The sequence below is a fragment of the Streptomyces sp. NPDC051218 genome (assembly GCF_044455475.1).
In the GTDB taxonomy this organism is placed as follows: Bacteria; Actinomycetota; Actinomycetes; order Streptomycetales; family Streptomycetaceae; genus Streptomyces.
Genome location: NZ_JBITEU010000003.1, coordinates 396,848 through 453,404, shown reverse-complemented (window position 1 = coordinate 453,404; position 56,557 = coordinate 396,848). Strand labels below are relative to the sequence as shown.

Genomic DNA, 56,557 nt, shown 5'->3' with positions numbered 1-56,557 from the left:
GGCGAGGACGACGTCATGGTGGACACGGAGGACTTCACGGTCGACCTGGCCGCCAAGAAGGTCAACCGCGACGGGCGCGACGTACGCCTGACACCCACGGAGTGGCACCTCCTCGAAGTCCTCGTGCGCAACACCGGGCGCCTGGTCAGCCAGAAGCAGCTGCTCCAGGAGGTCTGGGGCCCTTCGTACGGTACGGAGACGAACTACCTGCGCGTCTACATGGCGCAGCTGCGCCGCAAGCTGGAGGCGGACCCCGCGCATCCGCGGCACTTCATCACCGAGCCGGGAATGGGTTACAGGTTCGAGCGATGAGTCAAGGGTCAAGGCGGGGCTGAGCGGGCATAAGCACAGATGAGCGCACCCACTGCGGCGCTGTCGGCGACCCCCGGTACGCTTCCTGTATGAGTGCTGTTCCTGGTTCCGACAAGCCGGCAGGCCGTTTCCGGCGCATGCTCGACCGGCTGTCCTCCTCCCAGGAGGATCTGGAGTCGGAGGAGCTGCGCGAGGACGCCGAGACGGCGGGGTGCACCCGCATCGGAGACTGCCACGACCGCCAGATAGTCACGGTTACTGGTACCTTGCGCACGGTCACGCTGCGACCACGCGCCGGCGTTCCCGCCCTGGAGGCGGAGCTGTTCGACGGCTCCGCGGCACTGGACGTGGTGTGGCTGGGCAGGCGCTCCATCGTGGGGATCGAGCCGGGGCGCAGGCTGATCGCGTCCGGCAGGGTCTCGATGAGCCGTGGCCGCCGGGTGCTCTTCAACCCGAAATACGAACTCAGACCCCTCGGACGGGAGTAGCCGGTGACGTCCCTCGACAAGCCGACGGACCAAGGAAGCACGGATCAGGAAGCCGATTCCAGGGCCGTGACCGAGGCCGCGCTCTTCGAGGCCTTCGGCGGCGTGCGGGGCATGGTGGAGACCGTCGTCCCCGGCCTCCTCTTCGTGACGATCTTCACGATCAACAAGGACCTGCACATGTCGGCCATCGCGGCCCTCGCGGTGTCCCTGGTGCTCGTGGCGGTCCGCCTGGTCATGAAGGACACCGTCAAGCACGCCTTCAGCGGCGTCTTCGGTGTCGCCTTCGGTGTGGTCTTCGCGATGATGACCGGCAACGCGAAGGACTTCTATCTGCCGGGCATGCTCTACACGCTGGGCCTGGCCCTCGCCTACATCATCACGGCCATCGCGGGCGTCCCGCTGATCGGCCTGATCCTCGGCCCGGTCTTCAAGGAGAACCTCTCCTGGCGGACCCGCAACCCGGGCCGCAAGAAGGCGTACACCAAGGCGAGCTGGGCCTGGGGCCTGATCCTGCTCGCCAAGTGCGCGATCCTCTTCCCGCTCTACTGGTGGGCGGACACGACCCAGTTCGGCTGGGTCCTGATCGCCCTGAAGATTCCGCCCTTCCTGCTCGCCGTCTGGCTGACGTGGGTCTTCCTCGCGAAGGCTCCGCCGCCGATCGACGTGTTCGCCGAGATGGAGGCCGCGGAGAAGGCCGAGAAGGAACGCGAGCACCGGGCCGCCCCGTAAGGGGCGCGGGGAACTGCGCGACCAGCCACGGCGCACCCGCAGACGTTCGACGACAGCTGGGGGCGCCCGGAATCTTCCGGGCGCCCCCAGCTGCGTACAAGCAAGCGCAGCGACTAGCTCGCCGCGTCCTCCCGCCGCACCGACAGCAGGTCCTCCAGCTGCTCCTCGCGAGCCTGCGCCGCGACGAAGAGCAGCTCGTCGCCCGCTTCGAGGGAGTCATCCGCGGTCGGCGCGAGGACGCGCGTGCCGCGGATGATCGTCACGAGCGAGGTGTCCTCGGGCCACTGGACGTCTCCGACCGTCGTGCCCGCGAGGGCCGACTCGGGCGGCAGGGTCAGCTCGACGAGGTTCGCGTCACCGTGACTGAAGCGCAGCAGGCGTACGAGATCGCCGACGCTGACCGCCTCTTCGACGAGCGCGGACATCAGACGCGGGGTCGAGACCGCGACGTCGACACCCCAGGACTCGTTGAAGAGCCACTCGTTCTTGGGGTTGTTCACGCGGGCGACGACCCGCGGGACGCCGTACTCGGTCTTCGCGAGCAGCGAGACGACGAGGTTGACCTTGTCGTCGCCGGTCGCGGCGATCACCACGTTGCAGCGCTGGAGCGCCGCCTCGTCGAGCGAGGTGATCTCGCAGGCGTCGGCGAGCAGCCACTCGGCCTGCGGGACGCGCTCCACCGAGATGGCGGTCGGCGCCTTGTCGATGAGCAGAATCTCGTGCCCGTTCTCCAGGAGCTCACCGGCGATGGAACGTCCCACCGCGCCTGCTCCGGCAATGGCGACCCTCATCAGTGACCGCCTTCCTCGGGGCCTTCGGCGAACGCCGCTTCGACCTTCTCGACCTCGTCGGTGCGCATCATCACGTGCACCAGGTCGCCCTCCTGGAGCACCGTCTGCGAGGTCGGAAGGACCGCCTCGCCCAGCCGGGTGAGGAAGGCCACGCGGACGCCGGTCTCCTCCTGCAGCTCACTGATCTTGTGCCCGATCCAGGACGCGGACGCGTGCACCTCGGCGAGCTGTACGCCGCCGGTGGGGTCGCGCCACAGCGGCTCGGCCCCGGAGGGCAGCAGCCTGCGCAGCATCTGGTCGGCGGTCCAGCGGACCGTGGCGACGGTGGGGATGCCCAGGCGCTGGTAGACCTCGGCGCGGCGCGGGTCGTAGATGCGGGCGGCGACGTTCTCGATGCCGAACATCTCGCGGGCCACGCGGGCGGCGATGATGTTCGAGTTGTCGCCGCTGCTGACCGCGGCGAAGGCGCCCGCCTCCTCGACGCCGGCCTCGCGCAGGGTGTCCTGGTCGAAGCCGATGCCGGTGACGCGACGGCCGCCGAAGCCGGAGCCCAGCCGGCGGAAGGCGGTGGGGTCCTGGTCGATCACGGCGACCGTGTGCCCCTGTTGTTCCAGGGTCTGCGCGAGAGCGGATCCGACTCTCCCGCAGCCCATGATGACGATGTGCACGCCCGTCCTTCCGGCTGTGTCAATACTTTTTGCTCAGGCTGAACGGTAAAAGCGTCTCAGACCGACGCCCAAGCTACACACGCACGGTCCGCGGAGGGCACCCCCGTGCACCTGCCGGTGCTCAGTCCACGCTGCGCAGCAGACCCTCGACGTTCTTGAGCCGGTAGCTGAGCTCGACGATCTGCAGCCGCGCCGCTTCCTGCTCGGACCTGGCGCGCTCGACGACCTCGCGGTACTGCTCCATCGCCTCGGCCCACTGGCGGTCACGCTCGCGGTTGCGCTGCGACTGGAAGTAGGCGACCGCCACCACCGCGCCGGCGAGTATCAGGAAAAAGGCGACCGGGATGATCACGTCGTCCATTAAGACCCCTCAGGTGAGTGCTGTTCGTCCTCGTCCGACGCGTCCTGCCGGACGGCCGCGAGGATCGTGTCCACGTTCAATCGCACGTCGAACGGCGCCAGTTCGAAGTACTTGAGCGCCTTGCCGTCGTCGGAGAGCTCCAGGCGGCCGACGACGAGACCGGCCTTCTCCAGACGGTCGAGGTGCATGTAGAGCAAGGGGCGCGAGACACCGAGCCGCCGCGCCAGCTCGCTGACGTACAGCTGCCCCGGGGCGAGCTCGGTGATGATCCGGATCCGCTGGGCGTGGCCGACGGCGGAGAGAACGGCGAGCAGCTCTTCGCTGTCCATGGCCCGCCTTATCGCTGGTCCCGAAACCTGTCAGCCAAGGCTTACGCATGACGGGAACCGCTGTCAATCCGCCTCCTTGCAGCCGCACATAACAGTTGACGGCCCACTCCTTCACCTGTCAGTCTCCACTTACACATGAAGGACTGAACGCCACGAGATGGCGAAGGGGTGGGGACGATCATGGGAAAGCGATCGGTCACGGTGCGCGTGGCCCGATGGAGCGCGCTGCATCCAGGGCGCGCGGTCGTCGGCTGGCTGGTGTTCGTGGTGCTCTGCCTGGGGGGCGGCATCGCCGCCGGCATGAACAGCGCGACCTCGGAGGACTTCCGCGTCGGTGAGGCGGGCCGTGCCGAGGCCCTGGCCACCGAGGGCGGCGTCCAGCTGCGGCCCACGGAACAGGTGCTGATCCGCGCCGAGTCGGGACCGCTCGACGAGCAGGCCGCCGACGCCGCCGTCAAGGACATCACCGCCCGGATGAAGTCGCTGCCGGAGGTCGCATCGGTGGCGGCGCCGGTGCCGTCGGCGGACGGGCGGGTCCTGCGGGTCCAGGTCGAGCTCAACGGCCCCGACCAGGAGGGCAAGAAGAACGTCATCCCGCTCCAGGCCCAGACCGACCAGGTCGAGAAGGCCCACCCGGACCTGGTGATCGAGGAGGCCGGCGCCGCCTCCGTGAGCAAGGGCGTCAACGACCAGCGGGGCGAGGACCTCGCCTTCTCCGAGGCGATCACGCTGCCCGTCACGCTGATCACGCTGGCCCTGGTGTTCGGCTCGGTGGTGATGGTCGGCGTGCCGCTGCTGCTCGCCATCACCTCGATCATGGCGACCATGGGCCTGGCGATGCTGGCCTCGCACCTGCTGCCCGACACGGGCGTCGGGATGAACATGATCCTGCTCATCGGCATGGCCGTCGGCGTCGACTACACGCTCTTCTACCTCAAGCGCGAACGCGAGGAGCGGGCCCGTGCGGGCGGGCGCCTCACCTCGGAGGCGCTCGTCGAGGCAGCGGCCGCGACGGCAGGGCGCGCGATCGTCGTCTCCGGCCTCGCGGTGATCGTCTCGACCGCCGCACTGTTCCTCGCGGGTGACGTCATCTTCGACTCGCTCGCGACCGGCACCATCCTGGTCGTGGCCGTCGCCGTCATCAGCTCGGTGACCGTGCTCCCGGCCCTGCTGGTCAAGTTGGGCAGGCGTACGGAACGCCGGGCGGCGAAGCGCCGGGCGCAGGGCAAGCCAGTGAGGACGTACGGCGAGAAGAAGCCGGGACGTGCCTGGAACGCGCTGCTCGCCCCGGCCCGCAAGCGCCCCGCCCTGACGCTCTGCCTCTCCGTCCTCGTCCTGCTCGGCCTCGCGCTGCCGGCCCTGAACATGAACCTCAAGGACCCGGCCCGCGACAGCTTCTCGCGCGAGATCCCGGCGATGCAGGGTTACGACCGGCTGCTCGACGCATTCCCCGAGCAGCGCATCCGTCACCAGGTCGTGGTGCGTGCCGAGGCCGAGCAGGCCGGCGAGGTCGCCCGCGCCCTGCGCGAACTCGACCGCATGGCAGCGGCCGATCCGCTCTTCGCCCGACCCTCCGGCGCTCCGGTCCTGCGCTCCTCGAAGGACCGCAGGACGAGCACCCTGGAGCTGTACGCCTCGCACGCCACGTACTCCGACAAGGCCGTCGCCACCCTCGACCACCTGCGCGACGACTACCTCCCCGAGACCGTCGGCAAGCTGCCCGGCGTCGAGACGGCCACCACCGGCGAGGTGCCGCGCGGCACGGACTATGTGGAGCACCAGAACCAGAAGCTGCCGCTCGTCCTCGGTTTCCTGCTCCTGATGACCTTCGCCATGACGGTCTTCGCGTTCCGCTCGATCGTCCTCGGACTGCTCGGCGTCGTGCTCAACCTGCTCTCCGCCGCGTCCGCGCTCGGGCTGCTCGTCCTGGTCTTCCAGGGGAAGTGGGCCGAGGAACTGCTCTCGTTCATCTCGCTCGGCGGGATCTCCTCGCGCGTCCCGCTCTTCCTCTTCGTGATCCTCTTCGGGCTCTCGATGGACTACCAGGTGTTCGTCGTCAGCCGGATCCGGGAGGCCGCGCTGAACGGCGTACCCACCCGGCAGGCCGTCATCGAGGGCATCGGCTCATCGGCCAAGGTCGTCACCAGCGCCGCGATCGTCATGGTCACCGTCTTCGCGAGCTTCGTGATGCTGCACATCCTGGAGATGAAGCAGATGGGCTTCGTCCTCGCGGTGGCCGTTCTGCTCGACGCGTTCGTGATCCGCATCATGATCCTGCCGGCGGCGCTGCTGCTCCTGGGGCGCGCCACCTGGTGGCCGTCCCGCGCGATCCACCGCGCCGAGCAGCGGGTGGCCGAGCGGTACGGGTCCCGGGAGGTGCCGCTCGCACCGCAAGGCGCCGACGGGCGTCCGGTTTCCGGGCATTGGGCGGAGCCCCCGGCGGCGCGTCGTGGCTAACCGGCGCGCTTAGGGGGTGGTGGGTGGGCGGGCACCCAATCGAACGCTTACGATCCTCTGCGTGTCCAAACTGACCGACGTGCCCAAACGGATCCTCATCGGGCGCGCACTGCGCAGCGACCGGCTCGGAGAAACCCTCCTGCCGAAGCGCATCGCTCTACCCGTGTTCGCGTCCGACCCGCTCTCCTCCGTGGCCTATGCGCCGGGGGAAGTGCTCCTTGTCCTCTCGATCGCGGGTGTGTCGGCGTACCACTTCAGCCCCTGGATCGCCGTCGCGGTCGTCGTGCTGATGTTCACCGTCGTCGCGTCGTACCGGCAGAACGTGCATGCCTACCCGAGTGGTGGTGGCGACTACGAGGTCGCCAACACCAACCTCGGCCCCAAGGCGGGACTGACCGTCGCGAGCGCGCTGCTCGTCGACTACGTCCTGACCGTGGCGGTGTCCATCTCATCGGGCATCGAGAACCTCGGCTCGGCGATCCCGTTCGTCGTCGAGCACAAGGTGCTCTGCGCGGTCGCCGTCATCGTGCTCCTCACGGTGATGAACCTGCGCGGCGTGAAGGAGTCGGGCAAGCTCTTCGCCATCCCGACGTACGTCTTCGTGGCCGGCGTCTTCATCATGATCGCCTGGGGTGCCTTCCGCGGCATCGTCCTGGACGAGACGATGAAGGCGCCCACCGCGGACTACGAGATCAAGCCGGAGCACGGCGGTCTCGCGGGCTTCGCGCTCGTCTTCCTGCTCCTGCGGGCCTTCTCCTCCGGCTGCGCCGCGCTCACCGGCGTCGAGGCGATCAGCAACGGCGTCCCGGCCTTCCGCAAGCCCAAGAGCAAGAACGCGGCGAGCACCCTGGCCCTGATGGGCGCCCTGGCCGTGACGATGTTCTGCGGCATCATCGCGCTCGCCATGACGACCAAGGTCCGCATGGCCGAGTACCCGGGCAAGGACCTCTTCCACAACGGCGTCCCGGTCGGCGCCGACTACGTGCAGAACCCGGTGATCTCGCAGGTCGCCGAGGCCGTCTTCGGCAACGGCAGCTTCCTGTTCATCGTGCTCGCCGCCGCCACCGCGCTCGTCCTCTTCCTCGCGGCCAACACGGCGTACAACGGCTTCCCGCTGCTCGGCTCGATCCTCGCGCAGGACCGCTACCTGCCGCGCCAGCTGCACACCCGCGGCGACCGGCTCGCCTTCTCCAACGGCATCGTGCTGCTCGCGGGCGCCGCGGCCCTCCTCGTTGTCATCTACGGCGCGGACTCGACCCGCCTCATCCAGCTCTACATCGTCGGCGTCTTCGTCTCCTTCACGCTCAGCCAGATCGGCATGGTCCGGCACTGGAACCGCCATCTGCGCAAGGAGAAGGACCAGGCCAAGCGGCGCCACATGATCCGTTCGCGGGCGATCAACACCTTCGGCGCCTTCTTCACGGGCATGGTCCTGGTCGTCGTACTCGTCACGAAGTTCACGCACGGCGCGTGGGTCGCCCTGCTCGGCATGTGCATCTTCTACGCGACGATGTCGGCGATCCGCCGCCACTACGACCGCGTCGCCGAGGAGATCGCCGCCCCGGACACCCCCTCGGACGACAGCGTTCGCCCCTCCCGCGTGCACTCCATCGTCCTGGTCTCCAAGATCCACCGCCCGACGCTGCGCGCCCTGGCCTACGCCAAGCTGATGCGCTCGGACACGCTCGAAGCGCTGAGCATCAACGTCGACCCGGCGGAGACCAAGGCCCTGCGGGCCGAGTGGGAGCGGCGCGGCATCACCGTCCCGCTGAAGATCCTCGACTCGCCCTACCGCGAGATCACGCGGCCGATCATCGAGTACGTCAAGGGCCTGCGCAAGGAGAGCCCGCGCGACGTGGTCAGCGTGATCATCCCGGAGTACGTGGTGGGCCACTGGTACGAGCACCTGCTGCACAACCAGAGCGCGCTCAGGCTCAAGGGACGCCTGCTGTTCACCCCCGGCGTGATGGTGACATCCGTCCCCTACCAGCTCGACTCCTCCGAGGCCGCGAAGAAGCGGGCCCGCAAGCGCTCGGAGTGGAACGCGCCGGGCGCGGTGCGGCGGGGCCCGGTGGAAAAGCGCCACAAGGAGCCGAGCAACAAGGCCTGACCCCTGCTGCTGGTGAGCGGCCGGACCACACCCACGTAGACTGGTGGGCTGTTGTCCGGCCGTTTCCTTTCGGCCGATCCCCCTTACGTAGTGGAGTCACCCCGCCATGCAGGCAGAACCGAAGAAATCGCAGGCGGGGAACGCGAAGGAGGACGCGCGCGCGGAGGCCTCGCGGGCGGAGGGCTCGCAGGCGGCCTCGCTCATCGGCAAGGAGTACGAGGTCGAGGTGGGCCCGGTCGCCCACGGCGGCCACTGCGTGGCCCGCACGGCTGAGGGCCGCGTGCTCTTCGTCCGGCACACGCTCCCGGGCGAGAAGGTCATCGCGCGCGTGACGGACGGTGACGAGGAGAGCCGCTTCCTGCGTGCCGACGCGGTGACGGTCCTCGATGCGTCCAAGGACCGCGTCGAGGCCCCCTGCCCGTACGCGGGCCCCGGCCGCTGCGGCGGCTGCGACTGGCAGCACGCGAAGCCGGGGGCGCAGCGCCGGCTCAAGGGCGAGGTCATCACGGAGCAGCTCCAGCGCCTGGCAGGACTGACCCCCGAGGAGGCGGGCTGGGACGGCACGGTCGTCCCGGCCGAGGGCGACAAGCTGCCCCCGGGCGAGGTCCCGTCCTGGCGCACCCGCGTCCAGTACGCGGTGGACCCCGACGGCAACGCGGGCCTGCGCCGCCACCGCTCGCACGAGGTCGAGCCCATCGAGCACTGCATGATCGCCGCTCCCGGGGTCTCCGAGCTGGGCATCGAGAAGCACGACTGGTCCGGCATGGCGTCGGTGGAGGCGATCGCGGCGACGGGCTCCCAGGACCGCCAGGTCATCCTGGAACCGAAGCCGGGCGCGCGCCTGCCCCTCGTTGAGCTGGACAAGCCGGTCTCGGTCCTCCGAGTCGCCGAACAGGACGGCGGCATCCACCGCGTCCACGGCCGCCCCTTCGTCCGCGAACGCGCCGACGGCCGCACGTACCGCGTCGGCAACGGCGGCTTCTGGCAGGTCCACCCGAAGGCGGCAGAGACGCTGATGCTCGCCGTGATGCAGGGCCTCACGCCCCGCAAGGGCGACACGGCCCTGGACCTCTACTGCGGAGTGGGCCTCTTCGCGGGCGCGATCGCCGACCGGGTCGGCGACAAGGGCGCGGTCCTCGGCATCGAGTCCGGCAAGCGAGCGGTCGAGGACGCCCGCCACAACCTTGCGGCCTTCGACCGCGTCCGCATCGAACAGGGCAAGGTCGAGGCCACCCTGCCGCGCACGGGCATCACAGAGGTCGACCTGATCGTCCTGGACCCGCCACGCGCGGGCGCGGGCAAGCAGACGGTGAAGCACCTCGTGGGCCTGGGAGCGCGTCGCATCGCCTACGTGGCCTGCGACCCGGCCGCGCTGGCACGGGACTTGGGGTACTTCCGGGATGGGGGGTATCGGGTGCGGTCGCTGCGGGCGTTCGATCTGTTTCCGATGACGCATCATGTGGAGTGTGTGGCGATTCTGGAGCCGGTGAAGAAGGACGACTGATCCGAGAACGGGTGAGGGGCGGACTCGACCTGGGACGGTCGCGTCCGTCCCCTTTTGTGTGCGTGGGTGGGAGTGTCGCGTGCGGTGGCTCGGGCAGACGGGATGACACGAAGGTGTGTCTGTCGCCATACGAGTAGCAACGCTGCAGAGAGGGGCGGAGGTCTTCATGACCAGTCATACGGCGCCCGAGATCCAGGACATGGCCTGTCACGACGCGCGCGCCGAGGTCAGGGCAGTCCTGGAGTCCGTCTGCCTGTCCCCGTCCTCGTCCCGGGCCAGGCGGTTTCGTGAGGATGCTCTGCTGGTGACCAGCGAGCTGACGTCCAATGCCATTCTGCACGGCGGAGGGCTCACGCTGTTCAGCGCCCGCGTCGAGGACGGGTCCCTGGTGGTGCGGGTGGGTGACCGCAGCACGGTGGCGCCTCACCTCGTACGCCAGAACCCGAGGCTGCCCGGTGGGTTCGGCTGGATGATCGCCCAGCGTCTCGCCTCGCGCGTCTCCGTCGACGTACAGCCCGAGGGCAAGACCGTCACAGCGGTCCTGGCCCTGCCCTGAACCACCGCTCACTCAGCTCCGCTCACGCACCACTCGCCACTTGTGACGATCACTTTGGGTTTCGCGTGCATGATCGTCTCTCTGCCGGGTACCCGCGCCAGCACGGGGTGGACAGGCAAGCTCGAACGACATAAGGGGCAGGGTGCATGACGACCGTGGCGACGCAGGAGATGACCCAGGCCGCCAAGGCCCAGGAGGACCTCGTCGAGCAGGCTCTCGCGGATCCGTCCTCCATCGCGCCGAGGGATGCGCGGGAGATCGGCAAGCGGTTCTTCGACCGGCTGACCCAGCTGGAGGAGGGGACGCACGAGTACCAGTACGTGCGTAACACCCTGATCGAGATGAACCTCTCCCTCGTGCAGTACGCGGCTTCCCGGTTCCGTCACCGTGGCCAGGAGGAGATGGAGGACATCGTTCAGGTCGGCACGATCGGCCTGATCAAGGCGATCGACCGGTTCGAGCTGACCCGCGAGGTCGAGTTCGCCACCTTCGCCGTCCCTTACATCACCGGCGAGATCAAGCGGTTCTTCCGCGACACCAGCTGGGCCGTGCACGTGCCGCGCCGTCTGCAGGAAGCCCGCATCGAACTGTCCAAGGCCACCGAGGAGTTGCGCACGCGCCTGGGGCGCAACCCCTCCACGGCCGAGCTGGCCGAGCTGATGCAGTTGGAGCCGGCGGAGGTCGCCCAGGCCCAGATGGCGGCCAACGGCTACAACGCCGCCTCCCTGGACGCCGCGGTGATGAACGGAAGTGAGGAATCCGATACGGCGCTGGCCGATTTCATCGGCTTCGAAGAGGATTCCTACGACCTGATCGACAACTTCAACTCCCTGGCCCCGCTCATCGCCGGCCTCGACGAGCGTGAGCGCACGCTGATCCATCTCCGCTTCGTCGAGGAGCAGACCCAGGCGCAGATCGGCGAGGTGCTCGGCATCTCGCAGATGCACGTCTCGCGGCTGATCACCCGCGTCGTGGCCAAGCTCCGCACCGGCCTGATGGCCACCAACTAGGCAGGCCCGGCTCCTGGCCACCAACTAGGCAGGCCCGGCTCCTCCGGAACCGGAACCGCCCTCCGTCACCCTGTGGCGGAGGGCGGGGTGCATTGACGGCAGAGTCTGTGTCAGGGTGCCTTTCATGACATCAGGCAGACCGAAAGTACGTCTCGACCAGCAGGAACGCGTGGCGGTGATCACGCTCCACGGCGACGTGGACCTGCACGATCTCACTGAGGTCACCGGCACCTTCACGCAGGCGCTGTCCGACATCTCGACGGATGCGACACTGATCGGCCTGTCGGAAGTGACCTTCGCCGACAGCACTTTCCTCAACCAGCTCCTCCAGGCGTTCTCCGAGCACACCGCACAGGGCAGGCCGCTCGTTCTCACCGGGCCCCTGCACTCGGCAGTGGAACGGCTGCTGCAGATCACCGGCACCGACTCGATCCTGCCCCTCGCCCGCACCGCGCAGGAGGGGCTGCGGCAGCTCCAGGCCGCCTCCCTCTCCACGGTGCGGGACCAGGGCCCCGAAGTCGGCATCTGACCGACGACGGCCAGGCGCGGAAAGGGACGGTACGTGGACCGGTCGGCGGCGGGATCCGGCTCGGGGGAGCCGGAGCAGTCCGGGCAGCAGGCGCTTTTCGCGTGGTCGGACACCCCGTCGGCGCCGGCCGCCGCGCACGGGGCCTTCCGGGACAGCCCGCAGGCCCGGCGCCTGCTCGACGTGCGGGAGGTCTACGCGGAGCCCGCGGCTCTCGAATCTCCGCGTGGGCAACAGATCATGGCCCGGCTGCCGGGCGTGCGCGTGACCGAGGTCGAAAGCCACTGGCGCATTCCCTCCCTGCACGGCAACGACGGCAACATCGCCCGGTGGGTCCGCATCAAGACCGGGACGCTCGTCCTCGGGGTCAAGCACACGCTCGCCACACGCCCCAACGGCAGGTCGGCCGACTGGATCGCGCCCGGCCCCTCCAACGGGTGTGCGATGGCCTGCGCCTACTGCTACGTGCCCCGCCGCAAGGGCTACGCCAACCCCATCACCCTGTTCACCAACATCGAGGCGATCGTCGCCCATGTCCGGCGCCACGTACGGGCCCAGGGGCGCAAGACGGAACCCAACCAGTGCGACCCCCGGTCATGGGTCTACGACATCGGTGAGAACGGTGACTGCTCCGTCGACGCCCTGGTCTGCGACAACACCGCGGATCTGGTGGCCGCGTTCCGCGGCCTGCCGACGGCGAAGGCCTCCTTCGCCACCAAGTTCGTCAATCCCGATCTGCTCGCCCTCGACCCACAGGGGCGCACCCGGGTGCGGTTCTCCCTCATGCCCGCCGTCGATGCCCGACTGCTGGACATCCGCACCAGCCCGATCGCCGAGCGGATCGCCGCGGCCGCCGACTTCCTCGATGCCGGCTACGAGGTTCACTTCAACCTCTCACCGGTCGTGCTGCGTCCGGGGTGGCAGCAGGACTGGGCCGATCTGTTCGACCATCTCGACGATGTCCTGCCCGCCCGCGTGAAGGAGCAGGCGGCAGCCGAGATCATCATGCTGACCCACAACCGGTCGCTCCACGAGGTCAATCTGGGCTGGCACCCGCGCGCGGAGGAGGTGCTGTGGCAGCCGGACGCCCAGGAGACCAAACGCTCCCGGAACGGGGCCCTCAACGTGCGCTACGCCCAGGACGTCAAACGGCAGTCCCTGGTACGCCTCAAGCAGCTGCTTGCGGACCACGCGCCGTGGCTGCGCGTCAGGTACGCCTTCTGATCTTCTCCGGCGGGGTGTGCATGACCGGGGCGGAAGGGGGCACTCCAGGGTGCGGTGCATGCCCTGCAAACCGTGAAAGAAACGCGCCTTTTGTGTGTTTGTAGGTGAGAGTTAAGAGCACATGGCGGTCAGGAGGTTGATAACAATGGTTCCCCTGATTCTGGTTCTTCTTCTGGCTCTGCTGCTCTTCGGTGCGGGCTTCGCACTCAAGGCACTGTGGTGGATCGCCGTCATCGTGCTCGTGGTGTGGCTGCTCGGCTTCGTGATCCGGCCCGCCGCGAGTGGCGGCCGCAAGGGCCGCTGGTACCGATGGTGATCCGCGTCGCACGACACCTTGCATGACCCATCGCATGACACGGGGCGGGCCCGGCCTTCTGAAGGCCGGGCCCGCCCCGTGTCATGCCCCCTGCGCGGGGCTGCGGGGTCCGATTTTCGACCGCCCTCCCTGATTGCGTACGCCGATCACGGGTACTGGGAGGGGCGAAACCCCGTTATGGGGTGAAACCGTACGAGACAGGAGTTATAGCCATGGCTTCCGAGACCACCCCCCGCTACACCGTCCCGGGACTCACGGTGCAGGACGCCGGCTCGGTCATCGAAGTGCTGCAGCAGCGCCTGCACTCCCTCAATGACCTCCACCTCACGCTCAAGCACGTCCACTGGAACGTCGTCGGTCCGCACTTCATCGCCGTGCACGAAATGCTCGACCCGCAGGTCGACCGGGTGCGCGACATGGCCGACGACGTCGCCGAGCGCCTCGCCGCCCTGGGCGGTGTCGCCCACGGCACACCCGGTGCGCTCGTCGCGGAGCGCTCCTGGCAGGACTACAGCGTGGGCCGCGCGGACGCGATAGCCCACCTCGGCGCGCTCGACCTTGTGTACACCGGCCTGGTCCAGGACCTGCGCCTCGCGATCAAGACCGTGGGGGAGATCGACCCGGCCACCGAGGACCTGCTGATCGGGCAGCTGCGCGACCTGGAGCAGTTCCAGTGGTTCGTACGGGCGCACCTGGAAACCGCCGGCGGCTCCCTTGCCACGGCCGACGCCACCACCGAGAAGGAAGCCGCCGAGCAGTCCATCGACCGGTGACGGTCACGGTCACCACGCGGCCCACGAACGAGAGAAAACGAGAGAAAGGCGCATCATCATGTCCGACAAGCCGCTCGAAGGTCGCCGCGTGCTGGTACTCGTCTCCAACTACGGCGTTGAGCAGGACGAGTTGCTGGTACCGGTCCATCGGCTGCAGGAGGACGGCGCGGACGTCACCGTCGCAGCCGTGACCTCGGATCCCGTCCAGACCCTGGTGGGTGACCGGGACCCCGGCGAGACGATGAAGCCCACCACCACGCTCGACACGCTGGATCCCGGCGCCCACGAGCTGCTGCTGCTCCCCGGCGGCACCATCAACGCCGACCAGCTCCGCCTGGAGTCCAAGGCCCTCGAGACGATCAGGGCGTTCGCGGAGTCGGGGCGGCCGATCGCCGCGATCTGCCACGGGCCCTGGGCCCTGGTGGAAGCCGATGTCCTGCGCGGCAAGACCCTGACCTCCTACCCGTCGGTCCGTACCGACGCCCGCAACGCGGGGGCCAAGAGCTGGGTGGACGAAGCTGTCGTGAGCGACAGCGCCAACGGCTACACCCTGATCACGTCACGGACGCCGAAGGACCTCGACGACTTCCTGGGCGCCGTCCACCAGACCCTGGCCGGGACCGGCGGAAGCCGGTGAGCGGTGCCCGTGCCCGGCCGGAGGGGAGTCCGGCCGGGCACGGGGTCTGTACGCGAGAGGGGCTGGGGGTGCGTCAGCTCTTCTGCTCCACCCGCACCCAGTCGATCTCCGCCTTCACCCCGCCCGCCGCGATCCTGTCGACGCTTGACTGCGGCAGGCCCCAGTACGGCTGGGTGACCTTGTTCCAGCCGGCCGGGTAGGCGCCGCCCAGGGCGAGGTTGAGGATCACGTACTGGTTGTGGTCGAAGACCCACTCGCCGCGGGTGGACTCCAGTTTGTTGCGCGTCGTCTCCTGGACGAGGCGGTCGTCGACGGAGAAGCGCATGGCCGTCGGTGTCCACTCCACCGCGTACGTGTGCCACTGGTCGGCTCTGCCGCCGTCGGGGTAGGTCTGGCGGGCGCCGATGTTGCCGTCCGCCGAGTAACCGGGGCCGTGCAGGGCGGAGCTCGTCCAGTCCGCGTAGCCGATGTTCTCCATGATGTCGGTCTCGCCGGATGCGGGCCATGAGACGTCCGGGTCGTCCACGTCGCTGCCCAGCATCCAGAATGCGGGCCAGAACCCGTCGCCGACCGGCAGTTTCATGCGCGCGCTGACCTTGCCGTACGTGAAGTCGAGCTTGGTGTTGGTGTCGATGCGGCCCGAGGTGAAGTCGTAGGTGCCGCCGCCCGCGGTGGTGCAGTTGTCGCAGTACTTCGCCTCGAGGACCAGACTGCCGTTCTCCGTACGGATGTTGTCCGTGGAGTCGACGTACGCCTGCGATTCGCCGTTGACCGACCCCATCTCCTGACCGGTCCTGACGACACGCCACTTGGAGCGGTCCAGGCTCCCGGCGGTGAAGTCGTCGAAGAGCGTCGTCCGGTACGAACCCGACTGCTCGCCCGGCAGCGCCGGATACGCTGCGGACGCGCTGCCTCCCGTGCCCCACACCTCGAACTCGTAGAGGGAGTAACCGAATTGGGCGGTGGCCGGAGCTGGGTTGTAGAAGGACCTGCGTTCCTTGCCGAGCATCCGTACATAGCGGCCGGTCGCGGGCTGCGAGAGCCGCACGTTGTCGTGCAGACCCACCGCGTCCCCGGGGGACTTGATGTTCGCCCGCCGCGCCGCGACCTCCGCCGCGGATGGCTTGTGGACCGTACGCCAGGTCCTGTTGTCGTCCGAGACCTGGAGTTCGTAGTCGACCGCGTAGGCCGCCTCCCAGTACAGGTCCACCGTGTCGATGGTGGAGCGCGCCCCCAGGTCGACCGAGATCCAGCGGTTGGCGTTCCAGTCGCTCGACCAGCGGCTCTGGTCCGCCTTGAGTTCCGCGGGCCGGCCGCCGTCGGTGGCGAAGGAGGGTAAATTGCCCGCGTGCTGATAGCGGTTGGTGTAGGCGGGGTGGTTCAGGGCGAGGTTCGTGCGGGTCGTCGACGCCGGGGCGGGTGCCCCGCCGTAGACCTTGAAGGCGTGCAGCGAATAGCCGTAGGGCGTGGCACGTTCGATGCCGCGCATCCTGACGTAGCGCCCCGTCACCTCCTGCGGGTACGTGTGCGCGGTGACGGTGCCTCCGGTGCCCTCGGTCTCGGTGTAGAAGGGGGTCCAGTCGGTGCCGTTCCCGGAGATCTCCAGGGCGTACTTCTTGCCGTAGGCGGCTTCCCAGTCCAGCACGACGCGATCGACGCGCAGGGTGGCGCCGAGGTCGAGGCGTATCCACGCGTCGTCGGCGAACTGGCTCGACCAGCGGGTCGAGGCGTTGCCGTCGAAGGCGGCCCCCGGGCCGGGGGTGCCGGGCTCGTTGCCGGACGCGGTCGCGGACCCCGGGTTCGCGGTGTACGCCTCGGCGGCGCGGTCGGTGTCCCAGGCCGCGACGGCGACCGCGCCGGGAGGGTCGGCGGGCGCGGCGGAGGCGAGGCCCGTCATCAGGGCCAGGCCGCAGGCCGTCGCGAGCGCGACGACGGGGGTGAGTCTCTTTCTTCGGAAGGTGCCGGAGTGCATGTCGCTCTCCTCACGGATGGGGACGTAACTGGTCTGGGGGGTAAGGCGGTTCAGGGGTACGAGACCACCGTGGACGGCACCGTGTCGGAGCCCGACGTGGGAGACCCGATCCCGTTGATGACGTGCGCGTACTGGCCCTTGCCGCCGAGTGAGACGACGAGCAGGTGGTGGAACTTCACGCCCGCCTTGTTCGGCGCGGCGAAGCCGTGTTCCTGCACGATGGTCGGGTCGACGTTGTAGTAGCAGTAGCTGCCGAGGCCCCAGCCCTCGTGGGTGTTGACGGAGTCGGCGACCTTGTACGCGGCGAAGCCCCGGATGCTGCCGTTCTGGATGGCGGCCTGATTGGGGGCGTCGTAGGCCTTCTCGTTCTGGTAGAAGATCGTGCGCCCGCGCTCGCCGTTCCACTGCACGTCGTACTTGTTGAAGTGCTCCACGAACAGGCCCGTGGCCAGGACGTCCGCGCCGTTGACGACGACGCCGTAGTCGGCCCGGTTGGTCTCCCAGCCGACGCCGTCACCGTGGTCGGCGCGCCAGACCCAGGTGTGGTCGACGATGGTGTGGCGGCTGTTGATCACCATGCTGGTGGTGGCCTTGCCCGCCCCCGCGCCGCCGATACGGATGAACACGTCCTGGACGGTGGTCGGGTTGCCGACGTGCGAGGCGCTCGCGCCCGCGGGGCCGACCTCGACGAGCGTCGGGGAGTTCTGCGGCCCCGCGTCGACCAGGAACCCGGCGAGCCGCACCCCGTCCACGTCGGCGGTCTTCACCGCGGTGGCCCCGCCGTCCGGGATGAGGGTGGCGTACCCGATGCCGAGGACGACGGTGTTCGCCCGCTTGACCTCGATCGGCCGGTCGAGGTGGTAAATGCCGGGCGTGAGCAGGAGGTTGAGCCCCTGGTCGAGGGCGGCGTTGAGGGTGGCCGCGCTGTCGCCCGGCTTGGCGAGGTAGAAGGCGGACAGGGAGAGGGACTGGCCCTGCGGGGTGCCGCTGCCCCAGCTGGTGCCGCGGGCGTTGGTGCGCAGGGCGGGCAGGAAGACCTTGTACTCCGCGCCGTCGAGGTAGATGAAGGGCTTCTCGCGGGAGTACGGGGTGTTGTTCAGGGTGGTGTAGGGCGGGTTGGGGAAGGAGTCGCCGGGCGCGCCCTCCACCCCGGAGAACACCATGTTCCACACCGCGTTCAGCCAGCCGCCGATCGAGCTGTCGCGGGTGTACCACTGCTGCTGGGAGTACGGCTGGACGGTGCCGTCGATGCGGCTGTCGGCGATGTAGCCGCCGCTGGCCCAGCCGTAGCCGTTGGGCGCGAGGTTCAGGTCGCCGCGTATGTGCATGCGGCGGAACGGGGCGGCCTGGGAGACCGCCCAGCGGTTGGCGCCGCTGACCGGGGAGAGGGAGAGATTCTCCGCCGAGCGCCAGAAGTTCTGCGTCGCGTTTCCGTTGAACCAGCCCGCGTCGACGGTGACGTCGCCGTTGAAGTGCGTGTTGTCGGGGGAGAGGCCGAGGCCCATGATCGAGGTGTAGAAACCGATCTGGGCGTTGAGGCCGCTGTAGTTGCCGGGCTTGAACAGCAGGGCGTAGCGGGCCGAGCCGAACTGCGCCGATTCCTGCTGCTTGAAGATCTCGTCCAGTTTCGCCTGGATGCCGCCGGTGGACGGGTCGAAGACGATGACGTTCGGGCCGAAGTCGGGGGCGAGGGCGTTCGCCGGCTGAGGGCGGCGGGCGGCGGGCGCCTGCGCCGGGGGCGCGTCGGGAGCGGCGACCGCCTGCGAGGCGAGCAGGCCGGTGGCCGGGACGGCGAGGGCGGCGGCGAGGGCGGAGCGGCGGGAGAGGGTGGATCTGGGGGCGGGCGAAGGCTGGTGCTCGGACATGGCAAGTCCTTCTGTCGGCGGGGCGGTTGGCGCGCTGAGGTGCTCGTGGTGGGGGCGGTGCGGCTCCGGAGTGATGGGGGCGGAGCGGGAGTCCCGTACTTGAGTTCAGATACTTAAGTTCAGAACCTGAACAGTGAGCTCGGAGAGAGCGCTCTCTCGCGTTGGATAGTTGTGTCTCGGACGAGGCGCGTCAAGGGGGTGCGCACGATGTCGCGCTGACTGGACGGAGAGAAGTCAACTAGGTGCCGCTGTGGGCAAGTTGACGTCAATGAGGGGTACGTGGGGTGAAATGTCCACGGGGGTATGGGCGCGGGCACAACCGCGGTTGTCGGCACGGGAGTTGATATAACGCCCGCCTCGGAGAACCGAACGATCTCCCGACCGGTTGCTACCCGGTTGCTATAAAGACCCGGTGACTGCCGACGCCATGCGCCCCGCCCGCCCCGTGACCCTGGAGGACGTGGCCAGGACGGCCGGGGTGTCGCGCGCCACCGTCTCCCGGGTCGTGAACGGCGCGCCCACCGTCGACCCGGTGCTGCGCCGCAAGGTGGAGGAAGCGGTCGAGGCCACCGGCTACGTCCCCAATCAGGCCGCCCGCTCCCTGGTGACCCAGCGGACCGACTCCATGGCTCTGGTGGTGTCCGAGCGGGAGCGTCGGCAGGTCGAGGCTCCCTTCGTGGGCCGGATGTTCACCGACCCGCACTTCGGGCGGGTGGTCGGCGGGCTCCTGGACGTGCTGCGCCCGGCGGGGGTCCAGATGGTCCTGATGCTGGTCGACGACGACACCTCGCGCCGACAGCTGCTGTCGTATCTGCGCCAGGGTCACGTGGACGGCGCTGTGCTCGTCTCCTCGCACGCCTCCGATCCGCTGCCGGGGCTGCTCGCGGAGACCGGCCTGCCCGCCGTGCTCGCGGGGCGCCCGGCGGAGACGGTTCCGCTGCCGTACGTCGAGGTGGATCAGCGGGTGGGTGCGCGGATGGCCGTCGACCGCCTGGTCGCCGGGGGCCGCCGCAGGATCGCCACCATCGCCGGTCCGCAGGACATGCCGGCCGCCCAGGAGCGCCTCGAAGGTTTCCGCGAGGCGCTGGCCGCGCACGGGATCACCGACGCTCCCTGGGCCGAAGCGGACTTCACCCGGGTGGGCGGGGCCGAGGCGATGCGGCGGCTGCTGTCCCAACACCCCGACTTGGACGGCGTGTTCGTCGCATCGGACCTGATGGCGCAGGGCGCGCTGCAGACGCTGCTGCGGGCGGGCAGGGTGCTGCCACGGGACGTGGCGGTGGTCGGCTTCGACGACAGCGAGGCCGCCCGATCCTGCGAGCCCGCACTGACGACGGTCCGGCAGCCGGTGGAGGAGATGGCCGCCGAGATGGCCCGACTCCTGCTGTCCCGAATCAAGCAGCCGGGGGAGGCGCCGCTGTCGATGGTGTTCCGTCCGGTGTTGGTTGAGCGGGCTTCGGGGTGAGGGGTGGGGGGTGGGGGGCGAGTGGGGGATCGCTCCGCGGCGCGGGGGAGACTGGGAGGCGGGGGCGGGCCGGAGTCGGGCCTGGAGGGGGGAAGCGTGGGGGGATCTGATCTCCCGGTAGCCCGGTAGCCCGGTAGCCCGGTAGCCCGGGAGTCCGGGAGTCCGGCGGCGGGAGCCTGGGAGCCGGCGGCCCGGGAGGCCGGCGGCTTGGGAGGCCGGCGGCTTGGGAGGCCAGCAGCCCGGCAGTCCGGAAGGCCCGCGCTCGACGGCTCGCCTCCCCGATAATTCGTTGCCAGGCACGATCGCGTGAGGTGATGATCCCCCCATGGCTCCGACTCCTCCTGCGGTCCCGACACCCCCTGGGGTGCCGAGTCCCCCTCCGGCCCAGAGTCCCCCCGCAGCCCCGTCTCCCCCTCCGGCCCCAAGTCCCCCCGAAGCCCCGTCTCCCCCCGACGGCCGTGCCGGGATTGATGTTGGGCTGGTGAAGCGTCTGGTTGCCGCGCAGTTTCCGCAGTGGCGTGATCTGTCCGTCAGGCCGGTGGAGGTTGACGGGTGGGACAACCGGACCTACCGCCTGGGTGAGGCCCTGACGGCTCGGCTGCCTACCGCCGACGGTTACGTGCCCGCCGTGGCCAAGGAGAACGAATGGCTGCCCCGGCTCGCGCCGGCCCTGCCGGTCGCCGTTCCGTCGATCATGGGCGAGGGCGTCCCGGGTGAGGGGTATCCCTACCCGTGGTCCGTGCGTGGTTGGTTGGACGGCGAGACGGCTGCTCGCGGACGCATCGACGACATGGAGCAGTTCGCGGTCTCCCTCGCCGACTTCATTCTCGCTCTCCAGCGCTGCGACACCACCGGAGGCCCACCCGCGGGCGAGCACAGCTGGTACCGAGGGGCGTCCCCGGCGTACTACGACGAGGAGACCCGGCGGTGCCTCGCCGCACTCGACGGCCGTGTCGACACGGGCAGGGCCGCGGCCGTCTGGGAAGCCGCCCTCGACGCCGAGTGGAGTGGGGAGCCGGTCTGGTTCCACGGCGACATCGCTTCGGGCAACCTCCTTGTCGCCGACGGCAAGTTGACCGCCGTCATCGACTTCGGCACATCGGGCGTCGGGGACCCGGCCTGCGATCTGGTGATCGCGTGGGGGATGTTCTCGGGCGACAGCCGGGAGACGTTCCGTCGCGCGGTCGGCCAGGACGAGGGCACCTGGGCGCGGGCCCGCGGCTGGCTGCTGTGGAAGTGCCTGCTGACCCTGACCGGGAACATCGACACCGACCCGGAGCGGGCAGCCGTCGACCAGCGGCTCATCGCCCAGGTCCTGGCCGACCACGAACGCTTCGGCTGAGGCGGAGGCTGAGGCTGAGGCGGAGTTCGGCGGGGCGAAGCCCTACGTCGGTACGACCGTCGCCTCCGTAGCCTTCACGCTGGTCCACACCGACGTCCCGTCGGTGAGGCCGAGTTCGGCCGCTGCCTGCGGAGTGATCTCGGCGACCAGGTCGGGGGCCTGGGGCGAGGTGATCAGGAGGCGGAGCCTGCTGCCGCTGGTGGTGATCTCGCGGATGGTGCCGGGCCAGACGTTGCGGGGACTGCCGGTGGGCTTGTCGCGGTGCACGGAGACCGCCTCCGGCGCGATGATCGCCAGCGCCTCCGTGCCCGGCGGGAGCGGCTCTGCGGTCACGAGGGTTCCCCCGCCGGGGAGGACCAGCCCCTCGGGTCCCGCCGTGCCGGGCCAGGCGTTGCGGCCCAGCATCCGGGCCACCCACGGAGAGCGGGGGTGCCGGGTCACCTCGGCGGGCGGCTCGTCCTGGAGGGCGAGCCCTTGGTCGAGTACGAGCACCCGGTCGGCGAGGGACACCGCTTCCACCGGGTCGTGCGTGACGATCAGGCAGACACCGCCGAAGGTGTCGAGGTGCGTGCGCAGGGTGTGGCGCACGTGGGCCCGGGTCGTCTGGTCGAGCGCGGCGAGCGGCTCGTCCAGGAGAAGCAGCCGGGGGCGGGCCGCCAACGCCCTTGCCAGCGCCACCCGTTGAGCCTGTCCGCCGGAGATCTGGGCCGGCCTGCGGTGTGCGAGATGGCCGACGCCGAGCCGGTCGAGCCACTCCTGCGCACGTCGCCGCGCCTCGGCCCGGGGAACACGCAACGCGCGCGGGCCGTACGCCGTGTTGGCGAGGGCGCTCATGTGCGGGAACAGGGCGCCGTCCTGCGGGACCCAGGCGACGTGGCGGCGGTGCGGTGGCAGCCCGGTGACGTCCGTGTCGCCGAGCCGCAGTTCGGCGTGCGCGCGCGGCGTGAGGCTGAGGAGCGCGCGCAGCAGCGTGGTCTTGCCCGCGCCGTTGGGCCCGACGACGGCGATCGTGGTGCCCGGTTCCGCGTCCAGGGTGAGCTGGTTGAATCCGGAGACCTCGGCGTGCAGGGACCAGCGCTCCGTCGAGGGCGGCGAGGGTTCGTCCGCCACCGCCTCGGGAAGCCCGAGCCCGTACGCGAGGCCGGGTCCCGGCCCACCCCCGGACCCGAACCCAGGCTGCCCACCCCCGGACTCAGCCCCACCCCCAAACGCGACCGCCTCGTCCGGCAGCCCTCCCGCGGGCCGCCGCCCCCGGCCCCTCCCGCCCGGAGCACTCATCCAGCGCCCACGCAGCGCGACGAGCACCGCCATGGCGATGGCGAGCAGCAGCAGCGACACGGACGTCGCGGCTTCGGGGGAGTCCTGGAGCAGCAGGTACACCTGGAGGGGCAGGGTCTGGGTGGTGCCGGGGAGGTTGCCCGCGAACGTGATGGTCGCGCCGAACTCGCCGAGGGCCCGCGCCCAGGTCAGAGCGGCTCCGGCGATGAGCCCGGGAGCGACCATGGGCAGCGTGACGGTACAGAACACCCGTACGGGAGAGGCCCCCAGGGACGCCGCCGTCTCCTCGTAACGGGGGCGGAGCCCGCCGAGCGCGCCTTCGAGGCTGATGACGAGGAAAGGCATCGCGACGAAGGCGGCGGCGATCACCGCGCCGGACGTGTGGAACGGCAGGGTGATCCCGAACGCGTCCTCCAGCCACGGCCCGAGCAGTCCGCGCCGCCCGAAGGCGAGCAGCAGGGCGACGCCGCCCACGGTGGGCGGAAGCACCATCGGGAGCAACACGAGGGAACGTACGACCGCCTTGCCCGGAAAGTCGACGCGGGCGAGCAGCCAGGCCAGCGGCACCCCGAGCAGCAGGGAGATCCCCAGCGCCCAGAAGGAGACGACGAGGGACAACTTCAGGGCCTGCGTGGTCCCCTCGGCGGTCAGATGGGCCCCGAGCTCGCCCCACTCCGTACGGACGAGGATCCCGAGCAGCGGCAGCATCAGGAACGCGATGGCGAGCAGCGCGGGGATCGCGAGGGCGAGCGGGGTGCGGGGGCCGGTGGTGCGGCCGCGCAGGCGTTTCATCGTGGTCCCTGGGGTGCGCGCGGGCTGGTCCGCGAGGTGAGGGGGCGTACGGGGCGTTCCGGGGGACGGCCCGGAGCACCCCGACCGGGGAGGCGGTCGGCCCCCTCACCTCGGCGTGCGGGCCACGGTTTCGCGCAGCCCGCGGGCAGGCGGGCCACGGCTCTGCGAAGCGAGCCCGCGGGGCATGCGGGCCACGGCTCTGCGAAGCCGGCCCGCGGGGCATGCGGGCTACGGCTTCTCGAAGCCCGCGTCCTTGAGGATCTTCTGCGCGGCGGGCGTCGAAAGCCACTTCACGAAGGCGTTCGCGGCCTCCGTGTGCTTCGACGTCTTCAGGGTGGCCGCGGGGTACGAGGCGATCGCGTTCCGGCCGTCGGGGATCTTGACCGCGTCGACCCTCTTGGGGGCGGCGGCGGCATCGGTCTTGTAGACGAGCCCGGCGTCGGCCTCACCCAGTTCGACCTTGCTCAGGACCGAGCGGACGTCGAGCTCCTGCGACACCGGCTTCACGTCGATCTTCTGGTCGTCCAGGATCTGCTCGCTGTAGCGGCCGACCGGCACCTCGGGCGCGGCGAGCACGACCTTCAGCTTGCTGTCCGAGAGGTCCTTCAGCTCGGCGACCTTCTTCGGGTTGCCCTCGCCGACCGCGATGACCAGGCGGTTCTTGGCGATGACGGACGGCTTCCCGGTGTCGGCCTTCAGCCCGTCCATCGTCTTGGTGTCGGCGGTGACCAGGGCATCGGCCGGGGCGCCCTGCTTGACCTGGGCGGCCAGCTGCTGGGAGCCACCGAAGGAGAAGTCGACCTTCGTCCCCGGGTTCTCCTTCTCGTACGCGGCTCCGGCGGCCTTGAACACATCGGTGAGCGAGGCGGCGGCGAGCACCATCAGGTCGGCCTTCGGGGCAGCGGCGCCCGCGGGCTTCTTGCCGCTGTCGTCCTTGCTGTCGTCGTTGCCGCAGGCTGCGAGCGGGACGAGCAGGGCGGCCGTGAGCACGGCGGCGGCGGTGCGGCGCCGGGCGGGGGTGAGAGTGAGCGACATGAGCGTGGAACTCCTTGGGAGCGGCCGGCGGCGCGGTCCGGCCCGTGGTTGCGGACCCTGGGGTGCGGACCAGGGGGTCAGGTGCGGTCGATGTGCACGCTGGTGGACTTCACGCGGGCGGTTGCCTGCATGCCGACCTCCAGGCCCAGCTCCTCCACGGCCTCCCGGGTCAGGAGCGAGACGAGCCGGTGCGGACCTGCCTGGATCTCGACCTGGGCCGCGACGTCACCGAGCTTCACGGCGGTGACGATGCCGGGGAAGGCGTTGCGGGCGGAGGTGTAGGGGACGTCGTCCTCGCCGTTGCCTCCCTGTGCCTGGCCCTGCGCGACCTCGACCGAGAAGGCGGCGAGATCGCGGCCGTCGATGAGCCGGCGCCCGCCTTCGTCCCGGTGGGTGGTGACCCGTCCGGCGTCCGCCCAGCGACGAGCGGTGTCGGGGCTGACGCCGAGCAGGCGCGCCGCCTGTCCGATGGTGTAGGACTGCATGCGCGACACGATAGGCCGCTTCACCTGGCATCTACAACACTTCTGGGTCTTTCTACGTCGCAGATGCGACCTCACTTGGAGGAAGTGTCAAGAGGTGGATTCCTCGGGGTCGCCCCCGGAGAACATGGCCTCCCGTACCTGCGGCACCCGCCCCAGAACGATGCCGAAGTGGGTGGCGTACGCGTCGAGCACCTCGGCGTCGGTGGCCAGTTCGACGCTCTCGCGCTCACCGCCCGTCGTCGTGGTGAGGGTGCGGCCGCTGAGGGTGATCCGCCCGGTCCCGGTGAGCATCGAGCAGACCAGTGACCGCGTGAAGTGGGACCGGGGCGAAGTGCGGTGCCACCAGGCGCCGGCCGTGAAGTCACCGAGGGCGCGCGGGCGCCGGTCGACCACGTACTGCCGCTTGCCGTCCCTGCTGACGTCCAGATCGCCTTCGGGGGTCTCGTCGATACGGAACGTGCCGCCGGGGTCCTGCTGGTCCCCGCGTTCGCCGAAGGTCAGGGGGAATTGGCTGTGGGTGCCGAAGCCGACGTCCGCGAGCCGGTCACCGCCGTCGGAGGTGCGCACGTGCAACGCCAGGTGGTCGTAGGGGATTCCGGGATGCCCGTCGGCGTCGTACACACGGGCCTGCAGCAAGGTGACCTCGAAGCCGAGCGCGGTGAGCAGCGCGCCGAACGCCCCGTTGAGTTCGTAGCAGAAGCCGCCGCGATGGGCGCCGACGATCTTTTCGACCAAGGATTCCTCGGTGAGTTCGATGTTCTCGCCGAGATGGATGGAGAGGTTCTCGAAGGGGACGGCGCGCAGATGCGCGATGTGCAGGTCGTGCAGGGCGCGCGTGGTGGGGGCGGCAGGACGCTCGACACCGATGCGGCGCAGGTAGGCATTCGTCTGATCAGAATCCATGGGCAGATTCTCGCCCCCGGGCGCGTCATGGGCCTGCCGCGAGTGGTGTTGACTTTTTGACTTAGGTTAGGCTTGGCTAAGTTGATGTTGTCGTGTGCTGGACCAGGAAGGCGGGGAACGATGCGGGTCCTCTTCGTGTGCGGATGACGGTCACCGCGGGGGTGCTCGCGGCCGACGCGGCGCCCCGCAGGCTCGCGGGCGCCATGCCCCGCGTCGAGCGCGTCGCAGCACGCGCCGCCGACGCCACCGAAGCCGAACGTGCCGTCATCCTGGAGGAGTTCTGGGCGGATGTCACGCGCCGCGGCACCCCCCTGGTCGAGGCGCTCGACGGCGACCCGGAGCATTGCGCCGTGACGTTCCTGTGGCGCGGCCACCGCGCCACCCGGCAGGTCCTGCTGCTCGCCGAAGGCCTCGCGGACCCTGCCGACCTCGCGGCGTCCCGGCTGAGCCCACTGCCCGGCACGGACATCTGGCACCTCACCTACCGGCTGCGCGCCGACCACCGCGGCTCGTACCGCATGGCCGCCGACATCTCGCCCGGCGAACCGCCCGCCTCGCCCGAACGCCTCCAGCGACGGCTGCTCTCCCTGTCCGCGCACGCCGCCCCCGACCCGCTCAACCACCGGCGGACTCCCGGCCGTTGGCCGGACCGCGACACCTCCGTGTTCGAGCTTCCGCAGGCGCCCGCGCGGGCATGGACCGAGCGGCGCTCCGGGGCGGCCCGGGGGAGGGTCGAGCGGCACCGGCTGCCCGCGGGGGTGCTCGGCGCCGAGCGTGACGTGTGGGCGTACCTCCCGCCGGGCGGCCGGGACGGCGAGCTGCCGGTGCTCGTGCTGAACGACGGCGACATGTGGTTCGGGCGGCTCGCCTTCCAGGACGCGCTGGACGCCCTCGTCGCCGACGGCGCGGTGCCGCCGCTCGCCGTCCTCGCCCCGGACTCCGTCGACAGGGCCACGCGCAGCCGGGAACTCGGCGCGCCCGACAGTCACGTGCCCTTCCTCGCCGACGAGCTGCTGCCGTGGGCGGCGGGCCGCTGGCCCCTCACCACCGACCCCGCGCGCACGCTCGTCGCGGGCCAGGGCCTCGGCGGACTGACCTCGCTGTACGCGGGATTCCTCCGGCCGGAACGGTTCGGCAACGTCCTGGCCCAGTCGGTACCCCTCTCCGCAGCCTCCCCCTCGCCCCCTTCGCGTATCGGTGACGGCGCGTCCCGGCCCGTCACCGTGCGCCTCGACGTCGGACTGCGCGAGGACGCGATTCTCGGCCACCACCGCGATCTGTACGAGACTCTGCGCTCGCGCGGCTGTCCGGTGACCCTGAACGAGTACAACGGCGGTCACGACTGGGCCTGTTGGCGTGCCTCCCTGGCCGAAGGGCTTGTGGGACTCCTGGGACACTGACCCGCCGGCCCTGGCACACTGGTCCGCCCGCTCCGTGTCGCTGTTGGGCTGAACGGGTGAGGTCGCGTAAGAATGAGCCAGTGCAGATATCGAGTGCGAGCCAGGACGGGGTGGAGCGTTGAACAGCCACGACGTCACCGATGAACAGTGGGAAGGGCTCGCCCAGGTCGTACCGCTGCGCAGCCGCAACGAATGGCCGTCCTGGCCAGGACACCGCGCGATGCCCGAAGCGGAGACCGAGGCGCGGCGGCGTTTTGTGGTGATGCGGGTGAACATCTTCGCGGACGCCCGCGAGGTCGCCGAGACGGTGATGGCGCAGATTCCGGTCCTGCTCGACCTGACCGGTGCGGAGACGGAAGTCGCCAAGCGCGTCCTTGACTTCAGCAGCGGCGTGGTCCTCGGCCTCGGTTGCGGAATGCACCGCGTCGACAAGAACGTCTTCCTGCTCGCGCCGCCCGGGACCGAGGTGCAGGGGCTCGTCGCGGCCGCACAGTCGTAGGCGGTGCGGGAGCCGCTCCCCGGAAATCCCTCATTCGTAGGAAGGTTACTTGGACGGAACGGTTCACCAGTTCCGTCGCCGCCTACCGTCCGGACATGACTGTGCATCTCCCGGTGGCGGGCGCCGAGCCACTGTCGGGTCCGGACCGGAGCCGCGTCACCGAGCTGCGGCTCTCGGCTTTCGCCTCGCATCGGGGCGCCGTGTTCCCGCTCGGCCCGCTGACCCTGGTCGCGGGGCCGAGCGGGAGCGGCAAGTCCACCGCGCTCGCCGCGTACGAGGCGCTGGCGCGGTTGGGCGCGGGTGAGGAACTCGTCGATGTCTTCGCCGATCCCGTGGCCTGTGTGCCCGACCGCGCACGAGGCGACGAGCAGCAGCGGCGCGGCTTTCGCATCGGTTGCACGGTCGAGGGCCCCGTCGGGGCGGTGCGGCTCGACGTCGCCGTGCAGGCCGAGCCCGAACTGCGGGTCGTGGGGGAGCGGCTGACCTTGGGCGGGCTCACGCTGCTCGAGACGGCGCTGCGCGATCCGGGGCGGCGCGCGGTGCAGGCCGCCTGGCACACGGCGGGCATGACGCCGGTCACGCGCGGACCACTGCCGGACGACCGGCTCGGCACGGCGCTGCTCCCGCTGCGCGTCGCGGGCAAGACCGAGGGGCAGCGCCTGGTGCTCGCCGCGGCCGAGCAGGTGGTCGTCGCGCTGCGCTCGGTGTTCCCGTGCGCTCCCCGGCCGGGGCTCATGCGGCTGCCCGTGCCGCCCGGACTCATCGGTGCCGGCCGCCTGTTGAGCGGCTGCGACAACCTCGCGGAGGTCCTGCTCCGTACACGGCAGGAGTGCGGCCACCGGCATGCGCGGCTCGTGGCGGCGGTGCGGGCGGGGTGCGCGGGGCCGGTCGCCGATGTGTTCGCGGAGGTGACCGACGACGGGTCGGTCCACGCGCTCATCGACCGGGGCGGCGGGGTCAGGTCGCCGGTCGGGCGGCTCGGGGACGGCGAGTTGAGATATCTGGCGCTCGCCCTGGTGCTGCTCACCGGGCCCGGTGTACTCGAGGTGGACCCGGTGGCCGAGGTGCCGTCCGCCTACCAGAGCCTGACCGTGCTCGCCGACGGCCTCGACCACTTCCTCGACCAGCGCCAGAAGCACGCACTGGCCGAACTGGCCAAGAGCACTTGCGACCGCGGTCACATCCGCCTCGTCGGGACGGTGAGCGACGCGTCGTGGGCCGCTCAGGTGGGCGGGGCCACGATGGTAGACCTTGAGGCGTGACGGAACTCGATGTAGCGGGACTGCAGCGCAGGCTGGCCGAATTCGCGGCGAAGCGGGACTGGGAGCAGTACCACACGCCGAAGAACCTGGCCGCCGCGCTCAGCGTGGAGGCCTCCGAACTCCTGGAAATCTTCCAGTGGTTGACCCCAGAGGAGTCGGCGCGGGTGATGGCCGAACCGGACTCGGCGCACCGGGTGACGGACGAGGTCGCCGACGTGCTCGCCTATCTGCTGCAGTTCTGCGAGGTGCTCGGCATCGACGCGCTGGCGGCGCTCGCCGCGAAGATCGACCGCAACGAGCAGCGCTTTCCGGCGACGTGAGTGTGTGGATCGTCCGTGAATCTCTCCGCAGCGCCTAGATCCATCACTCTCCGGAGTGGACGAGTTATCCCCACTCGATAACTTGTCCACAGATTTCCTGGTTGCTCTGGCTTTTCGTCCGACTGGCACTCACTCTGGGTAGTGGGCAGGGCAGTTCGGGCGAACGTGCGGCGGACGCGCGCGGTTGGGTGGTGGTGCGCATGGAGGCGATGCGGCTCATCGAGGCGAGCAGGCACGCTCTGGCGCGGAGCCAGGAACCGTCGGACGTCGTCGCCGAGGTGTGGCAGTCCCAGGCTCTCGCGCAGGCGATCGGCAGCCGCCTCGCGATCGCGGGGCCTCCGGAGTTACGGGGCGAGGCGCTCGGCCTGAGCGAAGGCGGGGGCAGGGGCTGCGGGGCCTTCGTGGCACCTGGCCTCGGCATGGAGGGGATGCGGGCGTCGCGGCTGACGGGCATCGGCCGGCCGTACGAGGTGCTGCGAGGCCTTGACGAACTGCTCGGCGACGTGGGCATCGCCCTCGTGGGCGTGGCCATGGGCGCGGACGACGAGGGGGTGTACTGGCAGTGCATGGAAGCGATCGACGCCGCCGACGAGTCGAGGGACCGGGTGCTCGAGATGCTGCGCAGGCTCGCGGTGCGCGAACAGAGCCTGCCCGAGCCCGACTCGGCGGCGGGGCCGCCATGATCCGGCGCTCTGACGGCGGCCGCGGACGGCCGAGTGGCACAGGCGCCGGGGGAGCGCCGGTGCCGTCAGAGGCGGGTGGGCTCGTCGTCGGCGGAGGGGCGCGGGGCAGGGGGCGCGGTGTCGCCGGCAGGGGGACGCGGGGTGGAGGCCGCGGTGCCGCCGTCCGTCGTGGACTGCTGCAGATCCGCGTCGAGCTGCGTCAGATCCGCGTTGAGCGCGGCCATCAGCTCCTCCATCTGCTGGAGCAGACCCTTGGGTGGGCCCTGCTGCTCGGGCACGGACGTCTCGCGCGCGGCCTCCTGCTCGGGTACGGCTTCCTGCGACATGGCGGCCTCCTCGGCCCTCGCCCTCGCGGTGCCGGAGGGCTGCTGATGCGAGCGACGCACCAGCAGCGGCCGCCGGCGCGGGTGCCGGGCGGTCCGGCTCCGCCCGAGCCAACGATCACCCGCGTCGGCGGGTCACTGGGGCGGAGCCACACCGGATGCCGGGTTGACGCGATTTCACCCTGCCGGGGCCGCGTGGGAGCGGCGCGGCCGGCGGAGTTGACGGGAGCGTCCGGTCCGTCGCGCCCTGGCCGGTCGCGCCCTGGCCGGTCGCGTCCGGGTCGGGTGCGCCCTGGCGCGTGTCCCGTTCGGGGTCGGTCGTGCTCGGGCGGGGCGCCGTCAGGTCAGCTGCGACATGACCTCGGAGGAGATCAGCTCCAGGTGGTCGAGATCGTCCAGGTCGAGGATCTGGAGATACATGCGCTGCGAGCCGACGGCCTGGTAGGCGGCGATCCTCTCGACGACCTCCGCCGGGGAGCCGGCGAGACCGTTCGCCTTCAGGTCCTCCACCTCGCGGCCGATCGCGTCGGCGCGGCGCTTCACCTCCGCGTCCGTCTTGCCCACGCAGGCCACCAGGGCGTTGGAGTAGGTGAGGTCGTCGCCCTTGCGGCCGATCTCCTCCGCGGCGGCGCGTACGCGCTTGAACTGCTGCTCGGTATCGGAAAGAGAGGCAAAGGGAATGTTGAACTCGCTCGCGAAGCGGGCCGCGAGGGCGGGGGTCCGCTTGGCGCCGTGGCCGCCGATGAGGACGGGCACCTTGGGCTGCGCGGGCTTGGGAAGGGCGGGGGAATCGGAGAGTTGGTAGTAGGTGCCGTCAAAGGTGAAGCTCTCGCCGACCGGGGTCTCCCACAGGCCGGTGACGATGGCGAGTTGCTCCTCCAGGCGTCCGAACTTCTCCTTCGGGAAGGGAATTCCGTACGCGGAGTGCTCCGCCTCGTACCACCCCGAGCCGAGGCCGAGCTCGATGCGGCCGCCCGACATCTGGTCGACCTGCGCCACCTGGATCGCGAGGACGCCCGGCAGTCGGAACGTGCCCGCGGTCATCAGGGTGCCGAGCCGGATCCGCCGGGTCTCACGGGCCAGTCCCGCGAGCGTGATCCAGGCGTCCGTAGGGCCGGGGAGACCGTCGGAGGAGCCCATCACGAGATAGTGGTCGGAGCGGAAGAAGGCGCTGTAGCCGAGGTCCTCGGTGGCCTTTGCGACGCGCAGGAGCGTCTCGTAGGTCGCGCCCTGCTGCGGTTCGGTGAAGATTCGAAGGTCCATGCACCCATCTTGCCCGGATGCCGGATCCACGTTCAGTCCCGCGCAGGCCGTGTTGCCGCTGCTCGCGAGCGGGCCGCGAGGAGGTGCTCGGCCGTACGGCGCCGGGGGCCGGAGGTTAGGCTTCGGCACTGACTGTCCGGGCGAGGGGCCCGGAGGTGGTGTTGAGGTTGGGGTGGTTGAGATGGTCGCAGGCAGGGTTGTCCGGTTCGACGGCGCGCGGGGGTATGGCTTCATCGCTCCCGAGGATGGTGGGGAGGACGTTTTCCTGCACGCCAACGACCTGCTGATTCCGGAGCCTTTGGTGCATACGGGAGCGCGGGTCGAGTTCGAGATCGAGGAGGGCGAGCGCGGGCCCAAGGCGTCGTCCGTCCGGCTGCCCAAGGGGGCGCAGGCGCCCACGGCGCGGCTGCCGTTCGCGGGTGGCAGGGCCGAGGTGCCTCCGTCGATCCAGGCGTCCGCTTCGGGGTTCGACGACGGGGAGGAGCCGACCTGCGATGTGCTCAGCGTCGCGGAGTACTCGTTCGAGATGACCGAGCTGCTGCTCGACGCGGCTCCGTGGATGACCGGTGAGCAGGTCAAGCAGCTGCGCGAGCAACTGGTCCAGCACGGAAAGGGCCACGGCTGGGTGGAGGGATGACGGGTCACGGGGCAGGTTCCGGGGGCAGCGAAAACCCCTGAGTGACTCGGTGATGTTCGCTGTACGGTCTAGAGGCGCGCTGGAGCCGCAACCGTAAGTTTCCGCAGTTCAGATTGCGTTTCGAGGCATACCCGTGTTCCTGACGATCAGTACCTCCGGTACCCCCGACAGCCCCGCGACCGACCTCGGTTTCCTGCTGCACAAGCATCCCGAGAACGCGCAGGCGTTCTCCACTTCCTACGGCAATGCGCACGTCTTCTACCCCGAGGCGTCCGAGGAGCGTTGCACGGCCGCGCTGCTGCTCGAGGTGGATCCCGTGGCGCTGGTGCGGCGGGGAAAGGGGAAGGGCCGGGGCGGGGCGCCCGACGCGGCGCTCGCGCAGTATGTGAACGACCGGCCCTATGCCGCTTCGTCGCTGCTCGCGGTCGCGCTGAGCGCGGTGTTCTCCAGCGCCATGCGCGGGGTGTGCAACGCGCGGCCCGAGCGGGCGCGGCGCCCGCTGCCGCTGCGCGTCGAGGTTCCCGCGCTGCCCGCGCGCGGCGGCGCGGACCTGGTGCGCAAGCTGTTCGAGCCGCTGGGCTGGACGGTCGCGGTGACGCGGATTCCGTTGGACGAACAGTTCCCGGAGTGGGGCGACTCGCGGTACGTCCACCTCGTACTCGACGTGCCGGACGGCAAGTTGACCCTGAGCGAGGCGCTTCGGCACCTCTATGTCCTCCTCCCCGTGCTCGACGACGCCAAGCACTACTGGGTGTCGCCGGACGAGGTCGACAAGCTGCTGCGCGCCGGTGAGGGCTGGCTCGCGGACCACCCGGAGCAGAAGGTCATCACCAGCCGCTATCTGGCGCGGCGCTGGTCGCTGACCCGGGAGGCCACGCAGCGCCTCGAACTGGTGCGGCTCGCCGAAGCGGACGACACGGACGTCGACGACCTCGACAACGCGGTCGACGTGGAGAGCGACACAGAGGAAAAGCCCGTGCCGCTCGCCGTGCTGCGGCGTGAGGCGATCCTCGCGGCGCTGGCCGGTGCGGGTGCCGGGCGCGTGCTCGATCTCGGTTGTGGGCAGGGCCAGTTGGTGCAGGCGCTGCTCAAGGACACGCGGTTCACCGAGATCGCTGGTGTCGATGTGTCGATGCGGGCGCTGACCATCGCGTCACGGCGGCTGAAGCTCGACCGCATGGGTGAGCGGCAGGCCGGGCGCGTCAAGCTCTTCCAGGGCTCGCTGGCGTACACGGACAAGCGGCTCAAGGGATACGACGCCGCTGTGCTCAGCGAGGTCATCGAGCACCTCGACCTGGAGCGGCTGCCCGCCCTGGAGTACGCGGTGTTCGGCTCCGCGCGCCCGCGCACGGTGCTCGTGACGACGCCGAACGTCGAGTACAACGTCCGCTGGGAGACGCTCCCCGCCGGGCACGTCCGGCACGGGGACCACCGGTTCGAGTGGACGCGCGAGGAGTTCCGCGACTGGGCCGCGCGCGTGGCCGAACGGCACGGGTACGACGTGGAGTTCGTGCCCGTCGGGGACGACGACCCCGAGGTGGGGCCGCCGACCCAGATGGCCGTGTTCACCCAGGCCGACAAGAACGAGAAGAACGACAAGAGCGAGAAGAACGAGAAGAGCGACGCGAACCTCAAGTCCGGGAAGGAGGTGCAGGCAGCATGACGCAGGAAACCGGCACCAGCACCGAAGCCATGAGCCCGGGACGCGTGCTGCCCGTCACCGATCTCTCCCTCGTCGTCCTCGTCGGCGCCACAGGCTCCGGCAAGTCCACCTTCGGCCGCACGCACTTCAAGCCCACCGAGGTGCTCTCCAGCGACTTCTGCCGCGGCCTCGTCGCCGACGACGAGAACGACCAGAGCGCGAGCCGCGACGCCTTCGACGTGCTGCACTACATCGCGGGCAAGCGCCTCGCCGCGGGCCGCCGCACCGTCGTCGACGCCACCAACGTGCAGAGCGAGAGCCGCAAGCAGCTGATCGAGCTCGCCAGGCAGTACGACGTGCTGCCCATCGCCATCGTCCTGGACGTGCCCGAGGAGGTCTGCGCCGCGCGCAACGCCGAGCGCGCCGACCGGTCCGGTATGCCCCGCCGCGTCATCCAGCGCCACCAGCGCGAACTGCGGCGCTCGCTCAAGCACTTGGAGCGTGAGGGATTCCGAAAGGTCCACGTCCTCAAGGGAGTAGAGGAGGTCGACCACGCCACCATCGTCACCGAGAAGCGCTACAACGACCTCTCGCACCTCACCGGCCCCTTCGACATCATCGGCGACATCCACGGCTGTGCCGCCGAGCTGGAGAGCCTGCTCGGCAAGCTCGGTTACGTCGACGGCACGCACCCCGAAGGGCGTACGGCCGTGTTCGTGGGCGACCTCGTCGACCGCGGCCCGGACTCCCCGGGCGTGCTGCGCCGCGTGATGTCGATGGTCGGCGACGGCTCCGCCTTGTGCGTCCCGGGCAACCACGAGAACAAGCTGGGGCGTTACCTCAAGGGCCGCAAGGTCCAGCTCACCCACGGACTCGCCGAGACCGTCGCGCAGTTGGGGGCGGAGAGCGAGGAATTCCGCGCCCGCGTGCGGGAGTTCGTGGACGGCCTCATCTCGCACTACGTCCTCGACGGCGGCAAGCTCGTCGTCTGCCACGCGGGCCTGCCCGAGAAGTACCACGGCCGTACGTCGGGCCGGGTGCGCTCGCACGCGCTGTACGGCGACACCACCGGCGAGACCGACGAGTTCGGCCTGCCGGTGCGCTACCCCTGGGCGGAGGACTACCGCGGCAGCGCCGCCGTGGTCTACGGCCACACCCCCGTGCCCACGGCGACCTGGCTGAACAACACCATCTGCCTGGACACCGGCGCGGTCTTCGGCGGCAGCCTCACCGCGCTGCGCTGGCCGGAGCGCGAACTGGTCGACGTACCGGCGGAGAAGGTCTGGTACGAGCCCGCCAAGCCGCTGCGCACGGAGGCGCCCGGCGGCCACGACGGCCGGCCGCTGGACCTGAACGACGTGCACGGCCGCCGCGCGGTGGAGACGGGGCACGCAGGCCGCGTCGCGGTGCGCGAGGAGAACGCGGCGGCGGCCCTTGAGGTCATGAGCCGGTTCGCCGTCGACCCGCGGCTGCTTCCGTACCTCCCGCCGACGATGGCGCCCACCGCGACCTCCCAGCGCGAGGGGTATCTGGAACACCCCGCCGAGGCCTTCGCGTCGTACGCCGCGGACGGTGTCGGCCGGGTCGTCTGCGAGGAGAAGCACATGGGCTCGCGCGCCGTGGCGCTGGTGTGCCGGGACGCGGACGTGGCCCGCGAGCGCTTCGGCGTGGACGGGCCGACCGGCTCGCTCTGCACCCGTACGGGACGCCCCTTCTTCGACGACGCGGAAATCTCCGAGGAGATACTCGGGCGCCTGCGCGCCGCCGTCACCGAGGCGGGTCTCTGGCAGGAGCTGGACACTGACTGGCTGCTGCTCGACGCCGAGTTGATGCCCTGGTCGCTGAAGGCTTCGGGCCTGCTCCGGTCGCAGTACGCGGCCGTGGGCGCGGCGTCCGGTGCCGTCTTCCCCGGTGCGATCGCCGCCCTGCAGGCCGCGACGGCGCGCGGCGTGGACATCGGGGGGCTCCTGGCCGGGCAGCGCGAACGAGCCGCGGACGCCGCCGCGTTCACGGACGCCTACCGCCGCTACTGCTGGCCGACCGACGGCCTGGAGGGCGTGCGTCTCGCGCCCTTCCAGATCCTGGCCGTCCAGGGCCGCAGCCTCGCCGCGCTCCCGCACGACGCACAGCTCGCCCTGATCGACCGCATGGTGGAGCACGACGGCAGCGGCCTGCTCCAGACCACCCGGCGGCTCTATGTCGACACGGGCGACGAGGCGTCGGTCCAGGCAGGCATCGACTGGTGGCTGGAGATGACGAGCCGCGGCGGCGAGGGCATGGTCGTCAAGCCGGTCGAGGCGCTGGTCCGTGACGGGAAGGGCCGGATCGTGCAGCCCGGCATCAAGTGCCGCGGTCGCGAGTACCTCCGGATCATCTACGGCCCGGAGTACACCCGCCCCGACCACCTCGACAAGCTGCGCGGCCGTTTCCTCGGCCACAAGCGCTCGCTCGCGATCCGTGAGTACGCGCTCGGCATCGAGGCCCTGGACCGGCTCGCGGCGGGCGAGCCGCTGTGGCGCGTGCACGAGGCGGTGTTCGCCGTCCTGGCCCTGGAGTCGGAGCCGGTGGACCCGCGGCTCTAGCCGAGCCGGACGGCTCGGGCAAGCCGGACGGCTCGGGCGAGGCCGACGGCTTTGGGCAACAGCGGGCGTCGGCCGCCCGGCAGGGGAAAGATGGGCTCCATGGGATTCCATGTCGACTCCGAGGCCGGGCGGCTGCGCCGCGTGATACTGCACCGCCCCGATCTGGAGCTCAAGCGGCTCACCCCGTCCAACAAGGACGCGTTGCTCTTCGACGACGTGCTGTGGGTCCGCAGGGCCCGCCAGGAACATGACGGATTCGCCGACGTGCTGCGCGACCGAGGCGTGGCCGTGCACCTCTTCGGCGATCTGCTGACCGAGGCCATGGACGTGCCCGGCGCCCGCCTCCTCGTCCTCGACCGGGTCTTCGACGAGAAGGAGTACGGCCCGCTGGCGACGGACCACCTGCGGGCCGCGTTCGAGACCATGCCGTCGGCCGAGCTCGCCGACGCGCTGATCGGCGGGATGACCAAGCGGGAGTACCTGGAGCGCCACCCCGAGCCGACGTCCGTGCGCTTCCACTGCATGGACCTGGACGACTTCCTGCTCGGCCCGCTGCCCAACCACCTCTTCACCCGCGACACCTCGGCGTGGATCTACGACGGCGTCTCCATCAACGCGATGCGCTGGCCCGCGCGACAACGCGAGACCGTGCACTTCGAGGCGATCTACCAGCACCACCCGCTCTTCCGGGCCGAGGAATTCCACATGTGGTCCCAGGGGCAGTCGGACTACCCCTCCACCATCGAGGGCGGCGACGTCCTGGTGATCGGCCGCGGCGCGGTCCTCATCGGCATGAGCGAGCGCACCACCCCGCAGGCCGTCGAGATGCTCGCGCACAAGCTCTTCGCGGCGGGCTCCGCGCAGACGATCGTGGCCCTGGACATGCCGAAGAGACGCGCGTTCATGCATCTCGACACGGTGATGACGATGGTGGACAGCGACACCTTCACGCAGTACGCGGGCCTCGGCATGCTCCGCTCGTACACCATCGAACCCGGCGTCGACGGACGGGAGTTGAAGGTCACCGACCATCCGCCCGAGCACATGCACCGGGCGATCGCGGCGGCCCTCGGGCTGAGCGGCATCCGGGTGCTCACGGCCACCCAGGACGTGCACGCGGCCGAGCGCGAGCAGTGGGACGACGGATGCAACGTGCTCGCGGTCGAGCCGGGCGTCGTCGTGGCGTACGAACGGAACTCGACCACGAACACGCATCTGCGCAAGGAAGGCATCGAGGTGATCGAGATCCTGGGCAGCGAGCTGGGGCGTGGCCGGGGCGGCCCGCGGTGCATGAGCTGCCCGGTGCAGCGGGATGCCGTCGACTGACGCCGTATATAAATGTGGGGCATCGTATAGACTTCCAGTGTCCCCGTACGCGTACCCCTGGAGCGCCATCATGGCCATCGACCTCACCGGCCGCCACTTCCTCAAGGAGCTGGACTTCACCGCCGAGGAGTTCCGCGGCCTGATCGAGCTGGCCGCCGAGCTGAAGGCGGCCAAGAAGGCGGGGACCGAGACGCGGCGTCTGGCGGGCAGGAACATCGCGCTGATCTTCGAGAAGCCCTCCACGCGGACCCGCTGCTCCTTCGAGGTCGCGGCGGCCGACCAGGGTGCTTCGACGACGTACATAGACCCGACCGGCTCGCACATCGGCGGCAAGGAGTCCGCCAAGGACACCGCACGGGTGCTCGGCCGGATGTTCGACGCCATCGAGTTCCGCGGCGCCGCCCAGGCGACGGTCGAGGAGCTCGGCGCCCACGCGGGCGTGCCGGTCTACAACGGCCTGACCGACGACTGGCACCCCACCCAGATGCTCGCCGATGTGCTCACGATGACCGAGCACAGCACCAAGCCCCTCACCGAGATGGCCTTCGCCTACCTCGGTGACGCCCGTTACAACATGGGCAACTCGTACCTGATCACCGCCGCGCTCCTCGGCATGGACGTACGCATGGTCGCGCCCAAGGCCTACTGGCCCGCCGACGAGATCGTGGCCAAGGCGCGCGAGCTCGCCGAGAGCAGCGGCGCCCGGATCACGCTCAGCGAGGACGTCGCCGAGGGCGTCGCGGGCGCCGACTTCGTCGTGACCGACGTCTGGGTCTCCATGGGCGAGCCCAAGGAGATCTGGGACGAGCGCATCGCGGCCCTCGCGCCGTACGCCGTGACCATGGACGTCCTGCGCGCCACGGGCAACGCCGACGTGAAGTTCCTGCACTGCCTGCCGGCCTTCCACGACCTGGGCACGCAGGTCGGCCGCGAGATCCACGCCCGGCACGGTCTAAGCTCTCTCGAGGTCACCGACGAGGTCTTCGAGTCGGAGCACTCCGTCGTCTTCGACGAGGCCGAGAACCGTCTGCACACGATCAAGGCGGTCCTCGTCGCCACGCTCGCCTGAACGCGTTACCGCACGCTCACACGGGTGGGGCCGGGGAACACCTTCCCCCGGCCCCGCTTTTTTTCGCGGCATACCCCCGCCGCTCCCCGCACCACCGAAATGAGAACCACCGCATGCGCCCGACCGGTCCGGCAGGACTCCGCATCAAGTCCCCCGAACTCCTCGTCGCCGAATCGGGCGCCGACCTCGAAGGCCATGGTCTGAAGCGCACCATGGGCCTGTTCCAGCTGGTGTGCTTCGGCGTCGGCGCGATCGTCGGCACCGGCATCTTCGTCGGCCTGTCCGACAGCGTCGCCGAGGCGGGCCCCGCGGTCGCCGTCTCGTACTTCCTTGCCGCCGTCACCTGCATCTTCACCGCCTTCTCGTTCGCCGAGCTCGGCGGCGCGATCCCCGTCTCCGGCAGCTCGTACTCCTTCGCGTACGCCTCGCTCGGCGAGCGCACCGCGTTCCTCGTCGGGTGGTGCCTGCTCCTGGAGTACGGCGTCTCCGTCTCCGCGGTGGCGGTCGGCTGGAGCCAGTACCTGAACGAGCTGCTCGAAAGCCTCACCGGCTGGCATCTGCCCGACGCGCTCTCCGCGGGGCCCGGCGAGGGCGGCGTCGTCAACCTGCCCGCCGTCGTGGTGATCCTGCTGGCCGCCGTGCTGCTCGTGCGGGGCATCCGAGAGAGCGCGCGGGCCACGGCCGCCATGGCCATCCTCAAGATCGGGATCCTGCTGTTCTTCCTCGCGATCGCGTTCACCGCGTACGAGGCCGGCCACCTCAGCCCCTTCGCGGGCGCCGGAGCCTCCGGCATCACCGCGGGCGCCTCGCTCGCCTTCTTCTCGTTCATCGGCTTCGACGCGATCACCACGGCGGGCGAAGAGGTCAAGAACCCCCGGCGCAACATCCCCATCGCCATCCTGATCTGCATCGGCGTCGCCACGCTCCTGTACGTCGCCGTCGCCCTCGGAGCGATCGGCGCGCTGGGCGCGGACGCGGTCGCCGACAAGCCCGCCGCGCTCTCGCTGGTCGTCGACCAGGTCACCGACTCGTCGGTCGGCGGCGGCATCATCGCCTTCGGCGCCGTCGTGGCCATCGCGTCCGTCGTGCTGGCCGTGATGTACGGACAGACCCGCATCCTGATGTCGATGTCCCGCGACGGGCTCATCCCGCGCGTCTTCGAGCGCGTCTCGCCGAAGACGTCGACGCCGGTGGCCAACACCTGGATCGTCGCCGCGGTCTTCGCCGTCCCCGCCGCCTTCTCGTCGCTCGACGTGGTGGTCAACCTGACGACGATCGGCACGCTGGCGATCATGGTCGTGGTGAACGTCGCGGTGCTCGCGCTGCGCCGCTCGGCGCCGGAGCTCAAGCGCACCTTCCGCGTGCCGCTGTATCCGCTGAGCCCGATCCTGGGCGTGGGCTTCTGCCTCTATCTGATCTGGGGCACGGGCTGGACGACGTGGGTGCAGTTCGCGGTGTTCCTGATCGTCGGCTCGCTGGTGTACGCGCTGTACGGGCGCCGTCACTCACGGCTCGGCAAGGCTGCCGACGCCGATTCGGCTACGCCGCGGGAAGCGTGAACCAGACCGCCTTGCCGGAGTCGGTCGGGCGGTGACCACAGGACGAGCTGAGGGTGCGGATCAGGAGCAGGCCGCGCCCGTGTTCCTGCCAGGGGTCCGGTTCGCTCATCGGCGCCGGGTTGCTGAGGTTGCCGGGCGGCAGCGGGTTCGAGTCGTGGACCTCGACCTGGCAGCCGGTCGGCAGGAGCTCGATGACGAGCTCTATCGGGTCCTGCCCCGAGGTGTGCTCCACCGCGTTGGCCACCAGCTCGGCCGTGAGCAGCTCGGCGGTATCGCTGTCGGCGGAGGACTCGATCTCCGCGAGCGCGGTACGCACGAGCGCGCGGGCGATCGGTACAGCCGCAGCGGTGTGCGGCAGCGCGATGCGCCACGAGGCAGGAGCGGGTGGTTCGTGCAAGGCGGGTCCGTTCAGGGCAGCAGGCGATCCTGCTTTCAACCGTACGAATCTTAAGCGCTATGTCGACAGGGTCGACGGTCGGGCTTGTCGAGGACGTCCGGCCCTTGAGTCCGTCACCTTTATCGCGTGCTCGTGACGGTGGTCACGGATGAGTGATAACTTCGAATACGGAGAGCACTCCACGCTGTAGCAAGAGGTGGACCGCCGCCGCCCCGACCGAGGAGGCCGCAAGTCGTATGAGTCCCTTCACCGGCTCCGCCCCCCGCACCCCCGACTGGCAGCACCTGCGCTTCGAGGTGGACGACGGGGTCGCCACGGTCACCCTCGCCCGCCCCGACAAACTGAACGCGCTCACCTTCGGCGCCTACGCCGACCTGCGCGATCTCCTGGCCGAGCTGTCCCGCGACAAGTCCGTACGCGCCCTGGTGCTCGGCGGGGAGGGGCGCGGCTTCTGCTCGGGCGGTGACGTCGACGAGATCATCGGCGCGACCCTCGGCATGGACACCGCCCAGCTGCTCGACTTCAACCGCATGACGGGCCAGGTCGTACGGGCCATCCGCGAGTGCCCCTTCCCGGTGGTCACCGCCGTGCACGGGGTGGCCGCCGGCGCGGGAGCCGTGCTCGCCCTCGCCTCGGACTTCCGGGTGGCGGACCCCTCGGCGCGGTTCTCGTTCCTCTTCACGCGGGTCGGCCTTTCGGGCGGTGACATGGGGGCGGCGTATCTCCTGCCCCGCGTCGTCGGGCTCGGCCACGCCACCCGCATCCTGATGCTGGGCGACCCGGTGCGTGCCCCGGAGGCCGAACGGATCGGCCTGATCAGCGAGTTGACGGACGAGGGCAAGGCCCCGGAGGCCGCGCAGGCCCTGGCCCGCCGCCTCGCCGACGGCCCCGCGCTCGCGTACGCGCAGACGAAGGCGCTGCTGACCTCCGAACTGGACATGCCGCTCGCCGCCGCCGTGGAGCTGGACGCGGCGACGCAGGCCCTCCTGATGACCGGCGAGGACTACAAGGAATTCCACGCGGCGTTCACGGAGAAGCGCCCGCCCAAGTGGCAGGGGCGCTGACGATGAGTGAGCCACGAGGGAGCGGTCTGCCGACACCGATCGAGGGCCCGCCCCCCGGCGAGCGGCCAGCGGCCGCCGGGCGGCCCGCGCCCGGCGAGGCATCCGCGCCCGGCGAGCGGCCCGTGCCCGTCGAACCGCCCGCGCCCGAACCACCCGTGCCCGCCGAAGCGCCCGCGCCCGGCGAAGCGCCCGCGCCCGTCGGACCGCCCGTGCCCGTCGGACCGCCCGTGCCCGTCGGACCGCCCGTATCCGTCGAAGCGACCGCGCCCGCCGCCCGGTCCGCGCACGGCCGGCCGGGCAGATCCGCCCAGGCAGCCGGGGCCGCCCGGAGGCCCACACCCCCCACGCTGCCCGAGGCGCACCGCATCGCCGTCATTGGTGGCGGTCCCGGCGGGCTCTATGCCGCTGCCCTGCTCAAGCGGCTCGATCCGGAGCGGGAGATCACCGTCTGGGAGCGCAACGCCCCGGACGATACCTTCGGCTTCGGCGTCGTCCTTTCGGACGAGACGCTCGGCGGCATCGAGCACGCCGACCCCGTCGTGTACGCCGCGCTCCAGGCAGAGTTCGTGCGCTGGGACGACATCGACATCGTGCACCGGGGAAGCCGCCACACCTCGGGCGGGCACGGCTTCGCGGCGCTCGGGCGGCGCAGGCTGCTCGGTATCCTGCACGAGCGGTGCCGACAGCTCGGCGTCGACCTGCGTTTCCGCACCGAGGCGCCACCCGCCGACGAGCTCTCGGCCGCGTACGACCTGGTGATCGCGGCGGACGGCGTGCACAGTCTCACGCGCGAGGCGCACGCCGAGGCCTTCGGGCCGCGCATCGAGACGCACCGCTGCCGCTACATCTGGCTCGCCGCAGACTTCGCCTTCGAGGCCTTCCGCTTCGAGATCGCCGAGACCGAGCACGGCGTGATGCAGCTGCACGGCTATCCGTTCTCCACGGCGGGAGGCGGCGAGTCCACCGGGCAGTCCACCGTCATCGTCGAGATGCGCGAAGAGGTGTGGGAGGCGGCCGGGTTCGCGGAGCTCGACGAGCGTGACGCGACCGAGCGCTGCGCCAAGATCTTCGCCGACGCACTCGGCGGCAGGACCCTGCGCGGCAACAAGTCCGCCTGGATCAACTTCCGCACCGTCGTCAACAAGCGCTGGTCGCACGGCAATACGGTGCTGCTCGGCGACGCCGCCCACACCGCCCACTTCTCCATCGGCTCCGGCACCAAGCTCGCCGTCGAGGACGCCCTCGCGCTCGCCGCCTGCCTTCAGGAGCAGCCCGGCATCCCCGAGGCACTCGCCGCGTACGAGACGGAGCGCCGTCCCGTCGTCGAGTCCACGCAGCGTGCGGCCCGCGCGAGCCTGGAGTGGTTCGAGCGGCTCCCGGACCATCTCGGCCAGCCACCACGCCAGTTCGCCTTCAACCTCCTCACCCGCAGCCGCCGCGTCACCCACGACAACCTCCGCCTGCGCGACGCCCACTTCACCGAATCCGTCGAGCGTGAATTCGGCTGCCCGGACGGTACGCCGCCGATGTTCACGCCCTTCCGCCTGCGCGACCTCACCCTGCGCAACCGCGTGGTCGTGTCGCCCATGGACATGTACTCCGCCGTGGACGGCGTCCCCGGTGACTTCCACCTCGTCCACCTGGGGGCGCGGGCGCTCGGCGGCGCGGGCCTGGTCATGACCGAGATGGTGTGCGTCAGCGAGCGCGGCCGCATCACACCGGGCTGCGCCGGGCTCTACACCGACGGGCAGGCCGACGCCTGGCGCCGGATCACCGACTTCGTGCACGCGCAGGCGCCGGGCACCGCGATCGGCGTCCAGCTCGGCCACTCGGGCCGCAAGGGCTCGACGAAGCTGATGTGGGAGGGCATCGACGAACCCCTCGACGAGGGCAACTGGCCGCTGGTGGCCCCCTCGCCGCTCCCGTACAAGGAGAACAGCCGGCGCCCGCACGAACTGGACCGGGCCGGGCTCGACGCCATCCGCGAGCAGTTCGTCTCCGCCGCACGGCGGGCCGAGCGCGGCGGGTTCGACCTCCTCGAACTGCACTGCGCGCACGGCTATCTGCTCTCCGGGTTCCTCTCGCCGCTGACCAATCACCGGACGGACGCGTACGGCGGCTCGCTGGAGAACCGGCTGCGCTTCCCCCTCGAAGTGTTCGACGCGATCAGGGAGTTGTGGCCGGAGGGCAAACCCATGTCGGTCCGCATCTCGGCCACCGACTGGGCCGACGGCGGCACGACCGCGGACGACGCCGTCGAGATCGCCCGCGCCTTCGCCGCGCACGGCGCCGACGCGATCGACGTCTCCACGGGCCAGGTCGTCTCCGACGAGCGCCCCGCGTACGGCCGCTCCTACCAGACCCCGTTCGCCGACCGCATCCGCAACGAAACCGGCGTCCCCGTCCTCACGGTCGGCGCCATCTCCTCCTGGGACGACGTCAACTCGCTGATCCTGGCGGGCCGTACGGACCTGTGCGCGCTGGCCCGCCCGCATCTGTACGACCCGAACTGGACGCTGCACGCCGCGGCCGAGCAGGGTTACGCAGGACCGGGTGTCGCCTGGCCCCAGCAGTACCGCGCGGGCAGCCGCCGCCCGCAGACGGGACGCACGGACGCACCCAAGCCCCGCCTCACGCTGGGGAGTTGACGCCTCCGGAGCCCTCCGGTGTCACGAACCCCGCCCCCGCGACCCGCAGCCGCCCGTCCAGTGCCGCGAAGACCTCGGCGGACCGGTCTCCGGGCCACCCCTCCGGGAGGAGCTCTCCCGGCAGCCCGGGGTCGGCGTACGGCAGTCGGCGCCAGGAGTCCAGGGCGAGGAGATAGTCGCGGTACGCCTCTTCCGGCGGGGTGTCCGTCCGCCGCTGCCAGGCCCTGAGCACCGGCTCGTGGCGGACGAGGAACGCCTCGTGCTCCTTGGCGATGGAGGACAGGTCCCACCAGCGGGCCACCGCGTCCGCCGTAGCCGCGAAGCCCAGGTGCTCGCCCCGGAACAGGTCGACGTACGAGGCGAGTTGGAGCCGCTCCAGGGTGTGCCGGGTCTCCTCGTACAGGTGCGCCGGGGCGATCCACACCCCCGGGGCGGCCGTCCCGAAGCCGAGTCCGGCCAGGCGTGAGCGCAGCACGTGCCGCTTCTGCCGCTCCGACTCCGGCACGGAGAAGACGGCGAGCACCCAGCCGCCGCCCTGTCGCGCGGCCGGGGGAGAGGCGTAGATACGCCGGTCGCCGTCCTCCAGGAGCTGGCGCGCGTCCGGCGAGAGGGCGTACCCCGCCGCGCCCGCCGCCGTCCGCGCGGGGACGAGGAGGCCGCGCCGCTTGAGCCGGGACACGGACGAGCGCACGGACGGGGCGTCCACGCCGACCGGGGCGAGGAGCCTGACGAGCTCGGCGACGGGCACCGGGCCGGGGGCCGCGCGCCCGTAGGCGCCGTAGAAGGTGACGATCAGGGACCGTGGAGTGTGCTGCTCGGACACGTGATCACTCTACGGGGCCCGGCTCCCGCAGCCGGAACCGTTGCAGCTTGCCTGTCGCGGTGCGCGGCAGCGCGTCCAGATAGACGATCTCGCGCGGGCACTTGTACGGCACCAGCTCGCCCTTCACGAACGCGCGCAGCCGGTCCGGGTCCCGTTCCGTTCCCGCGCGCGGGACGACGTACGCGACGACTGTCTGGCCGCGCAGCTCGTCGGGGCGCCCCACGACGGCCGTTTCCAGGATGTCGGGGTGGCGCATGAGCGCCTCTTCGACCTCCGGGCCCGCGATGTTGTACCCGGCCGAGATGATCATGTCGTCCGCGCGGGCCACGTAGGTGAAGTAGCCGTCGGCGTCGCGGACATAGGTGTCGCCCGTGACGTTCCAGCCGTGGCGCACGTACTGGAGCTGCCGCTCGTCGCCCAGGTACCGGCAGCCGACGGGGCCGCGCACGGCGAGCAGGCCGGGCTCGCCGTCCGGCACCGGCGCCCCCGAGTCGTCGACCACGCGCGCGTGCCACCCCGGAACGGGCCGGCCCGTGGTGCCGGGCCTGATCTCCTCATCGGCGGCGGAGATGAAGATGTGGAGCAGCTCGGTCGCCCCGATGCCGTTGATGATGCGGTGCCCGGTGCGCTCGTGCCAGGCCTGCCAGGTGGCCGCGGGAAGGTTCTCGCCCGCGGAGACGCACCGCCGCAGCGAGGAGACGCCGGGCGCGCCCGGCGTGCCCAGCTCGTCGAGCATCGTGCGGTAGGCGGTCGGCGCGGTGAAGAGCACCGTCACGCCGTGCTCGGCGATCGCGGGCAACAGCTGCTTCGGGCCCGCCTGTTCGAGCAGGAGCGAGGAGGCGCCGACCCGCAGCGGGAAGATGACGAGACCGCCGAGCCCGAAGGTGAAACCGAGCGGAGGGCTGCCCGCGAACACGTCGTCGGGCCCCGGCTTCAGGACATGACGGCCGAAGGTGTCGGCGATGGCGAGCACGTCACGGTGGAAGTGCATGCACCCCTTGGGGCGGCCCGTGGTGCCGGACGTGAAGGCGATGAGGGCGACGTCGTCGGCGGAGGTGGCGACGGGTTCGTAGACGTCGGGCTGCCGGGCGGCGCGCGCGAGGAGGTCGTCGTCCGCGTCCCCGCCGAAGGTGGTGACACCGAGCCCGGGAATCCCGGCCTTGATCAGGTCGTCCACGGCGCGGGCGTCGCACAGCGCGTGGCGGACCTCGGCGATCTCACAGATCGTGGTCAGCTCGTTCGGGCGCTGCTGGGCCAGGACGGTGACCGCGACGGCGCCCGCCTTCATCACCGCGAGCCAGCAGGCCGCGAGCCAGGGGGTGGTGGGGCCGCGCAGCAGGACGCGCTGACCGGGCCGTACACCGAGCTCGCCGGTCAGGACGTGCGCGATCCGGTCGACGTGCCGCTGCAGCTCGCCGTACGTCCACACCTCGCCGGAGCCCGCACGGAACGCGGGCCGGTCGCCGCCGAGCCGCTCCACCGTCCGGTCGAGGAGCTCGGCGCCGCAGTTGAGGCGATCGGCGTAGTGCAGTTCGGGCCGGTCGTGGACGAACGCGGGCCACTGCTCCGGCGGCGGGAGATGATCCCGGGCGAAGGTGTCCACGTGAGCCGATGGGTGGAGTCGCAGTGCACTCTTGGCGTCCACAGCGGGTCGCCCCCTTGCCGTTCGGGCTTGTGGTGAGCTCGCGCAACGAGCGTATCGTGTTGGTGACGGCAGTCAACGGTGCGCGATAGAGGAGGGGCCCGGCATGACGGCATTCTCGCTCAATCCGGAGCAAATTGCCTGGTGTGCGGAGCTGCGCACCCTCGCCGACGAGCGGCTGCGCCCGCTGGCGGAGAAGGGTGAGCCGGGGCGCGTGAACCGGCCGCTGCTGGAGGCGCTGGGGGAACTGGGGCTGCTCGAAGTGCTCTTCGCGGGGGAGGCCCCAGGCGCCGGGCCCGCATCCCGCGCCCCGCACGCCACCTCCCGCGCCCCGCACGCCACATCCGGAGCCCTCGGTCTCTGCCTCCTGCGCGAGTCCCTCGCCTACGCCTGTACGGAGGCCGAGACCGCCCTGGCCCTGCAAGGCCTCGGCGCACACCCGGTCGCCGCCCACGGCTCCGCGCGCCAGCGCGAACAGTGGCTCGCGCCGGCCCGAGCGGGGCGCGCCGTCGCCGCCTTCGCGCTCTCCGAGCCCGGGGCGGGCTCGGACGCCGCCGCGCTGGCCCTGCGTGCCGCGCCGGACGGCGCGTCCACCTGGCGGCTCACCGGCGAGAAGTGCTGGATCTCGAACGCGCCCGAAGCCGACTTCTACACCGTCTTCGCCCGTACGACCCCCGGCGCCGGCGCCCGCGGTGTCACCGCCTTCCTCGTGCCCGCCGACCGGGCGGGCCTCACCGGCACGCCGCTGGACATGCTCTCCCCGCACCCGATCGGCTCCCTCGCCTTCGAGGGCGTGACGGTCACCGGCGAAGACGTACTCGGCGAACCTGACCGCGGCTTCCGTGTCGCCATGACCACCCTCAACCGTTTCCGCCCCAGCGTCGGCGCCTTCGCGGTCGGCATGGCGGCGGCGGCCCTCGACGCGACACTCGCGCACACCGCGGGGCGGGACGCGTTCGGCGGCAAGCTGAAGGACCTCCAGGCGGTGGCGCACCAGGTCGCGGAGATGGCCACCCGGACCGAGGCGGCCCGCCTCATGGTGCACGCGGCAGCAGCGGCGTACGACCGCGGCGAGCCGGACATCGCCCGACGCGCCGCCATGGCGAAGCTCCTGGCCACGGAGACGGCGCAGTACGTCGTGGACGCCGCGGTCCAACTGCACGGCGCGCGCGCCTTGCAGCGGGGGCATCTGCTGGAGCACCTGTACCGCGAGGTGCGGGCACCGCGCATCTACGAGGGGGCGAGCGAAGTCCAACGGGCCATCATCGCCAAGGAGTTGTACGCCGCGCAGGCCGACCCGCAGGCCGCACCCCGCTCCACCCCGCAGCCCGCGACCCGTCGGCAGTCCGCCACCCGTGAGGAGCCCTCCGCATGAGCATCGCGCGCGTCAACCCCATCGAACTCTCCCCGGCCACCGGCTTCTCGCACGCCGTCACCGCGACCGGCGGCCGCCTCGTGTTCCTCGCGGGCCAGACCGCGCTCGACGCCGAAGGCAAGGTCACCGGCGCCACCCTTCCCGAGCAGTTCGAGAAGGCGCTGACCAACCTCCTCACGGCCCTGCGCCACGCGGGCGGCACCCCGGCCGACCTCGCCCGCGTCACCGTCTACGCCACGGACGTGGCCGACTATCGCGAGCAGGCCGCACAACTCGGGCGTATCTGGCGGAAGTTGGCCGGGCGAGACTATCCCGCCATGGCGGTGATCGGCGCGGTCCGCCTCTGGGACGAGGAGTGCCTGGTGGAGCTGGACGGGGTGGCGGTCATCGACTGAGCCACATAGCGTCAGGGCCACCATCGGCGAGGAAACGGGGAGGCCATGGCACGGATCGAGCTCACGGCGGGACCGATCGAGTACGAGGACACCGGAGGGGCGGGCACCCCGCTCGTCCTGCTGCACGGCCTCGTCCAGGACGGCAGCGTATGGCGTCATGTCGTCGAGGCATTGCGGGACCAGTTCCGCTGCCTGGTGCCGACCCTCCCGTACGGCAGCCATCGCGTCCCGCTGAAGCCGGGCGCCGAGCTGACGCCGCTGACCATGGCGCGGCTGATCGGGGAGTTCGCCGACGCGCTGGAACTCGGCGACGACGCGGTGTTCGTCGAGAACGACGCCGGGCGGCTCCAGCAGCTTGCGGCCGAACGCCCCGACCGCGTCGGCCGGATGGTGATCGCGGGCTGCGAGGCCTTCGACAACTACCCGCCGGGCGCGGGCGGCAAGATGCTGGACACCGCCGCGCGCGTCCCGGGCGGTATCGCGTTCCTGGCTCGCGTCCTGTCCGTACGCGCCCTGCGCCGAGTCCCGGGCACGGGATTCGCCCTGATGGCCCACCGCCCGGTCCCGCACGACCTGACGGACCGCTGGATCGCACCGCTGCGCACCGACCCTGTGGCCCGTCAGATCCTGATCCACTATCTGCGGTCGGCACGCAGGACGGAGATGCTGGAGGCGGCGGAGGCCCTGCGCACGTACGACAGGCCGGCCCTGGTCGTCTGGGGCAAGCAGGACAAGATGCTGCCCCCGGAACACGGCCGCAGATTCGCCGAGTTGCTCCCCAAGAGCCGTCTGGTGGAACTGGACGACTGCCGCACTCTGATCCCGCTGGATCGCCCCGACGGCCTGGCGGCAGCGATCCGGGAGTTCGTGGCGGCAACGTGAACCGGCGCCTCAGCCGCGGCCCTCGAACGACGTAGTGGCGAAGGCGGTCATGTCACGGGTCGTCGTGCCGTCGGTGAGCCACCAGTGCGTGGGATCCTCGCCGTAGAGGCCGAACAGTGTGCCGGGGGCCCACGTCAGGATCAGCTCCTCCTTGCCGTCGCCGTCGAAATCGGCGGCGGCATACGGGCGGGCGTGCCGCCACCGTGCCGGGGTCTTCTCGCCGTCGTCGCGCGCCGGGCCCTCCCGGAGGATCTTCGTGCGCTTCTCGCCCTCGATCAGCAGGGCGCCCTTGTCCGTGGCGACGAGGATGCCGTCCTTGCCGTCTCCGTCGGGGTCGGCGGCCGTGTAGTCGCCGGGCCCGTAGTAGGAGTTGGTGCTGGGCGGGATCTTGTGGGTGATCGGCTCGCCGCCCTTGCCGGGGTAGACCGCGAGGGAGGCGACCACCTCCGGCGCCTCGCCCGTGTCCGGTTCGTTGTTGCGGCCTCCGTCGTCGCCGATGGCCAGATCGCGGATGCCGTCCCCGTCGTAGTCGCCGAACGCCACCGCGTTGCCCTCGCGCAGCGGGACGGGGGTGCGGGAAAGGCCGCTGCCGTCGCGCGCCGGGTAGAGGACCGCGCCCGTCTGCTCGCCGTCGTCGTCCTCGTGGACGAGGAGACCGGTCGCCCGCGCCTTGCCCGACGGGTCGATGTCGTCCGCGGCGAGCCAACTCCCTGTGCCGGGCCGGGTGTCGGTGCGGGCCGGAGCGCCGGAGCGGGTGACGGGGCCGTACAGCAGGGTCACGGACCCGTCCTGCCTGACCGCCGCGATGTCGTGGTGCCCGTCCCCGTCGAAGTCGCCGCGCACCGGCCGGGACAGGCCCTCGCTCGACCCGCCGTCCGGCGCCTGGAGCCGGGTCGGCTGCGCGTCGGTCTTCGGCCCGCTCGGGCCGCCCCAGCCCACGGTCAGCACCCCTCGCGGCGCGGGCCTGTCGACGGAGACGAAGTCGGGGTAGCCGTCGCCGTCCAGGTCGGCGGTGGTGGCGATGCCAGGGCTGTAGTCGTATACGGCGTGTGTCGACGGGTCGAGCCCCTTGGCGGAGCCGAAGACGACGGCGGTCCGCCCTTCTCCGTTCTCCCTGGTGGGGGTCACGGGCAGGAGCAGATCGCGGTGCCCGTCGCCGTTGATGTCGTCCGGGTCCTTGGACCCCTTGCCGTCGGAGGGCAGGGGACGAGAAGCGGTGGGCGTCGACACGGGGTTGCCGCCGCCCTTGGAGGGCGAATGCTTGCCGCGGTCGGCCTGCTCACCGCACCCCGCCGCGAGAAGGGCGAGCGAGGCACAGAGCACGACGAGGGCGCGTGTGCCGGGGACGGGGGTGCGATCTGCCACGCACCCACCCCAGCACCGCGCCCTCGTACATCTCCAGACACGACCGGCGATCGTTGCCCAGTCGTGTCGGGGGAGCCGGGCCGCAGCCCGTTTCTAGATGTCCCGGAACGTCTCGATCTGCGCGCCCACGGAGTTGAGCCGCTCGGCCAGCTCCTCGTAGCCGCGGTTGATCACGTACACGTTGCGCAGGACGGACGTGCCCTCGGCCGCCATCATCGCGAGCAGCACGACCACGGCGGGCCGCAGCGCGGGCGGGCACATCATCTCGGCGGCGCGCCAGCGGGTCGGGCCCTCCACCAGCACCCGGTGCGGGTCCAGGAGTTGGAGGCGGCCGCCGAGGCGGTTCAGGTCGGTCAGATAGATCGCGCGGTTGTCGTACACCCAGTCGTGGATCAGCGTCTTGCCCTGCGCCGCCGCCGCGATGGCCGCGAAGAAGGGGACGTTGTCGATGTTCAGGCCGGGGAACGGCATCGGGTGGATCTTGTCGATCGGCGCCTCCAGCTTGGAGGGCCGGACGGTGAGGTCGATCAGACGCGTACGGCCGTTGTCGGCGAAGTACTCCGCCGTACGGTCGTGGTCGAGCCCCATCTCCTCCAGAACCGCGAGCTCGATCTCCAGGAACTCGATCGGGACGCGGTTGACGGTCAGTTCGGACTCCGTGACGACCGCGGCGGCGAGCAGGCTCATCGCCTCGACCGGGTCCTCGGACGGCGAGTAGTCCACGTCGACGTCGATGTCCGGGACGCCGTGCACGGTGAGGGTGGTCGTACCGATGCCGTCGACCTGCACGCCGAGCGCCTCCAGGAAGAAGCACAGGTCCTGGACCATGTAGTTCGACGAGGCGTTGCGGATGACGGTCGTGCAGTCGCTGCGCGCCGCGGCGAGCAGGGCGTTCTCGGTCACGGTGTCGCCGCGCTCGGTCAGCACGATCGGCCGGTCGGGGACGACGTCACGCGCGACCTCCGCGTGGTAGAGCCCCTCGGTCGCCGCGATGTCGAGCCCGAAGCGGCGCAGCGCGATCATGTGCGGCTCGATCGTGCGGGTGCCGAGGTCGCAACCGCCCGCGTACGGCAGCTTGAAGCGGTCCATGCGGTGCAGCAGCGGGCCCAGGAACATGATGATCGAGCGGGTCCGGATCGCGGCCTCCGCGTCGATCGCCTCCATGTCGAGCTTGGCCGGCGGCACGATCTCCAGGTCGACCCCGTCGTTGATCCAACGGGTGCGGACGCCGATCGAGCCGAGCACCTCGAGGAGGCGGTAGACCTCCTCGATGCGCGCCACGCGGCGCAGCACCGTGCGTCCCTTGTTGAGCAGGGAGGCGCAGAGCAGCGCCACGCAGGCGTTCTTGCTCGTCTTGACGTCGATGGAGCCGGAGAGCCGGCGGTTGCCGACCACGCGCAGATGCATGGGCCCCGCGTACCCGAGCGAGACGATTTCACTGTCGAGAGCCTCGCCGATACGGGCGATCATCTCAAGGCTGATGTTCTGGTTGCCGCGCTCGATGCGGTTCACCGCGCTCTGACTTGTGCTGAGCGCCTCGGCGAGCTGCGACTGCGTCCAGCCCCTGTGCTGACGGGCGTCGCGGATGAGCTTGCCGATACGTACGAGGTAATCGTCTGCCATGTTCCGCAGGTTATCTCAGATATGAGATGACGCACGAGCTGGGGTGGGCCATACGGGAAATGACCGATTCAGTACGGAAGTTCCCGTACGTCGCGTCGCCCTCCCGGGTCAGCCGCATCCGCAGGATGCGTGCCGCCCACCGTGCACCGCGGCCTGCGCCGTGAGCCGAGGCCCGGCCGCCGCGCGCGTCACCCGGGCGGCGGCGGCGCGCCCGGCCGACGAGTCGGCGTCATGCACCACTGTGCCCCCGGTCAACGTCAGACGCACTTCGGAAGAGCTGATATCGGCCACCGGACACCGCGTCACATCGCGGTCGAGCAGCACCAGATCGGCCGACTTCCCCGTTTCGACGGTCCCGGTCCGATGGTCCATACGGAGCTGACGCGCCGTACCGAGGGTGTGCATGAGCAGGGCCGACGAGCGGCTCAGCCCTTCCTTGTCCCGGTACAGATCACCCTCGCCCTCTGCTCCGAACCGGTCTACGGAGGTACGTACCTGGTTCCACACCTGGAGCGGATCCACAGGCCAGTCCGAGCCACCGGAGAGCCGCGCCCCGTGCCGCTCCAGACTGCGCGCCGGGTACTGCCAACGGTGGCGCCCCGCACCGATGTACGGCAGCAGGGCGTCCATGGTCCAGGTGTTGCGGGTGGCCCACTGGAGCTGCATGCAGGGGATGACGCCGAGCTGCGCGAACCGCGGCAGGTCGGCGGGGTCGACGAGTTGGAGATGGGCGGTGGTGTTGCGCAGGCCGCGCGCCCCCGTCCTGCGCAGGGCGTACGCGTACCCGTCGAGGGAGGTGCGGACGGCGCGGTCACCGATGGCGTGCGCGTGCATCTGCCAGCCCTCCTCGTTGAAGGCGGCGGTCAGCCGGCCGTAGTCCGCCGCCGACACGTACAGGTCGCCGCGGTGGTCGGTGGGCCTGCCGTCCTCGTCGAGATAGGGCTTCAGGAGCGCCGCGGTCTGCGCCGGGTACTCGATGACCCCGTCGAGGAACACCTTGACGGTGCCGAACCTCAGCGCGCGTACGTCCTCGAACTCCTCGCGGAGCCCTCGCGCGAACGCCACCGCGGCGGCCGGGTCCTTGGTCTTGTCGGTGTCGATGCGCAGGGCGGGCACGATGCGCTGCGGCAGCTTCCCGCTCTCGGCGAGCGCCTTGTAGAGGGCCAACTCGCTCTTGCCGACGACGGCTTCCATGAACGTGGTGATCCCGGACGCGGCGGCCTCGGCGAAGATCTTCGCGGCGGCGGCGACCAGCTGCTCCTGGTCGGGCTCGGGGATGTGCCGGGTGACGAGCGGCTGGGCGTCGTCCTTGAGCACGCCGGTGGGCTTGCCGTCCCGGCCCTTGACGATCTTGCCGCCGACCGGGTCCGGGGTGGACGCGGTGATGCCCGCGATGTCGAGGGCGCGCTGGTTGACCCATATGTTGTGCCCGTCGCCGCCGCGCAGCGCCACGGGCCGCCGGGTCGGCAGCGCGTCGAGCATGGAGTGGTGGGGTGCGGTGCCGTGCGGAAGGAGCCCCACCGGGTTCCAGTCCTCCACCACGAGCCACCCGTCGGGTTCCTGATCGGCGGAGTCCTTCAGGAACGCGGTCAGGGTCTTCTGCAGCTCGGCGACGGTCTGCTCGGCACCGGCGAGGGAGGGGCGCAGCGAGCGGCTCGCGGCGTCCATGGGGTGGGCGTGCCCGTCGTGGATGCCGCTCATCAGGGTCCCGCCGGCCGCGTCGACGACTTCGGTGTCCCGCCCGATGAACCGCATAAGCGAGGAGTCGCTCCCGACGGCGAGGATCTTCCCGTCCCTGCCGACGGCGACGGCTCGCGCGTGGTCGTGCTGCCGAGTGCCGGTGAAGACACGGGCGTTGTGCACGACGAGGGCGGCGGAGCGCCGGGGGGAGGCGGCGGCGGGCGCACCCACCGCAGCGAGCAGCCCGGTGGCCCCGGCGGAGGCGAGGAGGCCGCGGCGGGAGAGGGGGGAAGTGTGCGGAGAGGGCATGGGCGCTCCAGGGTGCGGTCTACCCCCGACACTGACGATGTGCCGCGGGGTATATCGGGTGGGTGGGCGGGAAGGATCCGCCGCGCAGCGGCGGCACGAACGCTGGCCGAGTAAGGCGTTAACCAGAAGCCACCCGCTTCGACGGAATCCGCATCCGTACGATGAGCCCCGTGCCCAGGCCAACCCTCGCCGACATAGCCCGCGCCGCGGAGGTGTCGACCGCGACGGTCTCGCACGCCCTCAACGGCACGGGCCGCCTGGCCGCCACCACCCGCCGCAGGGTGAGGGAAACCGCCACCGCCCTCGGCTACGCCACCCCCCGCACCGCCCCGCGCACGCGGACCCTCGGCGTCGCGGTGACCACGTACGCGAGAGCCTGGAACTACGCCGAGGTCGCCTACTTCTCCCGGGCCCTCACCGCGGCCACCTCCGCGGCCCACGCGCACGGCTACGCCCTGACCACACTGCCCGCCGACCGCGCAGCCGACGACGCGTGGCATGGCCTCGCCGTCGACGGCATGCTGATCATGGACAGCCCGCGCGGGGACCCGATGGTCCACGCGCTGCGCGCCCGCGGCATCCCGCTCGTCTTCGACGGCGTCCCCGGCGACCCGCGCCCCGGCGACCACTGGGTCGACAACGACCACGAGACGACCACCCACGAGGTACTCGACCACCTCGCCGCCTCCGGCGCCCGCCGCATCGCCCTGCAGTCCGGCAGCGGGGATGAGCACTATGCGCGCGCGGTGACACAGGCGTACGCCGGGTGGTGCGCGGAGCGCGGCGCCGATCCGCTGATCGTGCCCTTTGACGAGACGGACGGCCAGGGGAGGGCGTTCGACGCGCTGTTGCGGGGCCCGGACCGAGCCGACGCCGTCTACGCGGCGTACGACCCCGGCGGCCGACAGCTCCTGGCCGCGGCGGCCAGGCTCGACCTGCGCATCCCCGACGCACTACGGGTGGTGTGTGCGAGCGAGGACCCCGGATACGCGACGACACGACCGCCGGTGACCACGGTGACCCTGAACCCGGAACAGACGGCACGCGCAGCCGTCACCCTCCTCGTGGACCTGATCGAGGCAGGCCCGGCACCGACCTCGGTCGTCGTGCCGGCGGGCCTTCTGGTGCGCGACTCGTCACGCGGGGGTCCCCCGTCCGCGCCAGGGCATGCCGGACTGTGAGCGGGCGCACTTCGTCGTCGCGCCGGGTCATGTACTAGAGTTATCTCGACATCGAGATATCTGCCGAGGCGCACCAGAAGCCGCCACCCGGTAAGGGTTACCTAACTAAGCCTTACCTTAGCGGATCGACGAGGAGTCGTGGCGGCAGGATGTGACGGAAACGCGCACATATATGAAGGAGACTGTCGTGTCGGCGAACAGCTTCGACGCCCGCAGCACGCTGCGCGTGGGCGACGAGTCGTACGAGATCTTCAAGCTGGACAAGGTAGAGGGCTCCGCGCGGCTGCCCTACAGCCTGAAGGTCCTCCTTGAGAACCTGCTCCGCACCGAGGACGGCGCGAACATCACCGCCGACCACATCCGTGCGATCGGCTCGTGGGACTCCCAGGCCCAGCCCTCGCAGGAGATCCAGTTCACGCCGGCCCGCGTGATCATGCAGGACTTCACCGGCGTGCCCTGCGTCGTCGACCTCGCCACCATGCGTGAGGCCGTCAAGGAGCTCGGCGGCGACGCGGACAAGGTGAACCCGCTCTCCCCGGCCGAGCTGGTCATCGACCACTCCGTCATCGCCGACAAGTTCGGCACGGCGGAGGCCTTCGGCCAGAACGTCGAGCTGGAGTACGGCCGCAACAAGGAGCGCTACCAGTTCCTGCGCTGGGGTCAGACCGCCTTCGACGACT

Annotated in this window: 51 protein-coding genes (2 of these 51 cut by a window edge); 33 read left to right on the top strand and 18 right to left on the bottom strand. The window is 70.7% G+C overall.

The genetic code is table 11. From position 1 onward, the window contains the following. The 3 genes from ACIBCK_RS12990 to ACIBCK_RS12980 form a co-directional block, all read left to right on the top strand. Positions 1–312, top strand: the 3' end of a protein-coding gene (locus ACIBCK_RS12990) for a response regulator (protein WP_249592796.1). The gene continues 372 nt to the left of window position 1, outside the view; only the last 312 of its 684 coding nucleotides appear in the window; its start codon lies beyond the left edge, outside the window; it ends in the stop codon at positions 310–312. Between the two features lie 89 nt (positions 313–401). Then, on the top strand, positions 402–800 hold the full coding sequence (locus ACIBCK_RS12985) for an OB-fold nucleic acid binding domain-containing protein (protein WP_399389572.1): 399 nt from the start codon (positions 402–404) through the stop codon (positions 798–800). Positions 801–803: 3 nt separating this feature from the next. Continuing rightward, on the top strand, positions 804–1,529 hold the full coding sequence (locus ACIBCK_RS12980) for a DUF3159 domain-containing protein (RefSeq protein ID WP_399389571.1): 726 nt from the start codon (positions 804–806) through the stop codon (positions 1,527–1,529). Between the two features lie 113 nt (positions 1,530–1,642). Here ACIBCK_RS12980 and ACIBCK_RS12975 read toward each other — a convergent pair whose 3' ends face one another. The 4 genes from ACIBCK_RS12975 to ACIBCK_RS12960 all read right to left on the bottom strand — a co-directional run bounded on the left by ACIBCK_RS12975 (position 1,643) and on the right by ACIBCK_RS12960 (position 3,678). Next, positions 1,643–2,320 carry a potassium channel family protein gene (locus tag ACIBCK_RS12975; RefSeq protein WP_399389569.1) on the bottom strand — a complete coding sequence of 226 codons (678 nt, stop codon included), beginning with the start codon at positions 2,318–2,320 and terminating at the stop codon, positions 1,643–1,645. Next, entirely contained in the window at positions 2,320–2,988 is a 669-nt protein-coding gene (locus ACIBCK_RS12970) for a TrkA family potassium uptake protein (RefSeq protein ID WP_367045579.1), read from the bottom strand. The genes ACIBCK_RS12975 and ACIBCK_RS12970 overlap by 1 nt, the downstream gene beginning before the upstream one ends. Positions 2,989–3,109: 121 nt before the next feature. Further along, positions 3,110–3,349: a hypothetical protein gene (locus tag ACIBCK_RS12965; RefSeq protein WP_397715665.1), complete on the bottom strand. Its 240-nt coding sequence runs from the start codon at positions 3,347–3,349 to the stop codon at positions 3,110–3,112. Continuing rightward, entirely contained in the window at positions 3,349–3,678 is a 330-nt protein-coding gene (locus ACIBCK_RS12960) for an ArsR/SmtB family transcription factor (protein ID WP_399389567.1), read from the bottom strand. The genes ACIBCK_RS12965 and ACIBCK_RS12960 overlap by 1 nt, the downstream gene beginning before the upstream one ends. A 180-nt stretch (positions 3,679–3,858) precedes the next feature. Between ACIBCK_RS12960 and ACIBCK_RS12955 the strand changes: the two genes are divergently transcribed. The 10 genes from ACIBCK_RS12955 to ACIBCK_RS12910 all read left to right on the top strand — a co-directional run bounded on the left by ACIBCK_RS12955 (position 3,859) and on the right by ACIBCK_RS12910 (position 14,791). Then, positions 3,859–6,135, top strand: a complete 2,277-nt coding sequence (locus tag ACIBCK_RS12955) for an MMPL family transporter (RefSeq protein WP_399389566.1) — start codon at positions 3,859–3,861, stop codon at positions 6,133–6,135. Positions 6,136–6,196: 61 nt separating this feature from the next. Further along, the gene (locus tag ACIBCK_RS12950; RefSeq protein WP_399389564.1) at positions 6,197–8,245 is read left to right on the top strand and encodes an APC family permease; all 2,049 of its coding nucleotides are present in this window, start codon (positions 6,197–6,199) and stop codon (positions 8,243–8,245) included. A 106-nt stretch (positions 8,246–8,351) separates the two neighbouring features. Further along, positions 8,352–9,749, top strand: coding sequence for a class I SAM-dependent RNA methyltransferase (locus tag ACIBCK_RS12945; RefSeq protein WP_399389562.1), 1,398 nt, complete (start codon positions 8,352–8,354; stop codon positions 9,747–9,749). Between the two features lie 166 nt (positions 9,750–9,915). Next, complete coding sequence (locus ACIBCK_RS12940; protein ID WP_399389559.1) at positions 9,916–10,305, top strand: ATP-binding protein; 390 nt, start codon at positions 9,916–9,918, stop codon at positions 10,303–10,305. Between the two features lie 146 nt (positions 10,306–10,451). Continuing rightward, entirely contained in the window at positions 10,452–11,315 is an 864-nt protein-coding gene (locus ACIBCK_RS12935) for a SigB/SigF/SigG family RNA polymerase sigma factor (RefSeq protein ID WP_399389558.1), read from the top strand. Positions 11,316–11,439: 124 nt separating this feature from the next. Continuing rightward, positions 11,440–11,844 (top strand): STAS domain-containing protein, encoded by a 405-nt coding sequence (locus tag ACIBCK_RS12930; RefSeq protein WP_399389556.1) that lies wholly within the window; start codon positions 11,440–11,442, stop codon positions 11,842–11,844. A 33-nt stretch (positions 11,845–11,877) separates the two neighbouring features. Next, a complete protein-coding gene (locus ACIBCK_RS12925; protein WP_399389555.1) occupies positions 11,878–13,065 on the top strand; it encodes a spore photoproduct lyase family protein in 1,188 nt (395 codons plus the stop codon). Between the two features lie 145 nt (positions 13,066–13,210). Continuing rightward, positions 13,211–13,381 (top strand): hydrophobic protein, encoded by a 171-nt coding sequence (locus ACIBCK_RS12920; RefSeq protein WP_361047959.1) that lies wholly within the window; start codon positions 13,211–13,213, stop codon positions 13,379–13,381. Between the two features lie 212 nt (positions 13,382–13,593). Further along, positions 13,594–14,154: a Dps family protein gene (locus ACIBCK_RS12915; protein ID WP_399389554.1), complete on the top strand. Its 561-nt coding sequence runs from the start codon at positions 13,594–13,596 to the stop codon at positions 14,152–14,154. 58 nt (positions 14,155–14,212) lie between these two features. Beyond that, the gene (locus tag ACIBCK_RS12910) at positions 14,213–14,791 is read left to right on the top strand and encodes a type 1 glutamine amidotransferase domain-containing protein (protein ID WP_399389552.1); all 579 of its coding nucleotides are present in this window, start codon (positions 14,213–14,215) and stop codon (positions 14,789–14,791) included. Positions 14,792–14,864: 73 nt separating this feature from the next. Here the strand turns inward: ACIBCK_RS12910 and ACIBCK_RS12905 are convergent, their stop codons facing one another. Both ACIBCK_RS12905 and ACIBCK_RS12900 read right to left on the bottom strand, forming a co-directional pair. Next, complete coding sequence (locus ACIBCK_RS12905; protein ID WP_399389551.1) at positions 14,865–16,763, bottom strand: discoidin domain-containing protein; 1,899 nt, start codon at positions 16,761–16,763, stop codon at positions 14,865–14,867. Positions 16,764–16,813: 50 nt separating this feature from the next. Beyond that, entirely contained in the window at positions 16,814–18,628 is a 1,815-nt protein-coding gene (locus tag ACIBCK_RS12900) for a coagulation factor 5/8 type domain-containing protein (protein ID WP_399389549.1), read from the bottom strand. A gap of 427 nt (positions 18,629–19,055) precedes the next feature. Between ACIBCK_RS12900 and ACIBCK_RS12895 the strand changes: the two genes are divergently transcribed. Next, on the top strand, positions 19,056–20,093 hold the full coding sequence (locus ACIBCK_RS12895) for a LacI family DNA-binding transcriptional regulator (protein ID WP_399389783.1): 1,038 nt from the start codon (positions 19,056–19,058) through the stop codon (positions 20,091–20,093). 481 nt (positions 20,094–20,574) lie between these two features. Continuing rightward, positions 20,575–21,435: an aminoglycoside phosphotransferase family protein gene (locus ACIBCK_RS12890; RefSeq protein WP_399389548.1), complete on the top strand. Its 861-nt coding sequence runs from the start codon at positions 20,575–20,577 to the stop codon at positions 21,433–21,435. Positions 21,436–21,477: 42 nt separating this feature from the next. Here the strand turns inward: ACIBCK_RS12890 and ACIBCK_RS12885 are convergent, their stop codons facing one another. The 4 genes from ACIBCK_RS12885 to ACIBCK_RS12870 form a co-directional block, all read right to left on the bottom strand. Further along, positions 21,478–23,505, bottom strand: coding sequence for an ABC transporter permease (locus ACIBCK_RS12885; RefSeq protein WP_399389546.1), 2,028 nt, complete (start codon positions 23,503–23,505; stop codon positions 21,478–21,480). Between the two features lie 228 nt (positions 23,506–23,733). Next, positions 23,734–24,540 (bottom strand): molybdate ABC transporter substrate-binding protein, encoded by an 807-nt coding sequence (modA, locus tag ACIBCK_RS12880; RefSeq protein WP_399389543.1) that lies wholly within the window; start codon positions 24,538–24,540, stop codon positions 23,734–23,736. Positions 24,541–24,617: 77 nt separating this feature from the next. Continuing rightward, a complete protein-coding gene (locus tag ACIBCK_RS12875) occupies positions 24,618–25,025 on the bottom strand; it encodes a helix-turn-helix transcriptional regulator (RefSeq protein ID WP_361052082.1) in 408 nt (135 codons plus the stop codon). 87 nt (positions 25,026–25,112) lie between these two features. Next, positions 25,113–25,928 (bottom strand): arylamine N-acetyltransferase, encoded by an 816-nt coding sequence (locus ACIBCK_RS12870; protein WP_399389541.1) that lies wholly within the window; start codon positions 25,926–25,928, stop codon positions 25,113–25,115. Between the two features lie 143 nt (positions 25,929–26,071). Here ACIBCK_RS12870 and fes point away from each other — a divergent pair, with 143 nt between their 5' ends. The 5 genes from fes to ACIBCK_RS12845 all read left to right on the top strand — a co-directional run bounded on the left by fes (position 26,072) and on the right by ACIBCK_RS12845 (position 30,092). Continuing rightward, positions 26,072–27,328: an enterochelin esterase gene (gene fes / locus ACIBCK_RS12865; RefSeq protein WP_399389539.1), complete on the top strand. Its 1,257-nt coding sequence runs from the start codon at positions 26,072–26,074 to the stop codon at positions 27,326–27,328. A gap of 118 nt (positions 27,329–27,446) precedes the next feature. Next, positions 27,447–27,827 carry a cell division protein SepF gene (locus ACIBCK_RS12860; RefSeq protein WP_367045643.1) on the top strand — a complete coding sequence of 127 codons (381 nt, stop codon included), beginning with the start codon at positions 27,447–27,449 and terminating at the stop codon, positions 27,825–27,827. Between the two features lie 95 nt (positions 27,828–27,922). After that, a complete protein-coding gene (locus ACIBCK_RS12855; protein ID WP_399389537.1) occupies positions 27,923–29,089 on the top strand; it encodes an ATP-binding protein in 1,167 nt (388 codons plus the stop codon). Next, complete coding sequence (locus ACIBCK_RS12850) at positions 29,086–29,409, top strand: nucleotide pyrophosphohydrolase (RefSeq protein WP_399389535.1); 324 nt, start codon at positions 29,086–29,088, stop codon at positions 29,407–29,409. The genes ACIBCK_RS12855 and ACIBCK_RS12850 overlap by 4 nt, the downstream gene beginning before the upstream one ends. Before the next feature lie 200 nt (positions 29,410–29,609). Beyond that, positions 29,610–30,092 carry a DUF6099 family protein gene (locus ACIBCK_RS12845; RefSeq protein ID WP_399389533.1) on the top strand — a complete coding sequence of 161 codons (483 nt, stop codon included), beginning with the start codon at positions 29,610–29,612 and terminating at the stop codon, positions 30,090–30,092. Between the two features lie 65 nt (positions 30,093–30,157). Here the strand turns inward: ACIBCK_RS12845 and ACIBCK_RS12840 are convergent, their stop codons facing one another. Together ACIBCK_RS12840 and ACIBCK_RS12835 are read right to left on the bottom strand one after the other, a co-directional pair. Continuing rightward, a complete protein-coding gene (locus tag ACIBCK_RS12840; protein ID WP_399389531.1) occupies positions 30,158–30,418 on the bottom strand; it encodes a hypothetical protein in 261 nt (86 codons plus the stop codon). A 336-nt stretch (positions 30,419–30,754) separates the two neighbouring features. Next, a complete protein-coding gene (locus ACIBCK_RS12835) occupies positions 30,755–31,678 on the bottom strand; it encodes an LLM class F420-dependent oxidoreductase (protein WP_399389530.1) in 924 nt (307 codons plus the stop codon). A gap of 181 nt (positions 31,679–31,859) precedes the next feature. Here ACIBCK_RS12835 and ACIBCK_RS12830 point away from each other — a divergent pair, with 181 nt between their 5' ends. The 6 genes from ACIBCK_RS12830 (at position 31,860) to ACIBCK_RS12805 (ending at position 40,493) form a co-directional block, all read left to right on the top strand. Beyond that, positions 31,860–32,315 carry a cold-shock protein gene (locus ACIBCK_RS12830; RefSeq protein ID WP_399389528.1) on the top strand — a complete coding sequence of 152 codons (456 nt, stop codon included), beginning with the start codon at positions 31,860–31,862 and terminating at the stop codon, positions 32,313–32,315. 133 nt (positions 32,316–32,448) lie between these two features. Next, on the top strand, positions 32,449–33,978 hold the full coding sequence (locus ACIBCK_RS12825) for a 3' terminal RNA ribose 2'-O-methyltransferase Hen1 (protein ID WP_399389526.1): 1,530 nt from the start codon (positions 32,449–32,451) through the stop codon (positions 33,976–33,978). Continuing rightward, entirely contained in the window at positions 33,975–36,539 is a 2,565-nt protein-coding gene (locus ACIBCK_RS12820; protein WP_399389524.1) for a polynucleotide kinase-phosphatase, read from the top strand. The genes ACIBCK_RS12825 and ACIBCK_RS12820 overlap by 4 nt, the downstream gene beginning before the upstream one ends. A 99-nt stretch (positions 36,540–36,638) precedes the next feature. Then, positions 36,639–37,865 (top strand): arginine deiminase, encoded by a 1,227-nt coding sequence (locus ACIBCK_RS12815; RefSeq protein WP_399389522.1) that lies wholly within the window; start codon positions 36,639–36,641, stop codon positions 37,863–37,865. Positions 37,866–37,935: 70 nt separating this feature from the next. After that, positions 37,936–38,934, top strand: a complete 999-nt coding sequence (gene argF, locus ACIBCK_RS12810) for an ornithine carbamoyltransferase (protein WP_399389520.1) — start codon at positions 37,936–37,938, stop codon at positions 38,932–38,934. Between the two features lie 113 nt (positions 38,935–39,047). After that, a complete protein-coding gene (locus ACIBCK_RS12805) occupies positions 39,048–40,493 on the top strand; it encodes an amino acid permease (RefSeq protein WP_399389518.1) in 1,446 nt (481 codons plus the stop codon). Here the strand turns inward: ACIBCK_RS12805 and ACIBCK_RS12800 are convergent. After that, positions 40,474–40,905: an ATP-binding protein gene (locus ACIBCK_RS12800; protein ID WP_367049336.1), complete on the bottom strand. Its 432-nt coding sequence runs from the start codon at positions 40,903–40,905 to the stop codon at positions 40,474–40,476. The genes ACIBCK_RS12805 and ACIBCK_RS12800 overlap by 20 nt on opposite strands. A gap of 221 nt (positions 40,906–41,126) precedes the next feature. Between ACIBCK_RS12800 and ACIBCK_RS12795 the strand changes: the two genes are divergently transcribed. Both ACIBCK_RS12795 and ACIBCK_RS12790 read left to right on the top strand, forming a co-directional pair. Beyond that, positions 41,127–41,954 (top strand): enoyl-CoA hydratase family protein, encoded by an 828-nt coding sequence (locus ACIBCK_RS12795; RefSeq protein ID WP_363209887.1) that lies wholly within the window; start codon positions 41,127–41,129, stop codon positions 41,952–41,954. Between the two features lie 2 nt (positions 41,955–41,956). Beyond that, complete coding sequence (locus ACIBCK_RS12790) at positions 41,957–44,602, top strand: bifunctional salicylyl-CoA 5-hydroxylase/oxidoreductase (protein WP_399389516.1); 2,646 nt, start codon at positions 41,957–41,959, stop codon at positions 44,600–44,602. Here ACIBCK_RS12790 and ACIBCK_RS12785 read toward each other — a convergent pair. Beyond that, positions 44,586–45,425: a PaaX family transcriptional regulator C-terminal domain-containing protein gene (locus ACIBCK_RS12785; RefSeq protein ID WP_399389514.1), complete on the bottom strand. Its 840-nt coding sequence runs from the start codon at positions 45,423–45,425 to the stop codon at positions 44,586–44,588. The two genes, ACIBCK_RS12790 and ACIBCK_RS12785, sit on opposite strands and share 17 nt — an antisense overlap. A gap of 4 nt (positions 45,426–45,429) precedes the next feature. Further along, a complete protein-coding gene (locus tag ACIBCK_RS12780; protein WP_399389781.1) occupies positions 45,430–47,052 on the bottom strand; it encodes an AMP-binding protein in 1,623 nt (540 codons plus the stop codon). Between the two features lie 121 nt (positions 47,053–47,173). Between ACIBCK_RS12780 and ACIBCK_RS12775 the strand changes: the two genes are divergently transcribed. Genes ACIBCK_RS12775 through ACIBCK_RS12765 form a run of 3 tightly spaced genes read left to right on the top strand, consistent with a single transcriptional unit; the run spans position 47,174 to position 49,719 of the window. Next, on the top strand, positions 47,174–48,442 hold the full coding sequence (locus tag ACIBCK_RS12775) for an acyl-CoA dehydrogenase family protein (RefSeq protein WP_399389512.1): 1,269 nt from the start codon (positions 47,174–47,176) through the stop codon (positions 48,440–48,442). Then, complete coding sequence (locus ACIBCK_RS12770) at positions 48,439–48,837, top strand: RidA family protein (RefSeq protein ID WP_399389510.1); 399 nt, start codon at positions 48,439–48,441, stop codon at positions 48,835–48,837. The genes ACIBCK_RS12775 and ACIBCK_RS12770 overlap by 4 nt, the downstream gene beginning before the upstream one ends. Before the next feature lie 45 nt (positions 48,838–48,882). Next, on the top strand, positions 48,883–49,719 hold the full coding sequence (locus ACIBCK_RS12765) for an alpha/beta fold hydrolase (RefSeq protein ID WP_399389508.1): 837 nt from the start codon (positions 48,883–48,885) through the stop codon (positions 49,717–49,719). A 9-nt stretch (positions 49,720–49,728) separates the two neighbouring features. On the opposite strand, the gene ACIBCK_RS12760 is transcribed toward ACIBCK_RS12765, so the two are convergent. The 3 genes from ACIBCK_RS12760 to ACIBCK_RS12750 all read right to left on the bottom strand — a co-directional run bounded on the left by ACIBCK_RS12760 (position 49,729) and on the right by ACIBCK_RS12750 (position 54,696). Further along, positions 49,729–51,084, bottom strand: a complete 1,356-nt coding sequence (locus tag ACIBCK_RS12760; RefSeq protein ID WP_399389506.1) for an FG-GAP repeat domain-containing protein — start codon at positions 51,082–51,084, stop codon at positions 49,729–49,731. A 93-nt stretch (positions 51,085–51,177) separates the two neighbouring features. Continuing rightward, entirely contained in the window at positions 51,178–52,707 is a 1,530-nt protein-coding gene (locus ACIBCK_RS12755; RefSeq protein WP_399389504.1) for a helix-turn-helix domain-containing protein, read from the bottom strand. Positions 52,708–52,815: 108 nt separating this feature from the next. Further along, complete coding sequence (locus ACIBCK_RS12750) at positions 52,816–54,696, bottom strand: amidohydrolase (RefSeq protein ID WP_399389502.1); 1,881 nt, start codon at positions 54,694–54,696, stop codon at positions 52,816–52,818. A gap of 161 nt (positions 54,697–54,857) precedes the next feature. On the opposite strand from ACIBCK_RS12750, the gene ACIBCK_RS12745 reads away from it, so the two are divergent. Together ACIBCK_RS12745 and acnA are read left to right on the top strand one after the other, a co-directional pair. After that, complete coding sequence (locus ACIBCK_RS12745) at positions 54,858–55,877, top strand: LacI family DNA-binding transcriptional regulator (RefSeq protein WP_399389500.1); 1,020 nt, start codon at positions 54,858–54,860, stop codon at positions 55,875–55,877. 187 nt (positions 55,878–56,064) lie between these two features. Further along, positions 56,065–56,557, top strand: partial view of an aconitate hydratase AcnA gene (acnA, locus tag ACIBCK_RS12740; protein WP_399389498.1) — the 5' end (the start) only. The gene runs 2,222 nt beyond the window's last position; 493 of the gene's 2,715 nt are visible here — the first part of the coding sequence; its start codon is at positions 56,065–56,067; the stop codon falls past the right edge of the window.

Coding starts and splice junctions, on each gene's coding strand:
- ACIBCK_RS12985 (WP_399389572.1), top strand. CDS start 402: ATGAGTGCTGTTCCTGGTTCCGACAAGCCGGCAGGCCGTTTCCGGCGC.
- ACIBCK_RS12975 (WP_399389569.1), bottom strand. CDS start 2,320: ATGAGGGTCGCCATTGCCGGAGCAGGCGCGGTGGGACGTTCCATCGCC.
- ACIBCK_RS12965 (WP_397715665.1), bottom strand. CDS start 3,349: ATGGACGACGTGATCATCCCGGTCGCCTTTTTCCTGATACTCGCCGGC.
- ACIBCK_RS12960 (WP_399389567.1), bottom strand. CDS start 3,678: ATGGACAGCGAAGAGCTGCTCGCCGTTCTCTCCGCCGTCGGCCACGCC.
- ACIBCK_RS12955 (WP_399389566.1), top strand. CDS start 3,859: ATGGGAAAGCGATCGGTCACGGTGCGCGTGGCCCGATGGAGCGCGCTG.
- ACIBCK_RS12945 (WP_399389562.1), top strand. CDS start 8,352: ATGCAGGCAGAACCGAAGAAATCGCAGGCGGGGAACGCGAAGGAGGAC.
- ACIBCK_RS12940 (WP_399389559.1), top strand. CDS start 9,916: ATGACCAGTCATACGGCGCCCGAGATCCAGGACATGGCCTGTCACGAC.
- ACIBCK_RS12935 (WP_399389558.1), top strand. CDS start 10,452: ATGACGACCGTGGCGACGCAGGAGATGACCCAGGCCGCCAAGGCCCAG.
- ACIBCK_RS12930 (WP_399389556.1), top strand. CDS start 11,440: ATGACATCAGGCAGACCGAAAGTACGTCTCGACCAGCAGGAACGCGTG.
- ACIBCK_RS12920 (WP_361047959.1), top strand. CDS start 13,211: ATGGTTCCCCTGATTCTGGTTCTTCTTCTGGCTCTGCTGCTCTTCGGT.
- ACIBCK_RS12915 (WP_399389554.1), top strand. CDS start 13,594: ATGGCTTCCGAGACCACCCCCCGCTACACCGTCCCGGGACTCACGGTG.
- ACIBCK_RS12910 (WP_399389552.1), top strand. CDS start 14,213: ATGTCCGACAAGCCGCTCGAAGGTCGCCGCGTGCTGGTACTCGTCTCC.
- ACIBCK_RS12905 (WP_399389551.1), bottom strand. CDS start 16,763: ATGCACTCCGGCACCTTCCGAAGAAAGAGACTCACCCCCGTCGTCGCG.
- ACIBCK_RS12900 (WP_399389549.1), bottom strand. CDS start 18,628: ATGTCCGAGCACCAGCCTTCGCCCGCCCCCAGATCCACCCTCTCCCGC.
- ACIBCK_RS12895 (WP_399389783.1), top strand. CDS start 19,056: ATGCGCCCCGCCCGCCCCGTGACCCTGGAGGACGTGGCCAGGACGGCC.
- ACIBCK_RS12885 (WP_399389546.1), bottom strand. CDS start 23,505: ATGAAACGCCTGCGCGGCCGCACCACCGGCCCCCGCACCCCGCTCGCC.
- modA (WP_399389543.1), bottom strand. CDS start 24,540: ATGTCGCTCACTCTCACCCCCGCCCGGCGCCGCACCGCCGCCGCCGTG.
- ACIBCK_RS12875 (WP_361052082.1), bottom strand. CDS start 25,025: ATGCAGTCCTACACCATCGGACAGGCGGCGCGCCTGCTCGGCGTCAGC.
- ACIBCK_RS12870 (WP_399389541.1), bottom strand. CDS start 25,928: ATGGATTCTGATCAGACGAATGCCTACCTGCGCCGCATCGGTGTCGAG.
- fes (WP_399389539.1), top strand. CDS start 26,072: ATGACGGTCACCGCGGGGGTGCTCGCGGCCGACGCGGCGCCCCGCAGG.
- ACIBCK_RS12855 (WP_399389537.1), top strand. CDS start 27,923: ATGACTGTGCATCTCCCGGTGGCGGGCGCCGAGCCACTGTCGGGTCCG.
- ACIBCK_RS12845 (WP_399389533.1), top strand. CDS start 29,610: ATGGAGGCGATGCGGCTCATCGAGGCGAGCAGGCACGCTCTGGCGCGG.
- ACIBCK_RS12840 (WP_399389531.1), bottom strand. CDS start 30,418: ATGTCGCAGGAAGCCGTACCCGAGCAGGAGGCCGCGCGCGAGACGTCC.
- ACIBCK_RS12835 (WP_399389530.1), bottom strand. CDS start 31,678: ATGGACCTTCGAATCTTCACCGAACCGCAGCAGGGCGCGACCTACGAG.
- ACIBCK_RS12830 (WP_399389528.1), top strand. CDS start 31,860: ATGGTCGCAGGCAGGGTTGTCCGGTTCGACGGCGCGCGGGGGTATGGC.
- ACIBCK_RS12820 (WP_399389524.1), top strand. CDS start 33,975: ATGACGCAGGAAACCGGCACCAGCACCGAAGCCATGAGCCCGGGACGC.
- ACIBCK_RS12815 (WP_399389522.1), top strand. CDS start 36,639: ATGGGATTCCATGTCGACTCCGAGGCCGGGCGGCTGCGCCGCGTGATA.
- argF (WP_399389520.1), top strand. CDS start 37,936: ATGGCCATCGACCTCACCGGCCGCCACTTCCTCAAGGAGCTGGACTTC.
- ACIBCK_RS12805 (WP_399389518.1), top strand. CDS start 39,048: ATGCGCCCGACCGGTCCGGCAGGACTCCGCATCAAGTCCCCCGAACTC.
- ACIBCK_RS12795 (WP_363209887.1), top strand. CDS start 41,127: ATGAGTCCCTTCACCGGCTCCGCCCCCCGCACCCCCGACTGGCAGCAC.
- ACIBCK_RS12790 (WP_399389516.1), top strand. CDS start 41,957: ATGAGTGAGCCACGAGGGAGCGGTCTGCCGACACCGATCGAGGGCCCG.
- ACIBCK_RS12775 (WP_399389512.1), top strand. CDS start 47,174: ATGACGGCATTCTCGCTCAATCCGGAGCAAATTGCCTGGTGTGCGGAG.
- ACIBCK_RS12770 (WP_399389510.1), top strand. CDS start 48,439: ATGAGCATCGCGCGCGTCAACCCCATCGAACTCTCCCCGGCCACCGGC.
- ACIBCK_RS12765 (WP_399389508.1), top strand. CDS start 48,883: ATGGCACGGATCGAGCTCACGGCGGGACCGATCGAGTACGAGGACACC.
- ACIBCK_RS12755 (WP_399389504.1), bottom strand. CDS start 52,707: ATGGCAGACGATTACCTCGTACGTATCGGCAAGCTCATCCGCGACGCC.
- ACIBCK_RS12750 (WP_399389502.1), bottom strand. CDS start 54,696: ATGCCCTCTCCGCACACTTCCCCCCTCTCCCGCCGCGGCCTCCTCGCC.
- ACIBCK_RS12745 (WP_399389500.1), top strand. CDS start 54,858: ATGAGCCCCGTGCCCAGGCCAACCCTCGCCGACATAGCCCGCGCCGCG.